General features: G+C 67.9%; 50 protein-coding genes and 1 tRNA gene (2 of these 51 cut by a window edge). 24 read left to right on the forward strand and 27 right to left on the reverse strand.

Going from position 1 to position 57,131, the window contains the following annotated elements; translation table 11 throughout:
• From MSPGM_RS24950 to MSPGM_RS24985, 8 genes are all read left to right on the forward strand, one after another.
• Positions 1-1,249, forward strand: the 3' portion of a protein-coding gene (locus MSPGM_RS24950; RefSeq protein WP_015857655.1) for a BCD family MFS transporter. Its footprint begins 128 nt before the window's first position; only the last 1,249 of its 1,377 coding nucleotides appear in the window; the start codon falls outside the window, past its left edge; its stop codon occupies positions 1,247-1,249.
• Between the two features lie 4 nt (positions 1,250-1,253).
• Positions 1,254-2,447, forward strand: a complete 1,194-nt coding sequence (locus tag MSPGM_RS24955; RefSeq protein ID WP_003603006.1) for a geranylgeranyl diphosphate reductase — start codon at positions 1,254-1,256, stop codon at positions 2,445-2,447.
• Positions 2,444-2,953: a TspO/MBR family protein gene (locus MSPGM_RS24960; protein ID WP_003603007.1), complete on the forward strand. Its 510-nt coding sequence runs from the start codon at positions 2,444-2,446 to the stop codon at positions 2,951-2,953. The genes MSPGM_RS24955 and MSPGM_RS24960 overlap by 4 nt, the downstream gene beginning before the upstream one ends.
• Positions 2,954-2,956: 3 nt before the next feature.
• Positions 2,957-3,322 carry a hypothetical protein gene (locus tag MSPGM_RS24965; RefSeq protein ID WP_003603008.1) on the forward strand — a complete coding sequence of 122 codons (366 nt, stop codon included), beginning with the start codon at positions 2,957-2,959 and terminating at the stop codon, positions 3,320-3,322.
• Between the two features lie 43 nt (positions 3,323-3,365).
• The gene (locus tag MSPGM_RS24970) at positions 3,366-4,961 is read left to right on the forward strand and encodes a c-type cytochrome (protein ID WP_003603010.1); all 1,596 of its coding nucleotides are present in this window, start codon (positions 3,366-3,368) and stop codon (positions 4,959-4,961) included.
• A gap of 174 nt (positions 4,962-5,135) precedes the next feature.
• Positions 5,136-6,128: a phosphogluconate dehydrogenase (NAD(+)-dependent, decarboxylating) gene (gnd, locus tag MSPGM_RS24975; RefSeq protein ID WP_003603011.1), complete on the forward strand. Its 993-nt coding sequence runs from the start codon at positions 5,136-5,138 to the stop codon at positions 6,126-6,128.
• Positions 6,125-6,856 carry a 6-phosphogluconolactonase gene (gene pgl, locus MSPGM_RS24980; protein WP_003603013.1) on the forward strand — a complete coding sequence of 244 codons (732 nt, stop codon included), beginning with the start codon at positions 6,125-6,127 and terminating at the stop codon, positions 6,854-6,856. The genes gnd and pgl overlap by 4 nt, the downstream gene beginning before the upstream one ends.
• 113 nt (positions 6,857-6,969) lie before the next feature.
• A complete protein-coding gene (locus MSPGM_RS24985) occupies positions 6,970-7,536 on the forward strand; it encodes a hypothetical protein (protein WP_003603015.1) in 567 nt (188 codons plus the stop codon).
• A gap of 112 nt (positions 7,537-7,648) precedes the next feature.
• Here MSPGM_RS24985 and MSPGM_RS24990 read toward each other — a convergent pair whose 3' ends face one another.
• A complete protein-coding gene (locus MSPGM_RS24990; protein ID WP_015857657.1) occupies positions 7,649-9,421 on the reverse strand; it encodes a glucan ABC transporter ATP-binding protein/ permease in 1,773 nt (590 codons plus the stop codon).
• Between the two features lie 270 nt (positions 9,422-9,691).
• On the opposite strand from MSPGM_RS24990, the gene MSPGM_RS24995 reads away from it, so the two are divergent.
• Together MSPGM_RS24995 and MSPGM_RS25000 are read left to right on the forward strand one after the other, a co-directional pair.
• Positions 9,692-10,465, forward strand: coding sequence for a motility protein A (locus MSPGM_RS24995; RefSeq protein WP_003603019.1), 774 nt, complete (start codon positions 9,692-9,694; stop codon positions 10,463-10,465).
• 14 nt (positions 10,466-10,479) lie between these two features.
• Complete coding sequence (locus MSPGM_RS25000; protein ID WP_003603020.1) at positions 10,480-11,313, forward strand: flagellar motor protein MotB; 834 nt, start codon at positions 10,480-10,482, stop codon at positions 11,311-11,313.
• Between the two features lie 21 nt (positions 11,314-11,334).
• Here MSPGM_RS25000 and MSPGM_RS25005 read toward each other — a convergent pair whose 3' ends face one another.
• Together MSPGM_RS25005 and MSPGM_RS25010 are read right to left on the reverse strand one after the other, a co-directional pair.
• Entirely contained in the window at positions 11,335-11,841 is a 507-nt protein-coding gene (locus MSPGM_RS25005; protein ID WP_003603022.1) for a CAP domain-containing protein, read from the reverse strand.
• A gap of 124 nt (positions 11,842-11,965) precedes the next feature.
• Positions 11,966-14,692: a DUF3772 domain-containing protein gene (locus tag MSPGM_RS25010; RefSeq protein ID WP_043767058.1), complete on the reverse strand. Its 2,727-nt coding sequence runs from the start codon at positions 14,690-14,692 to the stop codon at positions 11,966-11,968.
• Between the two features lie 713 nt (positions 14,693-15,405).
• Between MSPGM_RS25010 and MSPGM_RS25015 the strand changes: the two genes are divergently transcribed.
• Positions 15,406-15,954 (forward strand): HNH endonuclease, encoded by a 549-nt coding sequence (locus tag MSPGM_RS25015; protein WP_003601528.1) that lies wholly within the window; start codon positions 15,406-15,408, stop codon positions 15,952-15,954.
• Between the two features lie 7 nt (positions 15,955-15,961).
• On the opposite strand, the gene MSPGM_RS25020 is transcribed toward MSPGM_RS25015, so the two are convergent.
• The 11 genes from MSPGM_RS25020 to MSPGM_RS25070 form a co-directional block, all read right to left on the reverse strand.
• A complete protein-coding gene (locus MSPGM_RS25020) occupies positions 15,962-16,219 on the reverse strand; it encodes a hypothetical protein (protein WP_003601526.1) in 258 nt (85 codons plus the stop codon).
• A 26-nt stretch (positions 16,220-16,245) separates the two neighbouring features.
• Positions 16,246-17,145 carry an outer membrane protein gene (locus MSPGM_RS25025; protein WP_003601524.1) on the reverse strand — a complete coding sequence of 300 codons (900 nt, stop codon included), beginning with the start codon at positions 17,143-17,145 and terminating at the stop codon, positions 16,246-16,248.
• 240 nt (positions 17,146-17,385) lie between these two features.
• Positions 17,386-18,243 (reverse strand): outer membrane protein, encoded by an 858-nt coding sequence (locus MSPGM_RS25030; protein ID WP_003601522.1) that lies wholly within the window; start codon positions 18,241-18,243, stop codon positions 17,386-17,388.
• Between the two features lie 180 nt (positions 18,244-18,423).
• Positions 18,424-19,287: an outer membrane protein gene (locus MSPGM_RS25035; protein ID WP_003601520.1), complete on the reverse strand. Its 864-nt coding sequence runs from the start codon at positions 19,285-19,287 to the stop codon at positions 18,424-18,426.
• Between the two features lie 279 nt (positions 19,288-19,566).
• Positions 19,567-20,907, reverse strand: coding sequence for a phosphoglucosamine mutase (gene glmM, locus MSPGM_RS25040; RefSeq protein ID WP_003601519.1), 1,341 nt, complete (start codon positions 20,905-20,907; stop codon positions 19,567-19,569).
• Between the two features lie 186 nt (positions 20,908-21,093).
• On the reverse strand, positions 21,094-21,843 hold the full coding sequence (locus MSPGM_RS25045) for a sulfite exporter TauE/SafE family protein (protein WP_003601517.1): 750 nt from the start codon (positions 21,841-21,843) through the stop codon (positions 21,094-21,096).
• 115 nt (positions 21,844-21,958) lie between these two features.
• On the reverse strand, positions 21,959-23,887 hold the full coding sequence (gene ftsH, locus MSPGM_RS25050; RefSeq protein ID WP_003601516.1) for an ATP-dependent zinc metalloprotease FtsH: 1,929 nt from the start codon (positions 23,885-23,887) through the stop codon (positions 21,959-21,961).
• Positions 23,888-24,024: 137 nt separating this feature from the next.
• The gene (tilS, locus tag MSPGM_RS25055; RefSeq protein WP_015857660.1) at positions 24,025-25,053 is read right to left on the reverse strand and encodes a tRNA lysidine(34) synthetase TilS; all 1,029 of its coding nucleotides are present in this window, start codon (positions 25,051-25,053) and stop codon (positions 24,025-24,027) included.
• Positions 25,050-26,075, reverse strand: coding sequence for a tol-pal system protein YbgF (gene ybgF, locus MSPGM_RS25060; protein WP_003601512.1), 1,026 nt, complete (start codon positions 26,073-26,075; stop codon positions 25,050-25,052). Before ybgF ends, tilS begins: the two co-directional genes overlap by 4 nt.
• 173 nt (positions 26,076-26,248) lie before the next feature.
• Positions 26,249-26,761 carry a peptidoglycan-associated lipoprotein Pal gene (gene pal / locus MSPGM_RS25065; RefSeq protein WP_003601510.1) on the reverse strand — a complete coding sequence of 171 codons (513 nt, stop codon included), beginning with the start codon at positions 26,759-26,761 and terminating at the stop codon, positions 26,249-26,251.
• 383 nt (positions 26,762-27,144) lie between these two features.
• The gene (locus MSPGM_RS25070; protein WP_003601508.1) at positions 27,145-27,498 is read right to left on the reverse strand and encodes a hypothetical protein; all 354 of its coding nucleotides are present in this window, start codon (positions 27,496-27,498) and stop codon (positions 27,145-27,147) included.
• Between the two features lie 102 nt (positions 27,499-27,600).
• Between MSPGM_RS25070 and MSPGM_RS25075 the strand changes: the two genes are divergently transcribed.
• Positions 27,601-27,999 carry a response regulator gene (locus tag MSPGM_RS25075; RefSeq protein WP_003601506.1) on the forward strand — a complete coding sequence of 133 codons (399 nt, stop codon included), beginning with the start codon at positions 27,601-27,603 and terminating at the stop codon, positions 27,997-27,999.
• Between the two features lie 88 nt (positions 28,000-28,087).
• Here MSPGM_RS25075 and MSPGM_RS25080 read toward each other — a convergent pair whose 3' ends face one another.
• Positions 28,088-29,110 (reverse strand): WcbI family polysaccharide biosynthesis putative acetyltransferase, encoded by a 1,023-nt coding sequence (locus tag MSPGM_RS25080; RefSeq protein ID WP_261926043.1) that lies wholly within the window; start codon positions 29,108-29,110, stop codon positions 28,088-28,090.
• 47 nt (positions 29,111-29,157) lie between these two features.
• Between MSPGM_RS25080 and MSPGM_RS25085 the strand changes: the two genes are divergently transcribed.
• Positions 29,158-30,219: a GSCFA domain-containing protein gene (locus MSPGM_RS25085; protein ID WP_003601502.1), complete on the forward strand. Its 1,062-nt coding sequence runs from the start codon at positions 29,158-29,160 to the stop codon at positions 30,217-30,219.
• Between the two features lie 148 nt (positions 30,220-30,367).
• On the opposite strand, the gene hemC is transcribed toward MSPGM_RS25085, so the two are convergent.
• Complete coding sequence (hemC, locus tag MSPGM_RS25090) at positions 30,368-31,297, reverse strand: hydroxymethylbilane synthase (RefSeq protein WP_043707381.1); 930 nt, start codon at positions 31,295-31,297, stop codon at positions 30,368-30,370.
• Between the two features lie 195 nt (positions 31,298-31,492).
• On the opposite strand from hemC, the gene MSPGM_RS25095 reads away from it, so the two are divergent.
• Positions 31,493-31,568: transfer RNA gene (locus MSPGM_RS25095), tRNA-Lys, on the forward strand.
• Between the two features lie 307 nt (positions 31,569-31,875).
• On the opposite strand, the gene ggt is transcribed toward MSPGM_RS25095, so the two are convergent.
• From ggt to MSPGM_RS25120, 5 genes are all read right to left on the reverse strand, one after another.
• A complete protein-coding gene (gene ggt / locus MSPGM_RS25100) occupies positions 31,876-33,585 on the reverse strand; it encodes a gamma-glutamyltransferase (protein ID WP_003606633.1) in 1,710 nt (569 codons plus the stop codon).
• 80 nt (positions 33,586-33,665) lie between these two features.
• Positions 33,666-34,559 carry a polysaccharide deacetylase family protein gene (locus MSPGM_RS25105; RefSeq protein WP_190273150.1) on the reverse strand — a complete coding sequence of 298 codons (894 nt, stop codon included), beginning with the start codon at positions 34,557-34,559 and terminating at the stop codon, positions 33,666-33,668.
• Positions 34,560-34,600: 41 nt separating this feature from the next.
• Positions 34,601-37,072 carry a branched-chain amino acid ABC transporter ATP-binding protein/permease gene (locus MSPGM_RS25110; protein WP_015857663.1) on the reverse strand — a complete coding sequence of 824 codons (2,472 nt, stop codon included), beginning with the start codon at positions 37,070-37,072 and terminating at the stop codon, positions 34,601-34,603.
• A gap of 2 nt (positions 37,073-37,074) precedes the next feature.
• The gene (locus MSPGM_RS25115; protein WP_003598242.1) at positions 37,075-37,944 is read right to left on the reverse strand and encodes a branched-chain amino acid ABC transporter permease; all 870 of its coding nucleotides are present in this window, start codon (positions 37,942-37,944) and stop codon (positions 37,075-37,077) included.
• A gap of 46 nt (positions 37,945-37,990) precedes the next feature.
• Positions 37,991-39,181 (reverse strand): ABC transporter substrate-binding protein, encoded by a 1,191-nt coding sequence (locus MSPGM_RS25120; protein WP_003598243.1) that lies wholly within the window; start codon positions 39,179-39,181, stop codon positions 37,991-37,993.
• Between the two features lie 210 nt (positions 39,182-39,391).
• On the opposite strand from MSPGM_RS25120, the gene MSPGM_RS25125 reads away from it, so the two are divergent.
• On the forward strand, positions 39,392-39,802 hold the full coding sequence (locus MSPGM_RS25125; protein WP_003598244.1) for a nuclear transport factor 2 family protein: 411 nt from the start codon (positions 39,392-39,394) through the stop codon (positions 39,800-39,802).
• Between the two features lie 4 nt (positions 39,803-39,806).
• On the opposite strand, the gene MSPGM_RS25130 is transcribed toward MSPGM_RS25125, so the two are convergent.
• Together MSPGM_RS25130 and MSPGM_RS25135 are read right to left on the reverse strand one after the other, a co-directional pair.
• Positions 39,807-40,508: a GntR family transcriptional regulator gene (locus tag MSPGM_RS25130; RefSeq protein ID WP_003598245.1), complete on the reverse strand. Its 702-nt coding sequence runs from the start codon at positions 40,506-40,508 to the stop codon at positions 39,807-39,809.
• Positions 40,509-40,940: 432 nt separating this feature from the next.
• Complete coding sequence (locus MSPGM_RS25135; RefSeq protein WP_043706842.1) at positions 40,941-41,396, reverse strand: hypothetical protein; 456 nt, start codon at positions 41,394-41,396, stop codon at positions 40,941-40,943.
• Positions 41,397-42,347: 951 nt separating this feature from the next.
• On the opposite strand from MSPGM_RS25135, the gene MSPGM_RS25140 reads away from it, so the two are divergent.
• Positions 42,348-42,728, forward strand: coding sequence for a hypothetical protein (locus tag MSPGM_RS25140; RefSeq protein ID WP_015857667.1), 381 nt, complete (start codon positions 42,348-42,350; stop codon positions 42,726-42,728).
• Between the two features lie 74 nt (positions 42,729-42,802).
• On the opposite strand, the gene MSPGM_RS25145 is transcribed toward MSPGM_RS25140, so the two are convergent.
• Entirely contained in the window at positions 42,803-43,774 is a 972-nt protein-coding gene (locus tag MSPGM_RS25145) for a PAS domain-containing protein (RefSeq protein ID WP_244426825.1), read from the reverse strand.
• A gap of 456 nt (positions 43,775-44,230) precedes the next feature.
• Positions 44,231-45,565: an MFS transporter gene (locus tag MSPGM_RS25150; protein WP_003598249.1), complete on the reverse strand. Its 1,335-nt coding sequence runs from the start codon at positions 45,563-45,565 to the stop codon at positions 44,231-44,233.
• A 281-nt stretch (positions 45,566-45,846) separates the two neighbouring features.
• Between MSPGM_RS25150 and MSPGM_RS25155 the strand changes: the two genes are divergently transcribed.
• The 3 genes from MSPGM_RS25155 (at position 45,847) to MSPGM_RS25165 (ending at position 50,461) form a co-directional block, all read left to right on the forward strand.
• A complete protein-coding gene (locus MSPGM_RS25155; RefSeq protein ID WP_003598253.1) occupies positions 45,847-46,350 on the forward strand; it encodes a ferritin-like domain-containing protein in 504 nt (167 codons plus the stop codon).
• Positions 46,351-46,527: 177 nt separating this feature from the next.
• Positions 46,528-48,021 carry a protein adenylyltransferase SelO gene (locus MSPGM_RS25160; RefSeq protein ID WP_015857668.1) on the forward strand — a complete coding sequence of 498 codons (1,494 nt, stop codon included), beginning with the start codon at positions 46,528-46,530 and terminating at the stop codon, positions 48,019-48,021.
• A gap of 664 nt (positions 48,022-48,685) precedes the next feature.
• The gene (locus MSPGM_RS25165) at positions 48,686-50,461 is read left to right on the forward strand and encodes an acetolactate synthase 3 large subunit (protein WP_003598258.1); all 1,776 of its coding nucleotides are present in this window, start codon (positions 48,686-48,688) and stop codon (positions 50,459-50,461) included.
• A gap of 60 nt (positions 50,462-50,521) precedes the next feature.
• On the opposite strand, the gene MSPGM_RS25170 is transcribed toward MSPGM_RS25165, so the two are convergent.
• A complete protein-coding gene (locus MSPGM_RS25170; protein WP_003598260.1) occupies positions 50,522-51,433 on the reverse strand; it encodes a methyltransferase domain-containing protein in 912 nt (303 codons plus the stop codon).
• A gap of 106 nt (positions 51,434-51,539) precedes the next feature.
• On the opposite strand from MSPGM_RS25170, the gene ilvN reads away from it, so the two are divergent.
• The 4 genes from ilvN (at position 51,540) to MSPGM_RS25190 (ending at position 55,777) form a co-directional block, all read left to right on the forward strand.
• On the forward strand, positions 51,540-52,082 hold the full coding sequence (gene ilvN / locus MSPGM_RS25175) for an acetolactate synthase small subunit (protein ID WP_003598264.1): 543 nt from the start codon (positions 51,540-51,542) through the stop codon (positions 52,080-52,082).
• 62 nt (positions 52,083-52,144) lie between these two features.
• Entirely contained in the window at positions 52,145-52,789 is a 645-nt protein-coding gene (locus tag MSPGM_RS25180; protein ID WP_003598266.1) for a glutathione S-transferase family protein, read from the forward strand.
• Positions 52,790-53,012: 223 nt separating this feature from the next.
• Positions 53,013-54,782, forward strand: a complete 1,770-nt coding sequence (locus MSPGM_RS25185) for an N-acetylglutaminylglutamine amidotransferase (RefSeq protein ID WP_003598268.1) — start codon at positions 53,013-53,015, stop codon at positions 54,780-54,782.
• 155 nt (positions 54,783-54,937) lie between these two features.
• Positions 54,938-55,777: a class II glutamine amidotransferase gene (locus MSPGM_RS25190; RefSeq protein WP_015857669.1), complete on the forward strand. Its 840-nt coding sequence runs from the start codon at positions 54,938-54,940 to the stop codon at positions 55,775-55,777.
• A 141-nt stretch (positions 55,778-55,918) separates the two neighbouring features.
• On the opposite strand, the gene MSPGM_RS25195 is transcribed toward MSPGM_RS25190, so the two are convergent.
• A complete protein-coding gene (locus MSPGM_RS25195; protein WP_003598272.1) occupies positions 55,919-56,665 on the reverse strand; it encodes a sigma-70 family RNA polymerase sigma factor in 747 nt (248 codons plus the stop codon).
• Between the two features lie 287 nt (positions 56,666-56,952).
• Between MSPGM_RS25195 and MSPGM_RS25200 the strand changes: the two genes are divergently transcribed.
• On the forward strand, positions 56,953-57,131 hold the 5' end (the start) of the coding sequence (locus tag MSPGM_RS25200; RefSeq protein ID WP_003598274.1) for a hypothetical protein. The gene runs 1,783 nt beyond the window's last position; 179 of the gene's 1,962 nt are visible here — the first part of the coding sequence; the start codon lies at positions 56,953-56,955; its stop codon lies beyond the right edge, outside the window.

Below are 57,131 nucleotides of genomic sequence, written 5' to 3' on the forward strand. Positions count from 1 at the left end.
CCGGGTGATGGTGGTGGAACTGGCGCTGCCCGCGATCGTGCCCGGTGCCCTCGTCGCCCTGCACTACGCCACGCAGGTGCTGCGGCCACGCTGGGGCTACGGCTCCGATGTCGGGGGGAGGCGGACGCCGTGGATCGTCGGCGGCATGGCCGCGCTCAGCCTCGGGGGTTTCGGCGCGGCGGCCGCGACCGCGCTCGCGGCGAGCCATCTCGCCGCCGGCCTCGCACTCGCCGTCCTGTCCTTCCTGCTCGTCGGCATGGGCGCAGGCGCGGCGGGCACCTCGCTTCTCGTCCTGCTCGCGACCGGGGTGGAAGCCGGGCGCCGGGGCGCGGCGGCGACCATCGTCTGGGTGATGATGATCGCCGGCTTCGCCGTGACCGCGCCGCTGGCCGGCCACTTCCTCGATCCGTTCTCGGGCGCGCGGCTCGTCGCCGTGTCGGGCACCGTCTCCCTCGTCGCCTTCGCCGTGGCTGTGCTGGCGGTGACTGGCATCGAACCGCGCCGCCCCGAAGCCGCCGGCCGGGCCGAGACGAAGCCGCCGTTCCGCGCGGTGCTGGCGCAGGTGCTGGCTGAGCCCGCGGCCCGGCGCTTTACTCTGTTCATCTTCGTCTCGATGCTCGCCTACAGCGCGCAGGAGCTGATTCTCGAGCCCTATGCCGGCCTCGTCTTCGCGATGACACCGGGCGCGACGACCAAGCTCGCCGGGCTTCAGCACGGCGGCGTGCTCGCCGGCATGCTGTTCGTGGCCGGCTTCACCGTGTTCATCGGCGGACCGGTTCTGGGTTCGCTGAAGCTCTGGACGGCCGTCGGCTGCGGACTTTCGGCTTTGGCGCTCGGGACGATCGCTGCCGGCGGGCCGATCGGGCCCGACTTTCCCTTACGCGCGGCGGTGGCCGGCCTCGGCTTCGGCAACGGCGTCTACGCCGTGGCGGCGATCGGTTCGATGATGGCGCTGGCCGGGCGCGGCGGCGAGGCCGAGCGCGGCACTCGCATGGGTGTCTGGGGCGCGGCCCAGGGCGTCGCCTTCGGGGCTGGCGGCTTCCTCGGCACGCTCGCGGTCGATCTCGCCCGCCTCGTCGCCTCCGAACCGGTCTACGCCTACGCGGCGGTGTTCGCGGCGGAAGGTGTGCTGTTCCTCGTCGCCCTGCTCATCAGCCTGCGCGTCGAGCACGTCACCGTCGGCCGGCGGCACAACCCACTAACCGAGACGGCCTCCTTCCAGCTCAATTCCGGCTTCGAGGCGCGGTAACGCCATGACAGACCACGACGCTTCCGAAATCTTCGACGTCGTGGTGGTGGGGGGCGGCCCCGCGGGGGCGATCGCGGCCGCCGACCTCGCCGCCTCCGGGCGGCGGGTGCTGCTCCTCGACAAGGCGGGGCGGATCAAGCCCTGCGGCGGCGCGATCCCGCCGCGGCTGATCCGCGACTTTGCGATTCCCGACGCGCTCCTCGTCGCCCGTATCCGGTGTGCCCGGATGGTGGCGCCGAGCGCCTGCTCGGTCGACATGCCGGTCGGCGACGGCTTCGTCGGCATGGTCGATCGCGAGCATTTCGATCCGTATCTGCGCGAGCGCGCGGCGCTGGCCGGGGCGGACCTGCGCGACGGCCTGTTCGAACGCATCTCCCGCGAAAGCGCGGGTCTCGCCACGGTGCATTACCGCTCCGGCAAAGGCGGCGAGGAACACCGGGTGCAGGCCCGCCTCGTCGTCGGCGCCGACGGTGCGACCTCCACGGTCGGACGAGCCGAGATTCCGGGGCATGCCCGGATGCGACAGGTCTTCGCCTATCACGAGATCGTCCGGCGCCCCGCGGAGACTGGGCACGACGGCGCGCGCTGCGATGTCTACTACCAGGGCCGCCTCTCGCCGGATTTTTACGCCTGGATCTTTCCGCATGGCGAGACCGTCAGCGTCGGCACCGGCAGCGCCCGCAAGGGCTTCTCCCTGCGCTCCGCGATCCGCGATTTGCGCGCCGACACCGGCCTCGATGCTTGCGAGACGATCCGCCGGGAGGGCGCGCCGCTTCCGCTCAAGCCGTTGCGGCGCTGGGACAACGGACGCGACGTGCTGCTCGCGGGCGACGCGGCGGGCGTCGTCGCGCCGGCTTCCGGCGAGGGCATCTACTACGCGATGCTCGGCGGTCGCCTTGCCGCGGAGGCGGCAGGTGCCTTCCTCGCCACCGGCGATGCCCGCGCCCTCGCCCAGGCGCGGAAGCGGTTCATGCGGCTGCACGGACGCGTCTTCTGGATCCTCGGGATGATGCAGTGGGTCTGGTATCGCAGCGACACCCTGCGGGAGCGCTTCGTCTCGATCTGCAAGGACAAGGACGTCCAGCAGCTCACCTGGGACGCCTACATGAACAAGGAACTGGTGCGCGCCAAACCCGCCGCGCATGCACGGATCTTCTTCAAGGATCTCGCGCACCTGTTCCGCTGGGTCTCGCCGTGAGCGGCCTGCTGGCCGGCGGATGGGGACCGCCCGTCGTCGCCGCCCTCGTGGCGCTCGCCGTCGCGGTGGCGGGCGGGGTCGCGACCCGGACGGACGCTTGGTATCGCCGCCTGCGCGTTCCCGGATGGAAGCCGCCAGACTGGGCTTTCGGGCCGATCTGGACCGTGATCTTCGTTCTCACCACCGCCTCTGCGATCATCGCCTGGAACGCCGATCCGGACCCGGCCGCGCGGGGCCGGCTCGTCACGGTCCTCGCCGTCAACGGCGTGCTCAACATCGCCTGGAGCGTGATCTTCTTCCGGCTGCGTCGGCCCGATTGGGCCTTTGCCGAGGTGCTGCTGCTGTGGCTCTCCATCCTCGCCGTGATGGTCACCGTCGGGCAGGTCTCGACGCCCGCAGCCCTGCTCAACCTTCCCTACCTCGCCTGGGTCAGCACCGCTGCCTGCCTGAACCTCACCATCATCCGGCTCAATCCGCGCTTCGGGCCGCGCTTCGGGAGCGCGTGATCCGTGGACGAGTTCTTCGCCCCGCTCTTCGCCTCCGGGCGGATCGTCGATGCCATCCTCGTGCTGGTGGTCGTTGAGGCGCTGGTGCTGCTCGGCGCGCGCGCCCGCTGGGGCCGCGGACCGGCACCGGGGGCACTGCTGAGCAACCTCGCCTCCGGTGCGGCGCTGATGCTGGCCCTGCGGGCGGCGCTCATCGGCACGGCGTGGCCCGGCATCGCGGTTTGGCTGGCCGCGGCGCTCGCCGCGCATCTCGCTGAGATGGTGATCCGCTTTCGTCGTGACGGAGCGGTGGCGTCGCCGGACTGTGACAAGCTGGCCCGGAACAACCAGAAGTGGCGAACGTTCGGTGCGCGTCCGCCGATGACTTAGAACGATACTTTATCGAGGCCCTCGACATCTGGAGATCGGGTTCATGACACGCCTCAATGCCCTGGGCTCCGGTTGGCTCGCCGTCGCCGCCCTCCTCTCGGTTGGCACGGCTCACGCGCAGGAGGCGGATGCAGACCTGATCAAGCGCGGCGAATATCTGGCGACGGCGGGCGATTGCACCGCCTGCCATACCAAGACCGGCGGCAAGTACATGGCCGGCAATTTCAAGCTCGATACGCCGATCGGGGCAATCAAGACCCCCAACCTCACGCCGGATGAGGAGACCGGCATCGGCAAGTGGAGCTACGAGACCTTCGAAAAGGCGTTCCGTCACGGCATCGGCGACGAGGGCGAGTATCTCTACCCGGCTTTCCCCTTCTCTTGGTACACTAAGGTTTCGGACGACGACACGAAAGCGATCTTCGCCTACCTCAAGTCTCTCACGCCGGTGAAAGAGAAGCGGGAGGACAACGAGATCCCCTTCCCGTTTAACGTCCGCACTGCTCTGATCACGTGGCGCACCGCCTTCTTTACCGAAGGGCGTTTCGAGCCCGATCCGAAGGCCAGCGCGGAGGTGAACCGCGGCGGGTACTTGGTCGAAGGCCTTGGCCATTGCGGCATGTGCCACAACGAGCGGAAGCTCGTCGGCAATTCGAGCCTGGCCGGTCGGTTCGGCGGCGGCGTCATCGACGGCTGGTACGCGCCCAACATCACCCCAGACGGGCATCAGGGCATCGGCGCCTGGAGCGACGAGGAGGTCGTCAGCTACCTCAAGACCGGCACGGCCCCCGGCAACCTGCCGGGCGTGGCCGCCGGCCCGATGCGCCAGACCATCGAGGAATCGCTTTCCAAGATGACCGACGCCGACCTCAAGGCGATGGTCGCCTATCTGCGCACGATTCCGGCCAAGCAGACCTACAAGGAAAAGGATCTCCAGGCCTTCAACCAACCGGGGGCGCCGGGCGCTGACACCTACCTCACCTATTGCTCCTCCTGTCACCGACCGGACGGCAAGGGCGTCGAGGGCGCGATTCCGGCACTGGCCGGCAACACCTCGATCCAGTCCGGCGGCCCCGAGACCATCATCAACGTGATCGTCGGCGGTCTCTCCGCACAGAGCGGCTACGCACCGATGCCGGCCATCGGCCAGGAGATGACCGACCAGCAGATCAAGGACGTCACCGACTACATCCGCAATTCCTGGGGCAACAAGGCTCCGGTCGTGTCGGAATCCGGGGTCGTCGCGACCGCGCGTGGGAAGATCAAGACGATGATGGCCGGCAACGCGCCCTGCTCGACCATCGAGAACGAAGGGCTCAAGGCCAGCATCGAGGAGGCCGCCGGCGGCGACGCGCTGAAGGGGCTGAAGCCGAACGATTTCGTTCCCGTCCTCGCCCGCATCGCCCCGCAGGTGAAGGCCGCCGCGCCCGAGGCTGGCGACGACGCCGTGGTCAACGGGCTGCTCTCGGCCTTCTGCAAGGCGAATCGCAGCAACCAGGATGCGGAGCCCCTGCCCTGGGCGGCGACCATCGGCTCGTTCGGCAACATCGCCTACAGCCAGGTCAAGAACCCGGAGAAGCGGGCGGAAGCGAGCCCCGGCCAGCCGCCGGCCTCGGGGGCGACACCGCCTAAGCCTTGATTCCGGTTTTTACGCCCTACCATTGGCTGATGCGGTCACCGTTCCGTAACGCGCGGACGGTGAGCCGCGAGGGATCGCACGACGGATCCTGATCGAGCATCGTCCCGAAAGGTGGTTGCCGGCTTTCGGAAAAAGATGATGCAAAAGCAAAAGCCTCGATGGGAGTGCGAGCCTATGCAACTCGGCATGATCGGCCTCGGCCGGATGGGCGGCAACATCGTCCGCCGCCTCCTGCGCGACGGCCACACGGCCGTGGTCTACGACCGCGATCCGAAAGCGGTCGAAGCCTTGGCTGCTGAGGGTGCGACACCCGCCTCCAGCCTGGAGGATCTCGCCGCCAAGCTCGAAGCGCCGCGTACCGCCTGGGTGATGCTGCCGGCCGGCCATATCACCGAGGAGACGGTGACCGCGCTCGGCGGTCTCCTGAGTGCCGACGACTGCATCATCGACGGCGGCAACTCGTTCTATCAGGACGACGTGCGCCGGGCCCGCGACCTCGACGCCAAGGGGATCCACTACATCGATGTCGGCACGTCCGGCGGCGTGTGGGGCCTGGAGCGCGGCTACTGCATGATGATCGGCGGCCACAAAGAGGCTGTGGATCGGCTCGATCCGATCTTCCGCACGCTGGCGCCGGGCCTCGGCGAAATCCCGCGCACGCCCGGCCGCGAGGAGCGCGATCCGCGCGCCGAGCAGGGCTACATCCATGCCGGCCCGAGCGGCGCCGGGCACTTCGTGAAGATGATTCACAACGGCATCGAGTACGGCCTGATGCAGGCCTATGCCGAGGGCTTCGACATCCTTCGCCACGCCAACGCCCCCGATATTCCGGAGGCCCGCCGGTTCGATCTCAATCTCGGCGACATCGCCGAGGTCTGGCGGCGGGGCAGCGTGGTCTCCTCCTGGCTCCTCGATCTGACGGCCGCCGCCCTGGCAGGCGACGAGCGTCTCGAAGGCTTCTCCGGTTACGTTGAGGATTCCGGCGAGGGCCGCTGGACCATCAATGCGGCGATCGAGGAGGCGGTACCGGCCACCGTCCTTTCCAGCGCCCTCTACCGCCGCTTCCGGTCCCGCGAGGATGAGAGCTACGCCGACAAGCTGCTCTCGGCGATGCGCCAGGGCTTCGGCGGCCACAAGGAGCCGCCGCGCCGGGGGCCCGCGCCATGATTTCGCTTCCCCCGAACACCGAGCTGATGGCGGATGCCGAGGCGACGGCCCATGCGGCGGCCGAGCATCTGCTGGCGATGGCCGAGAGCGCGGAGGGCGAACCCATCGCGATTTGCCTCTCCGGCGGCTCGACCCCGAAGCGGCTCTACAAGCTGTTGGCCTCCCCGGGCTTTGTCGAGCGGGTGCCGTGGGCGCGCATCCACTGGTTCTTCGGCGATGACCGGGTGGTGCCGTGGGACGATGCGTTGAGCAACGTCCGCATGGTCCGGGAAGCGTTCGGCCATGCCGCGCCGGTGCCGGCGACGCATCTGTACTTCATCCCCTCCGATCACGGAGCCGAGGCCGGCGCGCGGGCCTACGAGAAGACTTTGCGCGACTTCTACGGGGCTGGAGAGCTCGATCTCGAACGACCGCTGTTCGATCTCGTGCTGCTCGGCCTCGGCAGCGATGGCCATACGGCCTCGTTGTTTCCGGGCAAGCCGGCTCTTTCCGAACGCACGGCCTGGGTCGCGCCGGTTCCGGAAGCGGGATTGGAGCCGTTCGTGCCGCGCATCACCCTGACCTTTCCGGCTCTGGCCTCCTCGCGCTCGGTGCTCTTCCTCGTCAACGGTGCGAGCAAGCGCGAGCCGCTGCAACGGCTCGCCGACGGCGAGGATCTGCCGGCGCGGCATGTCGAGAGTGCCGGGCGCGTGACCTGGTATGTCGATCGCGACGCGGCCGCAGCCTGACCGACGGCCGAACGGCCGCGATACGCCCTCTGCGGCCGGCGCTTTCGCCTCATTTCCGACGTCGGTCCTACCCGTGTATGAACGGCTGATCCTCGTTCAACCGGAGTACTCCGATGGTAGGAGCCGAAGACGCCGCCATGCGGGATTCCTGGCCGCAGCTCCGTCAGTCGCGCCCCGCTCTGCGGCGTAGCCGTATCTTGCCGGGGCCGCTGAAGTCGCTCGAACGGCGCAGCCGGAGGCCGGTCTGGGGCGTGAGTCTCGGCGTGGTCGGCCTTTCGCTCGTCGCGACCTGGGCGATCGCATCGCAGATCCGTTCGAGCCCCGCCGACGCGCCTCACATCACCGCTGCGCCGGTCGCCGAGCCGCTTTCGGACGCCTCGCAGCCTGCCCGCATCGTCGGCGCCGCACTGGCACCGCAAGTCGCACCGGCGCCCGAGCTGCCGGTTGCGGTCGAGACGCCGTCCTCGGCGTCGCCCGCAGTCGAGGCTTCCGAGGAACGGCCACCGGCTGCCTCTCTGGCGGCTGCACCGGCTCCGGCTCCGAAGCCCGTGGCTGCTCTTCCGGCCGAACTCGGCACCCTGCCGGTTCTGGAACTCGACGAGACGACGTTCGACGCGATGCAGGCTCCGGCTCTGGAGAACCGCTCCCGCAGCGTCACGCGGACTCCGGCAAGGCCGTAAATCCAGAGTCCGAAACAATGACGCCCCCGGTCGCGACGCGAGCGGGGGCGAATTTGTGTGTGGTGTCCGGCGCTTCGACCGCGCCGGATCTTTCGTTTGGGTCTGGCTTGCCTCAGGCGGCCAGCGGCATGTCGTCCTCGGCCTCGGCCGCCATGAACTGAGCCCGGGCGAGCGTGGCGAAGCGCTGGTTGAGGGCGACCAGCTCGTCGAAATTGCCGGCCTCGACGATCTTGCCGTTCTCGAACACGAGGATGCGGTCGGCGTTGCGGATCGTGGCGAGGCGGTGGGCGATCACGAAGGTCGTGCGTCCCTCCATCACCGTCTCCAGCGCCTGCTGCAGCTTGCGCTCGGTCGCCGCGTCGAGGGCGCTGGTCGCCTCGTCGAGGATCAGCATCGGCGGGTTCTTCAGCAGCGCCCGCGCGATCGAGAGGCGCTGGCGCTCGCCACCGGACAGCGACCGGCCGCGCTCGCCGATGATCGTGTCGAGCCCATCGGGCTGGCGCGCCATGAACTCGCTGGCCTGAGCCCGATCGAGAGCATCGAGCATCTCGGCATCGGTCGCGTCGGGGCGGCCGACCTGGAGGTTCTCGCGGATCGAGCGGTTGAACAGCATCGGCTCTTGGAAGACGACGCCGATGTTGTGGCGCAGGCTCGACAGGCCGATGTCGCGGATGTCGATGCCGTCGATGCGGATGGCGCCGGCATCGGGATCGAAGGTCCGGTGCAGCAGGCCCAAGGTGGTGGACTTGCCCGAACCCGTGGTGCCGACGAGCGCCACCGTCTCGCCGGGGCGGGCGGCGAAGGACACGCCGTCGAGCGCGCTGCGGCGGCCGTCATAGGAGAAGGCAACCTCGTCGAAGGTCACCTCGCCCTCGAACCGGGCGACCTGCTTGGCATGCGGCCGGTCGCGGACGGTCGGCACGGTGTCGAACACCTCGAAGAACTCGCGCATCTTCGGAGCCTGCATGAACACGCCGTTCACGAAGGTCACGACGTGGTCGAGCTTGGTCACGAGCATGGTGGCGAGGCTCATGAAGGCGACGATCTCGCCGACCGTGGCCGCGCCCTTCTGGTGCAGGGCGATGCCGGTGATGAAGATGGCGGTCATGGTCAGCGTGCCGGAGGCGCGGGTGGCGACGTTGGCCAGCGCCCACCACGACAGGACCGGGATCTGCACGCGGAGCAGGTCCTGGATGATGGTGCGCATCGCCTCCTTCTCGGCGCGCGCACGGGTGAAGGACTGGATTACCGCGACGTTGCCGAGCGCGTCGGAGGCATGGGCGGCCAGCCCCGACTGGAACTCCTCGACCTCGCCCTGAAGCGTCTCGGTCCGGCGCAGGACGTAGCTGGCGAGCGCCGTGAATGCGAGAACCAGCACGACGAGGATCGCGCCGAGCCGCCAATTCACGAACAGCGTCAGCGGCAGGAGCACGCCGACGGAGAGCAGCGCGGAGAAGTGCTCGCGGAAGAAGTTCAGCCAAACCCAGGCCATGGCATTCGTGCCTTCCAGCATCGCCTTCAGGACGCGGCCGGAATGGTTGGACGAATGGAAGGCGATCGGCAGTTCGAGCACGTGCTCGAAGAAGTTCGCCATGGTCGAAAGCCGGTTGCGGTGGGCGAGCCGGTCGGAATGCAGCGCGATCGCGACGCCCGCCCCGATGGTGAACAGGCCGAACACGACCCATGCGATGATCCAGGGCGCCAGCGCGGTGGCGGGCGCGTCCTTGGAGAGATGGGTCAGGCCGTCGATGATGCGGCCCATGATCAGCGGCTCGGCAAAGGCTGCCACCGCGAGCGCGACATTGGCCGCGATCAAGCCGGCGGCCAGCCGCTTTTCCGCTCCCAGCAGGCCGAGCACCCGCGCATAGAGGCGAATCATCGACATCGTGCTTTCGCTCCCCGCCCCGTCCGGCCACAAGCCGTGGGGATCTCAACGTTGGAACCGGAACGTCCCGGCGCCGCCCCACCGAGAGCCTGCGGTTCTCCGCGCAGGGCCACTCGGTCAATCGGCACGGGGACTTATGGCTCCCCGCCCCTGAACGGCACATGACGGGGAACGGTCGCTTCCTCCAAGCCCCTTTACCGTTCCTTCAGCCTGTTTTTTTAGAAGTTGAGCACGGCCTGCACGATTGGCCGGGCTTCGGACATCGGCGTCATGGATCTCGCAACCGGTATCGGGCTTGTCGGCGGGGTCGGCGTGGTGTTCACGCTGATCATGATCGACGGCGGCAACTTCGCGGCCTACTTCGACAAACACGCCGTGATCGTCATCTTCGGCGGCGCGATCGCCGCGACGATGATCCGCTTTCCCTTCTCGACCATGCTGCACGGCCTGCCGATGGGCCTGCGCTACGCCTTCACCATGCGCTCGGTGAAGCCGCACGAACTGATCGAAGAGATCACCAAGATCGCCGACGTCGTGCGCAAGTCCGGCCCGATCGCCCTGGAAAACATGGAGATTTCCGATCCGTTCCTGGCCCAGGGCGCGCGCTACATCGCCGACGGCTACGATCGCGACTTCATTCGCGACACGATGGAGCGAGACCGCGACAACTTTCTGATGCATCTCGATGAGGGCTCGAAGATCTACCGCGCCTTCGGCGACTGCGCCCCGGCCTGGGGCATGATCGGCACCATCCTCGGCATGGTGACGATGTTTGCCAACATGTCCGATCCCTCGAAGCTCGGCCCCGCCATGGCGACCGCGCTGCTCGCGACGCTCTACGGCGCGCTGATCGCCAACATGATCACCCTGCCGATCGCCGACAAGCTGCACGTCAAGCTCGAGGAGGAGGACGTCTCGCGCTCCCTCATCATCGACGGCATCCTGCTGATCCGCGATCAGAAGAGCCCCTCGCTGGTGCGCGAGATGCTCATTGCCTACCTGCCGGCCAACCACCGCGAAGAACTCGCTGCGGAAGCGGCGTAACGGGGGTTTGAGCGGTGGCCAAGAAGAAGCGCGGCGGCGCCCATGGCGGTCACGGCTGGTTCGTGACCTTCGCCGACTTGATGGCGCTCCTGATGAGCTTCTTCGTCATGATCGCCGCCTACTCGACGCAGGACCAGAAGAAGCTCCAGGTCGTCGCCGGCTCGATGCGCGACGCCTTCGGCGTGAACAAGGAATCGAAGTTCGCCGGTATCCTGGAGAGCGAAGGAATTCCGACCGCGGACAAGTTCAAGCACCTGCGCGACGTGCCGCCCGAGCGCGCCACCGATCGCACTACGCCGCCGCAGATCGATAGTGGCCTCGACGACGGCATCCCCGACCGCGGCTATCCCGACGCCTTCGGCCAGGCCGCCGCCTCCCTGCGGCAGGCGATGCAGGATATGCCGGAAGTGGCGGAATTGTCGAAGAACGTCATCATCGCGCCGAACCGGAAGGGGCTCGACGTCTCCATCGTCGATCAGGACGGCCGCTCGATGTTCCCCGAAGGATCGAGCCGTCCCAACGACCGCACCCGCCGGCTGCTCGAACGACTGGCGCCGACGCTGATGAAGCTGCCGAACCGCATCGCCGTGACCGGCTTCACCGCGACCACCCGTCCCGGCACCCGCGACACCGCCCCGCCCTGGGAACTCTCGGCCAACCGCGCCCTGAGCGTGCGCGACGTCCTGGCCGGCGCCGGCCTGCCGGACGACCGCTTCGCCTCGGTGACGGGCAAGGCGGACACCGAACCGATGTTTCCCGACAATCCCTATCTCGCGGCCAATCGCCGGGTCACGGTCACGCTTCTCGCCGAGCCGCCGCCGACGCCGAACGGCAAAGCCGTACCCTGAGGGCGCCTGCGCCGAACGCGGCTACTTGGCGACCAGCAGCGCCCAGTAGACCTTGTATTTGGAGCCCGGCGCGTAAGCGGTGGCGATGCCCATCCGCGTCGCCTCGGGCGACAGCATGACCGCCCGGTGCGGAGGGCTGTCGCGCCAGCCCGAGAACGCCTCTGCGAGCGTGTGGTAGCCGGCTGAGAGGTTCGCATCCGCCCCGTCATAGCCGAGCCGGGTCACGGCCGCGCGCACCGTCTGGCTCTTGCTCGGGCGATCGGAGGCGGCCATGGCGGCGGCCTCTGTCTCGGCGAGCCGCTGCAATTCGGGATCGATGACGAGCGGGGCGGCGCCGTTGTTGCTGCGATAGGCCGAGATCATGTCCCGGGCCGCCGCCGTATCCACCGCGGTGCTGCCGGTGGTGAGCGGCAGGTACATGCTCGGCAGCCCGGTCGTGTCGGGCGTCATCTTCCCCGCACAACCCTGAAGCAGGGCGACGAGGGCGAGGACCGCAGGCGCGGCCAGGAAGGTCTGACGTCCGAGCACGACAACGGCTTTCCGGTGAACAGGGGAATGAGGTGGCCCCTGCGCCCGGTAAACTCAAGTGTATCGGTGCCGCCGGCCCCGATATCCTCAGGACCGGCGGCGTTTTTCCGTGGGACGCTCGTGCCTATCCGTGGCGCCGACGGTTCACATCCTGCGATTCGTTCGCCGGGCTGCGGGGAGCGGTTTCCTCCGGCGCTGAACTCTTCCTGGCATCGTCTGCTCCGGACGCCGCCGGCGCGATCACCTGCGTGGTCGAGCTGCCGACTGCGTGAGCGATCTGTCCGAGCGCGTCGCGAACCGGTTCCAGACCCTGGACGGTGATGAAGCTCGAAGCCGGGCCCATCGGCGGGATGAACTCGGCGTCGGCCAGGGTCTTGAACACCGAGAAATTGAGGTCGCTCTGCACCTTCTGGCCGAGGTTGACGTCGACCACCATGGCAACCAACTCGAACTCCAGGAAGGGATCGCCGATCTTCTTGAACACCACCCGCGGCGGCGGCTCCTTGAGCACGTCCGGATGGGCCTTGGCGCAGGCGACCATCATCTCGGCGGCCTGGACCGGATCCTTGCTGCGCAGGACGCTGACGGAGAGGATGACTCGGCCGGTTCGGTCGCCGCGCACGCGGTTCTTCACGATGCCGGAGATCAGGTTCGAGTTCGGCACGATGACGGCCGAGCGGTCGAAGGTCTGGATTTCGGTGGAGCGCACCGAGATCCGCTTCACGATGCCCTCGCTGTCGCCGATCAGCACCTGATCGCCGACCCGGATCGGACGCTCCCAGAGCAGCAGCAGGCCCGAGACGAAGTTGTTGACGATCGACTGAAGACCGAAACCGATACCGACCGAGAGCGCGCCAGCGACGATGGTGAGCTTCTCGAGGCTGAGGCCCAAATACGAGAAGGACAGCGCCAGGGCGACCAGGAAGCCGACATAGCCCGCGACCGTCGAGATCGAGTTGCGCAGGCCGGCATCGAGGTCGGTCGCGGGCAGGTAGGTGTTCTCCAGCCAGCGCTGCACGCCGCGGGTGATGAACACGCCGACCCCGAGGATGCCGATGCCGTAGGCGATGGAGGACAGCGAGATCGTGACGTCGCCGACCTTGAAGCCGAAGAAGGCCGTGCGGATCGAGGAGAACACGTCCGTCGAATCGAGCCCCCAGGGCGCGAGCGTCAGGAGCGCCGCCACGGCGATCAGCACGACCCGGCCGAAGCCCGTCACCAGCACCGCGATCTGGTTGAGCGAGCGCTTGCGCAGCCCGGTATTGGCCTGGAGCGTGGTGGCGAGGCGGGTCTCCTCGCACAGCGAGCCGCCGATCAGCACATCGACGCTCATGATGAGGAGCCAGAGCAGGACGAGGACGCTCGCGCTCCAGATCAACTGATCGACGAGGAAGGCCGAGAGCGCGACGTAGCCCACGAAGGGGGCCACCGCGATCACCGCGACCGCGACCCAGCCGAGCAACCGCAGCGGCCCGCCGATATTGGCCGAGGTATCGGTGCCGACATAGGGGCCGAAGCACTCTTCCTCCTTCTCCGCGGTGTCGGCGAAGCGATGGAGGCCGATTGCGAGCAGCAGCGCGGCCGTGACGGCCCCGATGCCGCGGGTGGCGATGGAGATCGGCAGCGCGGCGTAGATCGCCGAGTTCAGCGCCTCGGTCGATTTCGACACCGTGATGACCACGGCGATGCTGACGGCGAGCGCGTTGATCCGCCATGCCGCGGCGTCCGAGACCGGCGCCGGACGCCAAGCCGGCTTGTTGACGGCGAGCAGCGCGTCGGCGGTCGCCTCGACGAAGGCGATGAAGGCGATGCCGCCGAGAATGATGCTGGCGACCGGCAGGAACCGAGCGGGCAGCAACTCGGTGACGTCCAGGGCGTAATAGACCGCGTAGCTGCCCGCCAGCGCCGGCAACGTGCCGAGCAGGAGCACGCGCCACGCACCCAGAAGCTTGGCACGCTTCGACGGCGTGGTGACGTTGATGTCCCGGCGGCCGAGCGCCGGGGCGATGTTGCGGCGCCCGAAATAGAGGGCGAAGGATAGGCCGAAGGCGAGGCCGAGAACAAGCAGGTTCCACAGGGTGCCGTTGCGGCGGAACAGAGAGACGGTGTCGTCGACGCCGCTGCGCAGCGAGCTGAGGTCCCGTGGAATGTCGGCAGCGACCCGCATCCAAAGGTCGGGGCTCAACAGCGAGGAGCTGCGCTCGAACAGGCCGCGGGTGAAGGCGGCGCGACGGCGATTCGAGATCTGATCGACGATTTGGTCGCTCTGCACCAGCAGCGACTTGGCCAGGCGCTGGGTGCCGTCGATGTCGTTGACCGCCTGCTCGCGCTCGGCCCGCTCACGGGCGACCTCCTCGCCCTCCTCGCCCTCCTTCGGCTTCGGGCCGATTTGCGTCAGCCGCTCGCGCGCGGCTTCCAGCCGCGGCCCGAGCAGCTCGATCACCGACCGCAGCCGATCGGCGAGCGGGTCGAGCCCGTCGCGAGCGCGGGTCAGGTCGCCTGCCCCGACATTCTGTCCGGAAATCGCCTTTTCCCGCGATTCGAGATCCGCCTTGATGGCGTCGAGCCGGTCGCGGAGCGTTTGCAGCGCCTCCGAGACGGGCACCTTGGGCGCGGCCGGCTTGGGAGCCGGCGCGGCCTGCCCGTCCGCCGCAGGCGGTTGCCCGTTCGCCGGCGCCGCCGTCTGGTGCTTCGGGGCCGGTGCCGACTGAGCGGCCGGCGCCGGCGCGCTAGGCGGAGTCCCCTGCCCCACGGCCGCATTCGGCAGCAGAGCCGCCGCGGTCAGTGCCGCGATCAGGGCCTTGCTGCGCATCATATGGCGGACACGGGTGAGAAGGGAGTGTCGTAGCATCGTCGTCCTTCGCGGGGGAACGGGATCGCGTCGGGTGATCGGCGCCAGGGCAGCCTGGCCGGCCGGTTCGCGGATGGTGTCGCGCGCGACCACAGCCGTCTGCGCCGCGCTCATGGGGCTCGGTATCCCGCACAGCCCTTGAGCTAGGGGCACGGCGTGACTTGCCGAGGGGCGCGCCGCGAAACTTTTTGCAACGCACAACGGCGCGTCGGCCCGGCCTGTCTGCCCGCGTAATGGGGCAAAAGCGTGCGGAACGGAGCGATCGACGGCAATTCAAAGGAAAATCATTGGCCGCGACGTCACGGACGGTCGGTTCGCCTTCACAAGCTTGTCACGCTGATATTACACTAAGCCGCGATGGACTTGGCCATATCCTCACGCAGCGAGGAGGCGGCGCTGATCGTCCGCCCCGCCACGCTTCGGTTCGAACCGGCAGGATTCGCCGGTCGGGGAAGCTGTTGGCGTCAAGATCCCTCCCAACCTTTCGATTCCCGCCAACCCGCCCGAGCGCCACGCGCTGAGGCCATGGGTTCGGCGCGAGCGCGCGCGACAGCCTGCGAACTTGCGGCCGTGCCGGGGCGTCGTGCCCTCCGGCACGGTTCCGAGGCGCCCCCTGGGCTCCGGTTGTCGCGGGTACGGCATGGCCCTTCGGACCTTCGGCGTCCGAGGCCGAGGCGCCCGAGGGGCGCCGTCACGAGCAGTGAGTGGCGTCGATGATCGATCTGCAAACCCTGGTGCTCAACGCGGATTACAGGCCGCTTTCCTACAACCCGCTCTCGTTGTGGTCCTGGAAGGACGCATTCACGGCGCTGTTCCTCGATCGCGTCACTTTGGTCGCGAACTACGATGTCGAGGCGCACAGTCCAAGCCGGTCCCTCAAGGTGCCGAGCGTGGTCGCCCTCAAGAGCTACGTCGCGCTGGCCCGCAGCCCGGCCTTCACCCGCTACAACATCTACCTGCGCGACACCTTCTCCTGCCAATATTGCGGCCTGCGTCTCCCTTCGGGCGGGCTGACCTTCGATCACGTCGTGCCCCGCTCACGCGGCGGCCTCTCCACCTGGGAGAACGTCGTGGCGGCCTGCTCACCCTGCAATCTGCGCAAGGCCAATCGCACGCCGCACGAGGCCGAGATGCCCCTGCTCAACGAGCCGCACCGGCCGACGCGGCACGAGCTGCACCGCCGCCAACCGGAATTCGACCACCGCCAGTATCACCATACCTGGCTCGACTACCTTTACTGGGACAGCGAGCTCGACAGTTGACCGCGCGTCAGCGCAACGGCTGCGGCGGCTCGTTGAACATCGGCTGATTGGTCGGCCGCGGCACGTAGGCCCGGACGGCGAACCGCTCGACCGGCGGCGACGCACGAAAGCGCGGGCGCGGATCGCGGTAGGGCATCTCCAGGGGGAGTGCCGTGACGGCGGGGCGTGTCCTGAGATGCCGGCTGCGGCTCTCGGCTTGCGCGTGCGTCATCGCGGCTGAGAAGCCGGCGAGCGTCGCGGCCGTGAGCAGAAGCAGATGGCGCATGGCGGCTCTCCGGTCTCGGTCGCGCATCAGAACTTGATGGCGGCGCCGCCACGCACGGTGTTCAACTCGGCCTTATGGCCCTGGAAGTCGTTGAACAGGACGTATTGATACTCGCCGCGGAGCAGGAAGTTCGGCGTGATGGCGTATTCGAGGCCACCACCGACGGCGATGCCGGTTACGGTGACCTTCTTTGTCGTTCCATGGACCGTGCCAGGGGCTGGGATGCTGCCAGGCGGATTATTTTGGTAGAAGACCGAGTAGCCTTCGTTGTCGATGTATGATTTCGTAGTACCCGTCTGATTGGTGGCATAAATTGTATTGTTGTAGCCGTAATTCTGAATTGTAACTGTGTTATGGACAGTCGCCCGACCGACTGCCACGCCGCCTGTGACGAAGGGAAGGAGATTGCCAAAGGCGTAGCCAAGTCGGCCTCTGATCGTCCCATAATCTTGAATTTTGGTGCTGGCTTGGCCGCTCAGATCGACGGTCCTAAGGTAGTTGTCCTTCGTGATCATGTAGCGGGCGATTTGATCGGAGGTGGTTCCACTCTGACCAAAGTACGTATAATCGGCCTCGAAACCAACGACGACATCTTCGAACTGGTAGTTGACACCGGCAAACACGCCGTAGCTGGCGCCGCCGGAATGGGTCGAACGAGCTGCAAGAAGCTGGGATGCGTTCATTTCAGCTTCCACGACGCTATACCGGAGCGCGGTTGCGACAATCGGCTGGAAGGCGTTGCCGAAGCCGAGGGCGGCCGACGAATAGCCGCCATGGCCGCCGACATAGAACCCGCTCCAGTCGATGATCGGAGCCGGTGCCGGGTAATCATCGTCGTAGCCGCGCAGCACGCCGTAATCGAGATCGGCAGCGAGAGCGGGTGAAACCAGAACGGTCGTCAGTAGAGCCAGGGTCGCGATACGCATCGTCGTCGTCCTCACGCACCGGGCCGTTGCTGCGCCGGGCTGACCCGTTCGTACTAGTTCAGTAACCTTAATTTTTCGTGCCGGACCAACATTGGATGGCGTTCCGAGATCGCGGGATCCTGCCCTCTCCTATCGTTTTCGGCGCGAGGCGCAGACGTTCTGTGCGACGGCCCAAAACGAGAACGGCGCCCGGGGGCAAGCCCGGACGCCATGCGTTCCTAGGGAACGATCGGGATCGACTCAGTTGCCGAAGTTCCGAACGGGAGAGGCGAGCAGGCCGTCGGCGAAGCGGTAGCGAAGGCCGACCCGGAATTCGCTGGCCGTCAGATCCTTGACGCGGGTGAGGCCGCCGAACTCGTCCAGTCCACTGCGGATCCGGCCGAGATCGATGTAGCGGTAGGCTGCGTCCACGCTGAAGCCGGCACCGATGTCGTAGGACAGGCCGGCCGTCAGAGCCCAGGCGAAGGTCATGACCGAGTGGTTGGCGCGGAAGGCGGCGTTGCGCGGTCCCGTGCCCGCGGACCCGTCGCAACCGTCGATGAGGCAGGTGGTCTGGGTGTAGTTGCGGCTCATGCGCTTGTCGGCGAAGCCGACGCCCGCGCCGACGTAAGGCGTGAAGCCGTACCAAGTTCCGATATCGGCATAGACATTGACGAGGCCGGTCAGCACATCGACCTTGCCGGCTTCGAGATTGTAGCCGGTCTCGAACACCGAGCGCGAGGAGTAGCCGCGGAAGGACGAAGCGGCGCGCTGGTCGATGGTGGCATCGACGCGCAGCCACGGATTGATCTGGTAGCCGACGCCGCCGCCGTAACCGGTCTCGGAACTCAGGCGCAGCCCGACGAGCGGCGGCATGCCGGGATCGTTTGGATCGAGAATGGCGTCGTCGCGCGGGTGGTCGTACCAGCTCTGCGTGAAGTCGCCGCGTAGATACCAGCCGCTGCCGATGGTCACCGGCTCGACTTGGACGGGCGGCGGCGGGGGCGGCGGAAGAAGATCCGCCGCGGCAGCAGGGGACGCGAAGGAGCCGGTCAGAACCCCGAGGAGGGTGCCGGTCGCGAGCGTGGCCGCCAGCGCCAGACGATGCGATGCGATCATGGGAAGCCTCGTCTGAGGCAGCAGGAGATGTCCGCGCCTCGATTGAACGGCAGATTTGCCGATAAAGGTTATGATCGGCTTAACCTTAACCGGCAGGGATCCGGAGATTTCGCCGCTTGAAAACAAAGACGGCGCGGAGAGTGTCCGCGCCGTCACAATACAATCGGAGGTTCGGGAAGATCAGTACTTGCGCACCAGCGGAGGCGGCGGCGCGTAATCGACCGCGGCAACCGCGACCGGGGCGCCGAACAGGTAGCGCAGACCGACCTTGACGTCGTGGGCTTCCAGTTCCTTCACGCGATAGACGGTCTTCGGGCAGTCCGGAGCGCAGGTGACGACGCCGGTGGTGGCCTCGCCCATGTTGAGGTAGCGGTAGGCCGCCTCGAACCTGATGTTCTGCGTCACGGCGTAGCCGAGACCGGCATGAAGCGCCCAGGCAAAGTTCGTCCGCTCGTTGTGGCGGCCGATGCCGTAGCCCCCCTCATACGCGCCGAAGCCCTTGTCGGTCACGCCGCCGAAGCTGTGGTGGGCAACACCGACGCCGGCACCGACGAACGGCGTCACGCCGTACCACGTGCCGAGATCGACATAGCCGTTGGCAAGGCCGACGATGGAATCGAACTTCCCGCTCGTGACGTTGTAGCCGCCGGTATCGCCGAAGGTCTTGTCCTCGGCCACAAACGTCCACTTGCTGCGGAAGCGGTACTCACCGGTCGCATCGACGCGCAGCCACGGATTGATCTGATAGCCGACGCCGCCGCCGATGAAGTACTGGTTGGAGACCTTGTCCTGCACGACGGCGTAGTCGTACGGCTTGGGCGGATGCGAGACGTCCTCGGCAATGCTCTTGCGCAGGTCGAGCGATCCGTAGCCGCCATCGACGCGAAGATACCACCCGCCCGCGAACACTTCCGGCTCGGGCAGCGGCTCGGGCATGGGCGGCGGAGGCAGCAGGTCGGCGGCTTGTGCGAGGCAGGGCACCCCGACGCTCGCGAGGAGCGTGAGGGAGCGCGCCAATGCGAGAACTTTGGTGCGGCGGCGCATTACGATTTCCTTGACCCATCGAGCGCGCCGAAAATTGAAGGCCGGCCCGAGATGCGAATGCAAGGATGATCGAGGAAGGTTAAGTCGGCCTTAACGTAAAAAGTTAGCCTTGCCGATCCGTTGCCGTGATTGGCAAAGATGCCGGGAAATCAGTACCATCGCTGCTTGTGCTTTCCGCCGGTGACGGCCCCCGGCAGCGGATCGGCTCCGCCCTTCGCGTCGCCGATCCGATACCCGGTCTGGAACCGTTTCCGACCCCATTGCATCAGGCCGGCGTCTTCAGGCCGCTGCGCGGGTGACAGCGTCCACGACTTCGTCCACGACCTCGGCGACGAGATCACGGTCGTCCCCCTCGGCCATCACCCGGATCACGGGCTCGGTGCCGGAGGGGCGGATCACGAGGCGGCCCGACTGGCCGAGCCGGTCCTTCGCATGGGCGATGGCGGTGACCACCGAATCCGCGCGCAGGGGCTCACCGGAGCGGAAGCGGACGTTCTTGAGGATCTGCGGCAGCGGCTCGAAGCAGTGGCACACCTCGCTCACGGGCAGGTTGCGGCGCTTGACGACGCTGAGGAGCTGAAGCGCGGCCACCAGCCCGTCGCCCGTGGTCGCGTAATCCGACATGATGATGTGGCCGGACTGTTCGCCGCCGAGATTGTAGCCGTGCTGGCGCATATGTTCGAGCACGTAGCGATCGCCGACGGCGGTGCGGGCGAGCGTGAGACCGATGCTGTTGATGTAGCGTTCGAGGCCGAGATTCGACATGATCGTCGCGACCAGTCCCGGCTGGGTCAGGCGCTCGTCTTCCTGCCACGAGCGGGCTACGGCCGCCATGAGCTGGTCGCCATCGACCTTCTGGCCCTTCTCGTCGACGATCAGCACACGGTCGGCGTCGCCATCGAGGGCGATTCCGACATCGGCCCGCAGCTCCCGCACCTTCTGCACGAGGGTCTCGGGCGCGGTCGAGCCGACATCGTGGTTGATGTTGAACCCGTCCGGCTCGACTCCGATGGAGATCACTTCGGCGCCCAGTTCCCAAAGGGTTTCCGGCGCGACGCGGTAGGCTGCGCCGTTGGCGCAGTCGACGACGACCCGCAGACCGTCCAGGGTGACGTGGCGCGGCAGGGTGCGCTTGGCAAACTCGATGTAGCGGGCATGCACGCTCTCGATCCGTTTGGCGCGCCCGAGGTCGCGCGAAGCGGAGAGGCGGTTGCGCATGTCGCCGTCGATCAGGCTTTCGATCTCGAGTTCGAGGTCGTCGTTGAGCTTGAAGCCATCGGGGCCGAACAGCTTAATGCCGTTATCCTCGTACGGGTTGTGTGACGCCGAGATCATCACGCCGATATCGGCGCGCATCGATCGGGTCAGCATGGCGACGGCGGGGGTCGGCATCGGCCCGAGCAGCAGCACGTCCATGCCGACGGAGGTGAAGCCGGCGACGAGCGCGGTCTCGATCATGTATCCCGAGAGCCGGGTATCCTTGCCGATCACGACGCGGTGGCGGTGGTCGCCGCGTTGGAAGATCACGCCCGCGGCCTGCCCGACCTTGAGAGCAAGTTCCGGCGTGATGACGACGTTGGCCCGTCCACGGATGCCGTCGGTTCCGAAGTGTTTGCGCAACGTCGCTTCTCCGCGCTCGGCGTGGTTCGCACCGACCAGATTATCAGAATGGCGCCCGGCCGGCAGAACGGATCTCGGGTATCGTGAATCGGTTGCTCCGGGATAAAGGCGTTCGAAATGGGGCGGCCCAGCCGGATCGGCGAGCAGTGGGTGCTTCGTCTTTTTCCCCGAGGGCCGGAGTCTGCTCTATCGAAGAAGTTGCGGCAGGCCCGAGAGAAGCAGGGCGATGCCCGAGACGGTCAGGAGGCCGAGAACGAGCCGGCGAAACCCGGTCTCGCTCAAGCCGATATAGGCACGCGTGCCAACGATGGTCGGGATCAGCATGGCCGGCAGGACTACGAGGATCATCGGCAACATGCTTCGTGTGACGATCCCGGACGCGACGTAGATGGTCAGCGTGACGGCGAGCATCGATAGATTGAAGTTCTGGATGACGGCGCGCTGCACGTCACGCTCGTAGCCGCGGAGCGTGCACCAGAGCGTCGGCAGCGTGCCCGTGAACCCGCCGAGACCCCCAAGGATGCCGCCGCCAAGGCCGACGGCAGCGTCGGCGAGACGGCCGCCGACGGTGATGCGCGGCCAATCCTTCGACAGGAGCATCGCGGGGCACCAGAGCACGAGAATGGCGCCGAGGATCGTCTTGAACCAGTGCATGTCGAGATGCGGCAGCAGGAGCGCCCCGAGCGGGACACCGGCAAGGCCGCCGAGCACGAAAGGCGCCAGCAGGCGGAGATCGAAGCCCCGGCGCATCGTAACCGCAGCGATGATCTGCCCCGTGAGCGCACCGGTCACCGCGAGTGCGGCTGCAAGCTGCGGGTCGATCACCCAGGCCCAGACCGACATGGCGACGAGGCCGAACGCGAAGCCCGACAGCCCTTGGACGAAGCCGGCGATGGCCGCGCCGAAGGCGACGATGAGATAGACCGAACTCGACATGCGCCGGGTCTTTTCACCCTTGTCTTGAGGCAGGGTCTGCCGGTGCGGTGGCGCGCCCGATGGCCACGAAAAAGGGGCGCCTCACGGCGCCCCTTTTCCAACCTTGATCGTCCGTTCAGCCCTGCGGCTGCGGGCTCGGCTCCAACCCGCCATCGCTGCCGCGCGGGCGGCCACGGCCGGTCGATGGCACCGGCGAACCGCGGGCCGGGGTCGGCGGAACGTCGCCCGAGTCGCGCACCGGCGGTTCGCCCTGGAGCAGCTTGCGGATCTCGTCGCCGGAGAGGGTCTCGTATTCGAGCAGGCCCTGCGCCAGCGCCTCGAGATCGTCCTTGCGCTCCCCGAGGATGCGGCGGGCCTCCTCCAGGCCGGCCTCGACGAGGCGGCGCACCTCGGCGTCGATCTTCTGGGCGGTTGCCTCAGAGACCGTCTGCTGACGGCCCATCGACATGCCGAGGAAGACCTCGTCGTTGTTGTCGCCGTAGGCCACGGTGCCGAGTTCCGGCGAGAAGCCCCAGCGGGTGACCATCATCTTGGCCAGCCGCGTCGCCTGCTCGATGTCGGACTGGGCGCCCGAGGTCACCTTGTCCTTGCCGAAGATCATCTCCTCGGCGATGCGACCGCCCATCATGATCGCCAGCCGCGAGGTCATCTGCTCGAACGACATCGACAGCTTGTCGCGCTCGGGCAACTGCATGACCATGCCGAGCGCCCGGCCACGGGGGATGATCGTCGCCTTGTGGACGGGATCGGTGGCCGGCACGTTCAACGCGACGATGGCATGGCCGCCCTCGTGGTAGGCGGTGAGGCGCTTCTCGTCCTCGGTCATGACCAGGGTACGCCGCTCGGCGCCCATCATCACCTTGTCCTTGGCGTCCTCGAACTCGTGCATCGTGACGATGCGCTTGCCGCGGCGCGCTGCCAGCAGCGCCGACTCGTTGACGAGGTTCATCAGATCCGCGCCGGAGAAGCCGGGGGTACCGCGGGCGATGGTCTTCAGGTCGACATCCGGCGCCAGCGGCACCTTGCGGACGTGAACGCGCAGGATGCGCTCGCGGCCGGTGACGTCCGGGTTCGGCACCATGATCTGGCGGTCGAAGCGGCCGGGACGCAGTAGGGCCGGATCGAGCACGTCGGGGCGGTTGGTCGCCGCGATGATGATGACGCCCTCATTGGCCTCGAACCCGTCCATCTCCACGAGGAGCTGGTTGAGGGTCTGCTCGCGTTCGTCGTTGCCGCCGCCGAGGCCGGCGCCGCGATGACGGCCGACCGCGTCGATCTCGTCGATGAAGATGATGCAGGGCGCGTTCTTCTTCGCCTGCTCGAACATGTCACGCACGCGGGACGCGCCGACGCCGACGAACATCTCCACGAAGTCCGAACCGGAGATCGTGAAGAAGGGCACGTTGGCTTCACCCGCAACCGCGCGGGCGATCAGGGTCTTACCGGTGCCGGGCGGGCCGACGAGCAGCACGCCGCGCGGAATGCGGCCGCCGAGGCGCTGGAACTTCTGGGGATCGCGCAGGAACTCGACGATCTCCTGAAGGTCCTCCTTGGCCTCCTCGACGCCGGCCACGTCATCGAACGAGACGCGCCCATGCGCTTCGTTGAGGAGCTTGGCCTTCGACTTGCCGAAGCCCATGGCGCGGCCAGCGCCGGACTGCATCTGGCGCGAGAGGAAGATCCAGGCGCCGATGAACACGAGGATCGGCAGCCAGCTCACGAGAAGCTGGATGAACCAGGGCGTGTTGTCGGAAGGCGGACGTGCCGTGATCTGCACGCCCTTGCCCTGGAGCTTTGAGACCAGGCCCGGGTCGTTCGGCGCGTAGCTCGAGAAGTTGCCGCCGCCTACATAGGTGCCGCTCACGTCCTGGCCGGAAATCGTGACGGACTGAATCTTGCCGGCGTCGGCATCGTTCAGGAGCTGGCTGTAGGCGATCTCGCTGCCGCCGCCACGGTGACCCGGGTTCTGGAACAGGGTCACGAGGGCGAGCACCAGCAGGAAGATGACGACCCACAGGGCGAAATTGCGGAAATTCGGGTTCATCGATCGGTCCTGGGAGGCGTGCGAGCGTCGTCCCGCAATGTCGCGGCATACCCCACGCACTCCAGGCCAATGTAGGCGGCGCCCCACCGGTTGCCAAGTAAATCGGCTGCCCCTGCGGCGAGGGCGACCGCGTAACGTTAGCGGCGGCGATCCCGCGCCCTGCGCGGCGGCGCCGCGACAAGGCGGATCGTCCCCTCGCCGTCCGCCTCGATCAGGACGCCGCGGAGGGTGCGGCGCAACGCCCTCCCCTCGGCCAGAGCCGGCAGCAGCGCATCGAGAACGAGCGCTTCGAGCCGTTCCAGGCGCTTCGGAACGGGGGCTTCGTGAGCCGGTGCGACCGTGTCGAGAGCCGCATCGACGACGCGCAGGACGATGGCGCAGGGTTCGCGGCGCAGGCGTAGCCCGTCGAGACGCAGCGCTGCCTCGTCCGTGCGCGTGATCTCCGACAGCACGGCCTCGGCCCGCTGCCTCAGCGCCGCGTCGTCCCGCCCGGCGCGAACGGCAAGGCGGGCCAGCCGCGCCGCGTTCAGGCCTTCCTCCGCCAGGAGCGGCAGAAGGCGGCGCAGCCGGGCTCGGGTGAAGCGCTCATCCGTGTTGGAGGGATCGCGCAGGAACGGGAGTCGGTGCATCTCGCAATAGGCCACGAGGTCGGCCTTCGAGAGGCTCAAGAAGGGCCGCACCAGCCGGATGCCCGGTGCCAGGACGCGCTCTTCCCGCATTCCGGCGAGCCCGGAGGGCCCGCTTCCGGCGATGAGCCGCATCAGCACGGTCTCGGCCTGATCGTCGAGCGTGTGAGCGGTGAGAATAAGACCCGCGCCGATCCCTGCGGCATGGTCCGTCAGGAGCCTGTAGCGGGCGCCGCGCGCCGATGCCTGGATCCGGCTGCCATGTCGCGGCGCGTCCCAGGTCAGAATCGTGTGGACAAGGCCGAGCTCAGTGGCAAGGCGTCCAACCCCGAGCGCTTCATCGGCCGAACCCGGCCGGAGGGCGTGATCCACCGTGGCGACGCGGAACCGGTCCCGCCCCGCTCGGGCGGCCGCGTGCATCAATGCCGTGGAATCGGGTCCGCCCGAGACGGCGAGCAGCGCCGGGCGAGCGGGTTCTTCGAGCAATGGTGCGAGGGCGCGGGCGAGCCGGTCGTCGAGGGACGCGGGCGCTGCGCTCAAGCGGCGCAGCGGGCGCGCTTCTGCTCGCGCTCGACGCCCTGGCGCACGATGGCGTTAGCGCTCGGAAACTTGCGCTCGACCTCGGCCAGCGTGGCGCAGGCCTGGGCCTTCGCGCCGAGCGCATGCAGAGAGGTGCCGAGCTTCAGCATCGCCTCGGGGGCGACGGGCGAATTCGCGTAGTCGGTCGAGACCTTCAGGAACTGCTCGGCGGCCTCGCGCGAGCGGCTGCGCTGGAGGTAGCTCTCACCGAGCCAGTAGGTCGCCTTCGGCACCAGCCGGTCGCGCGGATGCGATTGGATGAACTGACGCAGGCTCATCTCGGCCTGCTCGTACTGGCGCTCGCGAATGAGAGCGTAAGCGGCCTCGAAATCGGCCTGCGCGTCACCGCTGCCGGTGGCGGCGATGCTCGCGCTCCCGACGGGGGCTTCGACCGGTGCAATCGACCCGGTGCGCGAGGGCGGCGGCGAGAGATCCACCGGACTGCCGAAGCCGGGCGGCGGCAGATCGCCGTCCTCGGACGCATCGGCCTCCGCCTCCACCACCGTCGGGGGAACGGAGCGGCGTAGGGGTGTCTCGGCTTCTGCGATGGCGCCGGTCGGCAACGGCAGCGAGGGCTGCGTCGTCCCGAGTGGCTTCGGGGCGCCCGGCGCATTCGGGTTCTGCTCGGGATCGAAGGCATCGCTGCGCTTGCCAGGCCGGCCCTCACCGGGGTTGGTGCCATAGGGGGCAGCCGAAGGCGGCGCTGCTGCGGGCGCCGGTGCCTTGCGGGTCGGCGCGGTGGCGCTCCCCTTCCCTTCCTGGAAGCGGAACTCGACATCCTCCTGGAACTTCCGAAGCTGTTCCTTGAGCTGCCGGTTCTCGTACTGGAGCGTCTCGATCTGTCCCGAGAGCTGACGGGACACGTTCTCGAGGCGGTTGAGACGCACCACGAGTTCCGACGCATCCTGCGCCCGCGCGCCGCAGAGCACTGCTGGCGCGATCGCGAAACCGAGTCCGAGGGTCAGGAGGAGGCGGCGGAACATGGCGGCTGGCACCGATCGGTCTTCTGGTTCGCGGCCGACGTCGTGTCCTCTCCGAACCCTCCGCTGCGCCGTCGCGGCCGGAGCGGCAACGGTCGACGACCGGCGGTTCGATGAGGCACGCTTACCCGATAGCAGATGGCCCGGTCGGCCGCAAAACCGGGCCCGCACCCGTCTCAGGAGCCGGCGCCGCCGTCCAGAACGCTGACGGAGCGCCGGTTCTGCGACCAGCAGGAGATGTCGTTGCAGACCGCCACCGGGCGTTCCTTGCCATAGGAGACCGTCCGCATCCGCGAGGCCGAGATGCCGCGGGAGGCGAGGTAATCTTGCACGGTCTGTGCGCGGCGGGCGCCGAGGGAGTAATTGTATTCCCGCGTGCCGCGCTCGTCGGCATGGCCCTCGATGAGGAAGCTGTAGCGCGGGTAGCGCTGGAGCCACGATGCCTGCTTGTCGAGGGTGGCGGTCGCGGTCGGGGTGAGATCGGTCGAGTCGGATTCGAAGAACACCCGGTCGCCGATATTCACCACGAAATCCTGGGCGCTGCCGGGGCGGGCCGCGCCTCCGGGGCCGCCGGCACCGAAGCCGGACGCGTCGGCAAGATCGCTGTCCTTGCTGCAGGCGCCGAGGCCGAGTGCGGCGCAAAGGGCCAGCGTCAGGGAAAGCCCACGGAAACGCGCGGGTGTCGACATCGTCTCTCTCCTCACGGCCGAGCCGTGCCGGTTGTCCTGTCGGCGCCCGCTCCGATCGTCTGGCGATCGGGGCCGGCTCCGAATCTCGGTTTGAAGGCGCTCCCGATGACCGGACGCGGATCCGTGTCGGCCCTGAGCGTTTCGTCCCGAACGGTGTAGCCGCGGATGGTTAAGTGTCTCTCACGCAAGCACCCGCACCGCTGTCTGTCCGCGAGACGGGCCGGATGGCGGGCCGCGCTGCCGCGACCGTACCGACCGGCGACCGATCCAAGCTCGACCGCGGCGACGTCAGTGTTCTGTCCAAGATTGCGGCGCGCCGTGGGCGCGAGCGGAAACGGCGACGCTTTGACCTGCAATGTTGCGATGCGGCAACACGCGCCGCATCACACGCCGCGCAACGTCGCGATCGCGTTCCGGGCCTGACGGGCGGCGTGAACCGCGGCGCCCAGCGGCGCCGCGATTTCCGCGCCGCTCAGGCAGGCCTGCTCCAGGGCGGCACAGGCGCCCGACAGACGGTGGAAGGAAAGCGCACCGCTCGACGAGACGAGGATGTGGGCGTCGCTGGCAAGGCGCGCCGCTTCGCTGGCGGGCGGATCGAGGCGGATTGCGATCTCGTGGTCCAGGACTCCGAGCAGCTCCATGAGGCGGGGGCGGCCGAACAGATCCGCCAACTCCGCCAGCGCGTCGGCATCGAAGGCTGGCGCCTGGACGGGACGCTGCGCGTCAGGCTCATTCATTCCATTGCTCAGCTTTGCGAAAACTTGCTATGCGGCGGTCAAGTTAATGATGCATTAACTGTTCCGCCATGTGATGGGCGCGCCGCAAACTGGACAAGGGCCATGCCTTCCGCCCCGACCGTGCTCATCGTCGAGGACAATTACCTGCTACTCGAGATGCTGACGCGGCTGTGCGAGCGCGAGGGCATGCGTGTGCTTGCCGCGTCGAGCGGCGAGGCGGCGCTGACGACGTTGCGGGACGGGGGCGAGGCCATCGATTGGCTGCTCACCGACATTCTCCTCCCCGGTCTGATCGACGGCTGGGCCGTGGCCGCCGCCTATCGCGAGCGTCATCCGAGGCGGCCGGTCGTCTATGCCTCGACCGCAGCGCAGATCGAGAGCCGCACGGTTCCCGGGAGCATCTACATCCGTAAGCCGTTCCAGGCCCGGGAGATCGCGGAACTGGCGAGCGTGATGGCTGCGTCGCACGGCCTCGGAGACGGCCGCCGCATCGCCGGCTGAGTCAGTTCCGACAAGACCACCGCTTCGCCATTTTGCCGAAAGCGGAAGCGTGACGCTGCAGGCTGACGCGGTTCCGTGACGAAGGGGTCTACGCCGCACCGAAGAGCGCGCCGATCTCCGGATCCTCCTCCCAGGCCTCGACCCGCGCATTCGTAAGATCCTCCGATCGCTGCCGCGCGTAGAGGGCAAAGCTCTCGGCCACGAAATCCGGCAGATCGAGCAGGCGCGGCGCGGCGCGGCGGCCGTCTCCCTTGAACAAGGTCGAGCCCGGCACGCCGTAGCGCTCGGCGATTCCCGGCAGGACCGGCCAGACCGGCTCGGACGTCAGCGCATCGGGGGCGTAGGTCTGGACCGGGATGTCGAGCGGGTCGTGGCCGGTCTCACGGGCGAGGCGCCGGGCGATGTCGCCCAAAACGTGCAGGTGCGGGTGGTTGATGACGTGCATGAACACGCCGCCACGGCTCCACAGCGCGAATTCCCGCTCCAGGCCGAACCCCACGTCGCGGGCGGTGCGAAGCAGGTAGTCCGCGCTCGCCTGCCACAGGTCGAAATAGCCGAGCCGGTCGAAGACGGCACCGGTATAGAGTCGCAGGGTCGCCTCGACGCTCAGCCCCCGGCGAAAGCCGTGGAGCGCGATCGCCGAGTGATACGGCCCGATCGGCGAGGCAACGAGACGGGACAGCCTCAGGCTCGCTTCGTCGCCGACATGGATGAGATCGGAATGGAAGCCGGAAAACAGGATCGTCGGAAACAGCCGCAGCCCCGGCACGCGTTCGGCGAGCCCGTGGACGTTACCGCCGGCGACGAAGCCCGTGGGGAAGAAATGAGAGAAGACGTGGTCGGCGTCCCGGAGATGGTGTGCCAGCCGATCGAGATTCCCGAACCGTCGGCCGAGCCCGGCGACGAGAAGCGTTTCGACCGCGGCCTCCGGAAGCAGCAGCCGCAGCGCCTGCGCGACGCCGGCTGCCTGGCAATTGCCGATCACCACGATCCGCGGGCGGCCAGCCGGCCGTTGCCACGGTCTCGCCCAGGATCGCGGGGAGAACGGCTGCGCCGCGAAGGCCCGGACGGCCGGGGCGAGCGGTTTGAAAAGGGCGGGGAGCGGGGCCAAGCGGCGCGCGACCTCTCGCGGGCATGCGTGCAGGATCGGATCAGGCGATGAACCCTTACCGCGATCTACCGGCCGAGCGCTTCTGGCGCAAGGCGGTGGCGGGCGTGCCGCCCTTCGCCCTCGATCCGGGTCCGCGCGAGACCTTTCGCATCGCCCGCACCGATCGCGTCGCGACCGCCGGCTCCTGCTTCGCGCAGCGCGTCTCGCAGGCGCTGGCCCGCGGCGGATTCCGCTACCACGTCACAGAAACCGCGCCCGATGGGTTGAGCGAGGTCGAGGCAGCGTCGCGCCAGTTCGGCACCTTCTCGGCGCGTTACGGCAATCTCTACGGCCCGCGCCAGTTCGTGCAGCTCTTCGACCGGGCCTTCGGTGCCTTCGATCCGCAGCTCAAGGCGTGGCAGCGGGAGGACGGACGCCTCGTCGATCCGTTCCGCCCGACCATTGAACCCGATGGCTTCGCCGACGAGGCCGCAGTGATCGAAGCCCGCGAAACCCATCTCGCCCGGGTCCGCGACCTTTTCGAGAGCCTCGATGTGCTGGTCGTGACGCTCGGCCTCACCGAGGGCTGGCGTTGCCGCGCCGACGGGGCGGCGCTCTCCCTCGCGCCCGGGGTCGCGGGCGGGCAGTTCGATCCGCAGGAGGTCGCCTTCGTCAATGCGGGCACGGTCGAGGTGATCGCCGACGTCAACGGGTTCCTCGATCGGCTCTGGAGCGTGAATGCGGCGGCACGGGTCATCCTCACCGTCTCGCCGGTGCCGCTGATCGCGACCTATCGCGATCAGCATGTGCTTGTCGCCAACGCACACTCGAAGGCGGTGCTGCGGGCCGCCGCCGGGGAGGTCTGTGAACGCAACGATCCGCGTCTCGTCTACTTCCCGTCCTACGAGATCATCACGAGCCACACCAATGGCGGGCGCTACTACGAGGAAGACCAGCGCGGCATCGCCGAGGCCGGCGTCGCCCACGTGATGCGCGCTTTCATGGCGAGCTTCGCCCCCGGTTCGGCCGCGAAACCGGAGCCGCAGCCCTCCCACGACAGCGAAGCGGAATTCGCCGGCACCGCGGGCGTCATCTGCGACGAGGAGACGATCGAGCGCAGCCTCGTCTGATCGGCGTTTCGCTCGATCCGAGCGGGAAGCGAGCGCTCAGCCCGCGCGACGCGCGAGGAGGCAACCCGTCGTGCAGGCCCGACGGGATCCCGCCCAGGCCCAGATCCGCGATCCCAAGGGGATCAAGCGGATTTGGAATGGAGGGGAACTACTTGAGGTGGGCGAAGTAGACGTCGCCCGCCGCCCGCTTCAGCTCGGCCCCGGCCTCGCGGCCGATCGCATCGGCATCCGCGGCCAGTCCCTCGCGATGGACCGCCCAGTGGCGGCTGCCATCCGGCAGGAACAGCAACCCGTCGAGGCTGATGCGATCCCCCTTCACCTGCGCGAGCGCCGCGATGGGGGTGCGGCACGAGCCGTCGAGTTCGGCAAGCAGCCCGCGCTCCGCGTCGAGCGCCGTCGTCGTGGTGGCGCAGGCAACCGGCGCCAGCAGCGCCCGGATCGCGTCGTCGCCGGCCCGGCACTCGATGCCGAGTGCGCCCTGCGCCACGGCCGGGAGCATTTCTTCCACCGACAGCACGCTGCGGGCGACATCGGCCATCCCGAGGCGCTGCAGGCCGGCGAGCGCCAGCAGCGTGGCGTCGCACTCCCCCGCCTCCAGCTTGCGCATCCGGGTGTTGGCATTGCCGCGCAGGGGCACGATGGTGAGATCGGGCCGGTGCATCAGCACCTGCGCGCCCCGCCTGAGCGAGGAGGTGCCGACCCGTGCACCGGGGGGCAGGTCGGCCAAGCCGTTGGCCCCATTCGCGCTGAGGAAGGCGTCGCGCGGATCATCGCGTTCGAGGATGCAGGCGATGGCGAGCCCGTCGGGCAGCCAGGTCTCCACGTCCTTCATCGAGTGGACGGCGACATCGATCTCGTCGGCAAACAGGGCCTGTTCGAGTTCCTTGGTAAACAGGCCCTTGCCGCCGATCTCGGAGAGGGGCCGATCGAGCACGCGGTCGGCCACGGTCGAGACGACGACGATCTCCGTCTCCAATCCCGGATTGGCCGCGACGATCCGATCGCGGACCATGCCGGTCTGGGCCAGCGCCATCGGGCTGCCGCGGGTTCCGATTCTCAAGGCGCGCGAAAGGCTCATCCCCGCGCTTTAGCCGAGACGACGCCGCCCGTCACGCGCTGGCGCGCCTGTGAGGCTGTGCGGGACGAGCGATCCCGGCGGCACTTTGTCGGAAAACTTTTCGGAAGGGGCTGGACAGGCCGTCCGCCCGTTGCTAATCCGCCGCCACCGAACGGGATTGGTGGCCCGGCGGTCCAGCCTCTCCCCCGAGGCTTAGGGCGCATAGCTCAGTTGGTAGAGCAGCTGACTCTTAATCAGCGGGTCCTAGGTTCGAACCCTAGTGCGCCCACCAAACTCCCCCAGACACTCAGCCAATCGAATGCTTACTGGACCGGTGACGGTGTAAGCGATGGAAAGATTGGTGAGCCGTTTTTCTCCTCCGACATTGTCATGCGTTTGAGCCTGGAATCATCGATTCCGGTCCTGGCATAAATCTCTGCGGTGACATGCTACGGCGCGTCGCGCTGCACACCGTCGATTTTCCGGCGACGAGCGTGTCGTCTTACACCCGGCACTAGTTGATCTTACTCCATCCAGCGCCATCCCAAATGTAGCCTGTACTCGTTGACGGACAGCCGTCGAGGTAATCAGCATCCTGATCAAAGGCCGAGGGCCAAGCCATCACTGCGCGGATCGTGGGCGCCGACGAAGCGGCCGTCATCCTCGAGGCGGATCGCGCCGGGATGGCCGGCTAGGGGGCTCTGGGCGGGGATGGGGCTGATCTCATGCCCTCGCGCCTTCAGCTCTTCGAACACGGCCTGACCCGCATCGAGTTCGAGCTTCAGGCTGTCGCGGCTGTCCGAGAAGGTCTTGCCCAGAAGGAACCGAGGGCGCGCGAGGGCGGTGAGCGGATCCATCCGGTAATCGATCAGGCGCGTCAGCACCGCCGACAGGGTCTGGGGTTGCCCATCTGCGCCCTGCGTTCCGTACAACAATCTCGGACGGCCGTTCTGGAAATACATGCCGGGATTGAGCGTGTGGAACGGACGCTTTCCGGGGCGCAGCACGTTGATACTGTTGGCGTCCACGCTGAAGGACGCACCGCGATTGTGCCAGAGGATGCCGGTATCGCCCGCGACGACGCCGCTTCCCCAATCGAAATAGACCGTCTGCAACAGGCTGACGCAATTGCCGTCCCGATCGGCGGCTCCGATGAAGACCGTATCCCCCGTCTTGAAGACGTGCGGCCAGGGCGCGGCCTTGCGCGGATCGATGCTCCGGGCCTGTGCGTCGAGGTGCGAGGCCGATAGCAGCCGCTCGACGGGCACATCGACGAAATCGGGATCGGCGATGAAGCGGTTGCGGTCGATGAAGGCCAGCTTCACCGCCTCGACGAGGAGGTGGTAGTAATCGGCGCTGCCCTCGGGAAGGGAAGCCACGTCGAAGCGGTCGAGAACACCCATGATCTCGAGGGTGGTGAGGCCCTGTGTCGGAGGGCGCAGGCTGATGAGCTCCCCGCCCCGGTAGGGCACGCGCAGCGCGCTCTCGTTGCGCGCCCGGCAGCGGGCAAGGTCGTCCGCCGTCAGGGGCGAGCCCGCCTGCTCCAACCCACGCGCGATCCGCTGGGCCAACTCGCCCTCGTAGAAGTCGCGGCCACCATTCTCCGCGAGCGTCGTCAGCGTGCGGGCGAGGTCGGGCTGCCGAAACGTCTCCCCGGCCTCCGGGATGCGGCCTTCGGCGGTGAACACGCGCACGATATCGGGCCAGTTGCCGATCTCCTTGGCGCGGAAGTTCGCCCAGAAGCGTTGCGACGGCGTCAGGGGAAAGCCCTCTGCCGCATAGGTGATCGCGCGCTGGAACAGCCCCTTCCAGGATTGCCGCCCGCCCCAGGCCTGCTGGCTGTAGGTGAAGGCTTGCTCCCAGGTATCGACGGCGGCTGCGGACGTGATCGCCGATCCGGGTCCGCGCAGCGGGATCGGCCGGCCGTCCTCCGGCAGCTTCGCCGCCGCCTGCCCGATGCCGGACAGGGTGAAGCTGGCGCCGCTGCGGTCGCTGACGATCATGAACGCGTCACCGCCCAAGCCGCAGAAATGCGGGTAGGTCACGCAGAGGGTGGCGTTGATGGCGATCGCCGCCTCGATGGCGTTGCCGCCTGCCCTCAGCACCTCCCGCCCGGCTTCGCTGGCCAGTTCGTGCGGGCTCGTCACCATGCCCCGGCGGGACTGGGCGAGAGCGCCGCGCGGGGCGCTCGCTTCGGCGAAGAGACGGCTCGGCATGGTCGTCGCCCCCAGGGCAGCCGCAGAGGTCAGGAGAAGCGCGCGCCGCGAACCGGCCGACGCGGAATGGTGAGGGCTTTCGCTACGATCCATGACCGCGTCTCCGGGGCTTCCGCTCGGGCCGAGCGAGAGACCGCCGCCCGGAGAGGCCTGAGACCGGCGGCACTGTGCCGCTACTCCAGCAATTCGGCGGCGTGAGCCGCGATCGCGCCGGCCGTGGTGAGCCAGACCGTGTCGCGATGCCCGGCGATCCGTTCGAGCGCCTGCCGCAAGGGGCGTAAGCGGTGCGGCTGGCCGACGATGTAGGGGTGGAGCGCGATGCCCATGACCAACGGCGCGCGGCGCGACTGCTCCAGCATCTCCTCGAAGGCGTCGGTGATGGCCTCGGCGAAGACACGTCCCGTGTCCTTGCGGGCGACGATCGCGGGGATGTCGTTGAGTTCCTGCGGATAGGGCACCGAGAGGATGCGCCCGCCGTTCCGCGTCGCGAACCACGTTGGCTGGTCGTCGTGGCACCAATCGAGCAAATAGCGGTAGCCCGCCTCGGCCAGCAGGTCCGGCGTGACCCGCGACTGCGAGATCCAGGGGCCGAGCCAGCCCGCGGGCGCCCTGCCCTCCTCCCGCGTCAGCACGGCGGTGGCCTCGGCGATGAGGGCGCGCTCCTCGGCCTCCGAGAGGGTGCCCTGCCGCTCGGCATTGCTGCGGCCATGCCCGACGATCTCGTCGCCGCGGCCGCGGAAGGCCTCGATCAGGCCGGGGCAGTCCCGGTAGATCCGGCTGTTCACGAGGATGCTCGCCGGCATCCGTAGGTCGTCGAGCATGTCGCGGATGCGCCACGCACCGACCCGGTTGCCCCAGTCGCGCCATGCATAATTCAGCACGTCCGGCTGGGGGCCGCCCGGAGCCAACTCGGCGCCGAGGCCGTCACCGAACTCGAAGGTTTCGAGATTGAGCGCGAGGTAGACCGCGAGGCGCTTGCCCTCGGGCCAGTCGTAGACCGGGCGGTCCGGCAGGGCGGAATAGGCGTAGCGGCCATGGCCGGCAGGGGGCGGCGCCGATGTCGTCACGGGGATGGTCTCGATCCTGTTGTTGTGGGACGCGTGCACCGTCACGCCGCCCCGAGATAGGCGGCCTCAAGGGCCTCGTCCGCCTTGAGCTCTGCGGCCGTGCCCTCCGCGGCGACGCGCCCCTGCTCCAGGACGTAGCCGCGGTCGGCCACGGTCAGCGCCAGCGCGGCCATCTGATCGACGATGAGGATCGTCGTGCCCTGGTCGCGCAGCTCGGCCACGGTCGCGTAGAGGCTGTTGATAATCGCCGGGGCGAGCCCGAGGGAGGGCTCGTCGAGCAGGAGGATGCGCGGATGCGCCATCATCCCGCGGGCGATCGCCAGCATCTGCTGCTCCCCGCCCGAGAGCAGGCCGGCGCGGCTGCCCGCCCGTTCGCGCAGGCGCGGGAAGCGGTCGAGCAAGGCCTCGACCTCGGCCGGATCGACCCGGCCGCCGCGGCTCCAGGCGCCGAGGCGGATGTTCTCGACGACGGTGAGTTCGGGAAAGACCTGGCGCCCTTCCGGCACCAAGGCGAGGCCGAGCCGCGCGATCCTGTGGGCCGGCAGCGCCGCGACGGGCGTGTCCGCCAGCACCACCGAGCCCTCCACCGGGCGCAGCAGGCCCGCGAGCGAGCGCATCACCGTCGATTTGCCGGCCCCGTTCGAGCCCAGCAAAGCCACGGTCTCGCCCGGCCGCACCACGAGGGCGATGCCGTCGAGCACGGGTGCGGCGCCGTAGCCTGCGCGCAGGCCGTGGGCGGAGAGGACCGCGTCGGCCGGACCGCTCCAGGGGGCGGACCGCGGCCGGGCCGGGGTCTCGGCGGCGCCGAGATAGGCTCGCAGCACGGCGGGGTCGCGGCGCACCTCGGCGGGGGTGCCGCGGGCGATGGGCCGGCCGGCATCCATGACGAGGATGCGGTCGGACACGCCCATCACCAGCGGCATGTCGTGCTCGACGAGGATCACCGCGATGCCGCAGGCCGCGATCCGGCGCAGCAGCACGCCGAGGCGGTCGGTCTCGGCCCTGGCGAGGCCGGCGGCCGGCTCGTCGAGGAGCAGCACTTTCGGGGACCCGGCCAGCGCGCGGGCGATCTCCACCAGCCGTCGGTCGACATGGGGCAGTTCGGAGGCCGGACGGTCGAGGGCGCCGGCATAGCCGACGAAGGCGAGCAGGGCCGCCGCGTCTTGGCGATCCCGCGCTTGCGCCCGGCGCAGCAGGCGTCCGGGCGCACGGGCGAGGATCACGTTCTCGACGACGCTGAGCGAGCCGAACAGCCGGGTCGTCTGGTAGGTGCGGGCGATGCCGGCGCGGGCAATGACGTGGGCCGGTCGTCCGCCCAGCTCAAGCGCTCCGAGACGGATCGAGCCGGCGCTCGGCCGGTAGAAGCCCGAGATCATGTTGAGAACGGTGGTCTTGCCGGCGCCGTTCGGGCCGATCACGCTGGTGATGGCACCGGGGCGCGCCTCGAAGGCGACGCCGTCCGCCGCCCGGATCCCGCCGAAGGCGATGCCGAGCCCCTCGACGGCGAGCGGCTCGCCCCCGGTCCGGTGCAGGAAATCCGGTGCCTCGGCTCCCGGCTCCGAGCGCGCTCCGCCACCCCGCGGTAGCAGCCGGGCAAGGCTGCCGACGATGCCCGCCGGCACGAGCCAGAGCACCACGAGGGTGGTCAGGCCGAAGAACAGCAGCCGGTACTCGGCCAGCCCTGCCAGCGCCTCGGGCAGGAGCACCGTTACCAGCGCGCCGAACAGGGGCCCGAGTACGGTGCCGGCTCCGCCGACCACCACCGCGAGGACGAACAGGATCGACTGCGTGAACGGGAACGAACTCGGCGCGATGAACAGCATCAGCGGTGGCAGTACCGCGCCCGCGAGCCCGGTCAGCGCCGCGGAGATCGCGAAGGCGGCGGTCTTCACCCGGACCGGATCGAAGCCGAGCGAGGCGGCGGCGACATCGGCGTCGCGCACCGCGCGCAAAGCTTGGCCGAGACGGGCATGGCGCAGCCTGTGGAAGCCGTAGAGGCTGAGGCCCGCGCCGATCACCGCAAGCCAGGCGAGGTCGCGTTCGCCGAGGAGAAGGCCGAACAGGCTCGGGCCGGTCGCGACCACGAGGCCGTTCTGCCCGCCGGTGAGTTCCCCGCCTTCGATCAGCGCGTGCTCGACGAGGAAGCCGAAGGCGATCGTCACCATCGCGAGGTAGGGCCCGCGCACCCGCATCGCCGGCACGGCGAGCGCCGCGCCGACAAGGGCGGAGAGCCCGGCCGCAGCGGGAAGCGCCAGCCAGAAGCTCACGCCCTTGAGCGTCAGGATCGCGCTCGCATAGGCGCCGAGCGCGTAGAACCCGGCATGGCCGAACGAGATCAGGCCGGCGAGCCCCAGCAGGACGTTGAGCCCGGTGCCGGCCACCACCGTGAGTGCCACGAGGGCAATGACGAAGTGGCTGTAGCCGCTCGTCGCGGCGACGAGGCCGAGGCCCGCGAGCGTCAGGGCCAGGATGGCGAGCGGCATCGCGGCCGGCGCCCGGAGTGGCGAGCGCATGGTCAGACCTTGTTGACGGCGGCGCGGCCAAGGAGGCCGTTCGGGCGGAGCGCCAGCGCGAGGATGATGACCGAGAAGACGACGATCTGGGTCGCACCGGAGCCCAGCGTCGCAGTGACGCCGGCCTCCACGAGGCCGTAGAGAAGGCCCGCCAGCACCACCCCAGTGGCCGAGCCGATGCCGCCGAGGATCGCCACGGCGAAGGCCTTGATCCCGAACAGCGCGCCCATCTCGGCCGAGACGGAGAAGAGCGGCGCGATGAGCAGGCCCGCCGCGCCCGCGAGCACGGCCGAGAGCGCAAAGGCGCAGGCCACGGTGCGGGCGACGTCGATGCCCATCAGCCGTGCGGCTTCGGAATTCTGCGCCACTGCCAGCAGCACCCGGCCGAGTTCCGTGCCGCGGAACACGGCGCGGATCGCCACGGCCGCCGCAACGCCGACCACCGGGATCAGGAGCTGGAGCGGGTAGACGCCAGCCCCCAGAACCTGCACAGGCGCCGCGACCAGCGCCGAGGGCAGGCTGCGCGGTTCCTTGCCGAAGGTGAACAGCAGGACGTTGTCGAGGATGATGCCGCCGGCCACCGTCGCCAGGAGCCACGCATCGGAGCCGCGCACCACGAAGGGGCGCACCAGCAGGCGCTCCACGGCGAGCCCGAGCCCTGCGCAGCCGGCCAAAGCCGCGGCGATCGCCAGCGGCATCGGCCAGCCGAGCTGAACCGCGAAGGTGTAGCCCAGCACCGCCCCGAGGGTGACGGCGCTGCCTTGGGCGAAGTTCACCGTGCCGGAGACCGCGAAGGTGATGTGGAAGCCGAGCGCCACCAGCCCATACATGCTGCCGAGGCCGAGCCCGCTGACGAGGGTGCTGGTCAGCATGGTGACATCCCCTGCCCTCTTCCGGAAAGGCGGCTCCGGACGCCGTTCACTTGGTCACCGCGACGATCTCGCCGTTCTTGAAGCTTGCGAAGATGTAGTCGTCCGGCTTCAGGGCGTCGTGCTGGCCCGGTGCGAAGGGGGCCTCGTAGGTCTTGATCAGGCCGGCATAGGGCGCGACCTTGTAGAAACCGTCGCGCACCTTCGGCCCCTCGGTGGCGCCCGCCGCCTGGATCGCCAGGGCGATCAGGTGCGTGGCGTCGTAGGCGTTGGCGATGCCGACGGCGGGCGTGACGTCAGCCATGGACTTGATCGCCGGGTACTTCGCCTTCAGCGCGTCGAGTACCGCCTTCGCCTTCGGGCTGTCGTTGCCCGCGAAGGTGAAGGTCTGGACGAAGTGCACCCGCGCCGCACCCGGCCCAGCGAGTTCGTCGAAGCGCCCGCCCGCCGGTCCCCAATGGGAGATCACCGGCACGGTCCAGCCCATCCGATCGAGGGACTTCACCACCTGGGCCGAGGGGCCGACATTGCCGACGAGGAACAGCGCGTCGGCCCCGGCCTCCCGCAGGCGGGAGAGTTGCGGGACCATGTCGATGTCGTTGGCCTCGTACTTTTCGATGCCGGCGCTGGGGAGACCCGCGGCCTTCAGCGCCGAGACCAGCCCCTGCTGGTTCGACTCGCCCCAGGCGTTGTTGACGAGGATCGCGCCGGGTTTCTTGGCGCCGTAGGTCTTGACCGCGTAGGCCACGAGGGCCTCGTCCACGAGCGCATCGACCGCGGAAACCCGGAAGACGTAGTTGTCGACCGCGCCGTTGCGGGTGATGCCGGTGCCGGCCGCCCAAGGGCCGACGAAGGGCACCTTCATCTGGTTGGCGATCGGCACGATTGCCATCGAGACCGGCGTGTCGAGACCGCCGATCAGCGCGACCACGCCGGCCCGCTGGATCAGCTCTCGGGCGGCGAGCACGCCCTTGGACGGGTTGGCCTCGTCGTCGCGGGCGACGAGTTCCAGCGGGCGGCCGAGGACGCCGCCGTTGCGGTTGATCTCTTCGATCGCCAGCCCAATCCCGCGGGAGATCGCCTCGCCGGATTTGGCCGACTGGCCGCTGAGCGCGGTGACGAGACCGATCTTCACCGGCTCTGCGGCCCGGACGGCACCGATGCTCGTAACTCCCGCCAAAAGGGCGCCGAGGACGAAACGCCGTGCGAGGGAGCGGGCGGGCTTGAGGCGTTGGGGCATGGCGATCCGGCTCCGTATGCGGTCGACCAAGGACCGCAACGGGCGTGCCAGATGAAACGTGCTTGTTTCTTCTCGCATTTTCCCGCCCGGGGCCCGCCGCCCGCCAATTGTGCACAAAGTCGCGGCAAAGTGCATACACTTTCTGCATGCACGCGTGCCCCGGCGGCAGCATGTTCAGGGCACCACGGCCGAGACCAAGGAGATTGCGGTATGGATGCGAAGGCAACGGAGAGCGCGCGCGATGCGGCGGCGGTGACGGCCTATCTGGAAGCCTCGATGGTGCCCGATCCCGAGACCGCCGCGCGCTACATGGCGCCCGGCATCGCGATCGTCTTCACCGGCGGCCGGGTGTTCCACCATCCGCGCGAGGTGACGGCGTTCAACGCCGGGCGATACGCCTGGGTGAAGAAGCGGATGGAGCGGCTCGACGTGGTGCCGGGCGAGGGCTTCACCACGGTCTACAGCCTCGGCACCCTCTACGGCGCGTGGCCGGACGGCACCGCCTTCGAGGGCAACCGCTACGTCGACCGCTTCACCGTGCGGGACGGTCTGATCGTCTCGATGGAGGTGTGGAACGACAGCGCCGAGCGCCTGCTCGAACGGCAGGGCGGATCGGCCTGACCCGTCAGCCGTCGATGTAGGGCGCGAGCAGGCGGATGAGGTCGCGCTCGCGCCTGGGCTCCTTCAGGATGCGCGCCCGCTCCGCCACCGCGTCGAGATGGTGATCCATCAGGGTGGTTGCGCGCCCGGCATCGCCCGCGACGAGCGCCGCCACGATCTCCCGGTGCTCGCTCACCGCGCAGTCCGACGAGTGCGGCCGGCTGTAGAGCGACAGGATCAGGGCGCAGCGGTAGCCCAGTTCGGCGACGTAGCGGCGCAGAACCGGACTCCCGGTCATCTCGGCGAGCAGCAGGTGAAACTCGGTGGCGAGCCGGATCGAGGCCGCCTCCGGCCCACCGCTCGCCTGCTCCTCACCGGCGATATGTGCCTCGAGCACGGCCCGCTGCTCGGCGCTCAGACGGCCGGCGAGGCGCTGGACCACGAGGCGCTCCAGGCTGATGCGCACGTCGAAGGTATCGCGCGCCTCCTCCCAACTCGGGCTCGCGACCACGGCGATGCGGTTCCGGCGCAGTTCGACCAAGCCTTCGCCCGCGAGCTGGCCGAGCGCCTGCCGCGCGATGGTCCGGCTGACGCTGAACCGCTCGCCGAGCGCGTCCTCCGGCAACCGGTCTCCCGGGGTCAGGGCCCGCTCCACGATCGCCCGCCGCAAGGATCGGCAGATCGTTCCGACACGGTCGGTCGGGGAGTTCGTCTCACCCTGTCTCATCGCGGACGTGCATCAACCTTTTGACAGAGGGCAAACGTTCTCGACCGCGCGTGTCCGCTTCGAGCCGCCTGAACGCCGGTTCGCAGCAGATGCACAAATGGCGCCGGAGCGCCTCGGCCCCGTTTGCCCAGCTCGATGAACGGGCGCAACGGGTGGATGAGACGGCCCTTGCGGTCGGCCCCTGCCCCTTATGGGCTGCGTCGGTGAATTGAACGCGAAGGTCAGCACCTCCGGGTGCCGCCCAATCGAACTCCGGGTGGAGAGCGCCGTGCATTCACGGTATTCCGCATCAAATAGACTAGAGAAATCCGCCGGAAGAGCTTGTATTTATTCGTTTCGTCCGGAATGAGAAGTTGGTCAGTTTGCGGCAATATCATATTAGATATGCAGATCGACACAAGGCGCGCCCAATACAGTCGCGATCGCGATGCGCTATGATTTTCCGCTACGTGCGTAGGGTCGGGGCGTAAAATCATGGGGGCCGTCGGGGCGGGTCGGCAATGGCTCCTCTCGATGCTTTTCTCCGGTTGCCATCGCTTGAGCGCGTTGCAGCTCGGCTGTCCTTTCATCGATGGCGTCACGGCAGGACGGGAGACCGTGCGTGTCGACCGTCGTGCCGAGCATCAAGTGGTCCTGGTCGATCGACATCCGCCACCCGCGGTCCGATCCGTCCCGTGCGGTCATGGCCGCCACGCACCGGTCGAGGAAATCGAGGCGCCTACCATCGTCTGTGGAAGCCGCTTCGAGGGCCGCGCAGATCAGGTCGGTCTCTTCACGGGTGAGCCAGACCGTCGATGTTCCGAAGCCCTGGCGCTCGGCCTCCGCCATCTCTTTCGAGAGGCGGTCTGCCAGCGCCTTGCGCGATAGCTCGGGAACAGAAGCGGTCATGGGCGGCCTTCCATGCATCCGTTTCGCCTTTTCTCCCCCCGGCAGACAAGATCGGCATTCCGGCCCCGTCACAATCCGATGGATGCGCGTACCGCGCCCGATCGTCCTTGTCCGTAAACGCGTTTGGTACGCCCAGGGTGGCGGATTTCGGTCAATCCGCCGGCCTCCTATTTTTGAATCATCTTGCCCGCACGAGGGCGCGTCCTATCGAGATTGAGCCTGTTCGGGGGCTTGGAACGGTCCCACGCCTCTCCGTAAGTTTGGATTGCCCCTGCCCTTCGGTGAAGTGTCTGCAGCGGAAACCGGCCGGGCGCAGCCCTCGCCTCATCGCTTCTGAAAGACAATCCGGAACGGATCGATCCGGCCGCCAGGCGCCATACAGGGCGGAGCAAGGTCGAAGGCGCGATCATCGCGACGTTCGCCGCGGGCACGATAAGCCCATCGTTCAAAGGCCTGCGGTCTTGGCATTCGCCGCGTGCCATTCATGGCAATTGGGGGTGATCGCCGCCGAAGGCGCTGACGACCCGAGCGTCCGGAACGGCACGCCCGCCCCGCGAGACGCAAAGAATTTTTCGATCCGGCGGTCGCTATCACGCCGAGTTACGGCAACAAAATATACACCCGTGATCGTATTCGCGTGCCCTACCACAGCCAAGGCGTGAGATTGGTGGGCCGACAACGATGAAGATGCCGACCCACCAGCCGCCGGCCTGACAGTATCGGCGCAGCCAAACCATTCAAATGATACTTTCGCGTGTTGTCAAGCTTCGCCGGTGGGCGCTGACCATTTCGTGATCTTGGGCCGATTGCATCTGTTTGGCGGCGCCGCGGTCGTGGTTGCTGTGCGACGCGTGGACCGTCGCGCGCCCTCTGCGTGTGCCCGAAGCCAATTCTTCAAATGCGACCAGTCACGTATACGCCCTCGCAACCGCGGCTACGTAGAACGCAGCCATGGGTTCACTTGCCGCCGAGCTCCGACTCCTGGGTGTGGCCGCCGCTCTCGGCGGCTTGCTGGTGATGATGTTGGCTGGTGAGCCGAACATCGCTTCGGTGGGCTGGGGCCTCGTCGGTCTCATTTTCTTCGGAGCGACCCGGCTCGTCCCGTACCGTAAGCCGGCGCCGGTGATTGCAAAGAAAGCGGTCGCCGTGGAGCCAGCGCACCCGACGGACACGACGCACGGGAGCGAAGCCAGCCTTCCCGTTGCTATGTTGCCGGGCGATGTCCATGCCGCACTCCACCGCAAAGTTCGCCTGATACGCCCAACAAGCCCGATGCTGGCCTCCTCGGTCCTGCCCCGCTCACGGGTTGCGCGGTCGCCGTCGACGACCTGATTGCGCAGGCCGGATCGGCGTCGGGCCGGGGATCGGGGCAGCATTCCGTCTGCGCGCGAGGCGAGCGGGACGGCTCAGACTTTCCCGAGGGCGATCGTCCCATCATCCATGAACGAGAAGACGATCCCATGCGTCCGCAAGGCCCTCATCGCGGCCTGCAACGCGCGCCGGGAGGCACTCACGTCCTCGTCTTCGAGCCGACGGACGGTCGAGAACGAGAGTCCGGCCGCTTCGGCGAGTTGCTGCATCGACCAGTCGAGCAGAGCGCGACCCGCCCGCAAATGGATGCCGCGGACAAGCTGCTCCAGGCTCTCGCGCATGACACCGGGCACGCCCCCGTCGAGATGGAGCGGCGCGATGTAGTTCACCCAACCCTCGTCGGCGCCGCTCGCGTTCCGCATCGGCACCATCACCATGCGATAGGGTACGATCTCGCCGCTTGCCAGAATGAGACGCGGACGCGTGTGGACGACCTGCCGCGTGAGGTAAAGTTCTCGACCGTGGTCGCGCCAACGCGCACGTTCCTCCTTCAGAACGGGCAGTGTCGGTTCCTCGAGCAGGGCCTGTCTCGGCAACCCGACCAGCTCCAGCCACTCGGGGGAAAAGTCGGTGTAGGGGTAGACGGCGGTGACGGAGGTGAACGCCCTGGTCTGCTCGAAGAGGGCTCTCTTGCGCCGACGGTCCGCGGCCTGCGCGCGCGCCAGCATCTCACGGTCGCTCACATCGATCAGCACACCCATGGCCTGAAGCGGGCGCCCGTCCGGCGCCATGACCACCTCGCCGCGGCTCATCACTGTGCGCAGCGTTCCATCCGGGCGAATGATCCGGAAGGTCTGCTGGATCATGTGGCCGGTCTGAAGCAACTCCGACGTCGAGGTGATGCTGTCCCGGTCCTCCGGATGGACGAGGGCGAAGAGCAGGCCGTATTCCGCCCGGGCTGACGTCGGTTCGAGGCCGAGAATGCGAAACAGCCCCGGCGACCAGACGTGCCGATCGGTGGCGAAGGTCCACGACCACGTTCCGGTCAGGCCGAAGCCTTCGACCATGCGAAGGATTTCGTGGGGCATGATCGGGGACACGGCCGCGGGCATATCCCGGTTTCTCTAACGAGCGAATGCGTTCTTGCGACCAGATTGTGCGCTGGCGCTCCACTTGTGACCTCGATAGCAGAGGAGCGCTGAGAGCGAACCCGACATATATTGACGCATTTGCAATGCAGCATTTCCTTCCGGGAGAAGGTGTCAAAGGACTCGCTCCAAGATGCGGCGCGATAACGATCGCCGCATTCTCATCCACCAACCAGTGTCCTGGATACGGGCCATTCTGCTGAGAAGCGGCTGAGGGAAAGCTTGCCGCCCCTGATCCGGCAACGCGCTGACTTCCGTTTTTTCGGTTCGGTCATCGGCAACAGGGTCAGCGCCGCCGGTCCGCCACCCATTGGGGGCTCGACGCCCGTCTGTCAGATCGCCGCGCGGGATCCGTTTGTCGCGGTGCCGGCTGTATTATTGTCGATGTGGCGCCGGTCGAGCGTCCCCCTCGGGGCTGCGGGCCGGTCCAGCATCTGCGCTCGCGCCCGTATCCCGCGCGATGTCCCGGCCGAGGCGGAGAACCGCGAGCCCTGCCAGAACCAGCACGGCGGCAACCGCTGCCAACGCGTCGTCGAAGTGGCCGGTCGCATCGCGGATCCAGCCCATGAGGGCGGGTCCGGCAAATCCGCCGAGGCTTCCGAGCGCGTTGATCAGGGCGATGCCGCCCGCGGCCGCGCTGCCCGTGAGGAGGTGGGTGGGCAGCGTCCAGAAGGTCGGTAGAGCCGCGAAAACGCCGAGCGCCGCCGCGCTGAGCGCGGCGATGGTCAGAAGCGGTGTGCCGGCCCGGCTCGCGGCGAAGAGGGCGAGGCCGGCGGCCACGGTCGGGATCGCGACATGGCGGGTGCGCTCACCCGTGCGGTCGGAATGGCGCGTCCAGACCAGCATGCCCACAGCCGAGACGATGTAGGGAACGGCGGTCACGAATCCCGTTGCCGTCGTCGTGAAGCCGAAGCCGCTCACGATCTGCGGCAACCACAGGCCGACGGCGTAGAGTCCGGTGCTGAGCCCGAAATAGACCAGCCCGAGGCCGAGCACCCGCGGGTCGAGAAGGGCCGCACCCAGATGCGCCGTCCGGTTCGGGCTGAGCCGGCGATCCTCCGCCATCCGCGCCACGAGGCTCGTCCGTTCCTCCGCGGTCAGCCATGAGGCGCGTTCCGGCCGGTCGGTCAGCACGAACAGGGTCGCGATGCCGAGAAGCAGGCTGGGTGCGGCTTCCAGCAGGTAGAGCCACTGCCAGCCCGCGAGCCCGAGCCAGCCTTCGGTGAGGCTCATGACGAGGCCCGAGAGCGGCGCGCCGATCGCTGCCGAGAGCGGCACCGCCATCATGAAGGTGCCGACGATGCCGGCGCGCTGTCGGGCGGGAAACCAGTAGGTGAGATAGAGGATGATGCCGGGGAAGAAGCCGGCTTCGGCGAGCCCGAGTCCGACGCGCACGAGGTAGAACGACCATTCGCCGACGACGAGCGCGGTCGAGGCCGAAACCAGCGACCACGTCACCATGATCCGCGCGATCCAGAGCCGCGCCCCGACCCGCTCGAGGATCAGGTTGCTCGGCACCTCGAAGGCGACGTAGCCGAGAAAGAACAGACCCGCCCCGAACCCGTAGGCCGTCGCCGACAGACCGAGATCCCGGTTCATGGTGAGTGCGGCGAAGCCGACATTCACCCGGTCGAGATAGGCGAAGAAGTAGCACAGCATCAGGAAGGGCAGCAGGCGCCGCGCCACCTTGCTCGTGAGCGCATCCGCCATGCCGTCACCCCGTCCGATCGCCTTGCCGCATGCCGTGCGCGGGGATCTCGTAACGGACTTGCCGAGGGCCGGATAGAAGTGGCTTCAGGCCCCGCCCCGGCGGTGAGCGCAGGGCGAGGCAGAGATGGGAAAATAGAACTATGTTGTCCCAAACGTGAAGCGAAGCCGTTGGCGATGTCGGGCCCTCTGGCTGGCATATCGGAACCGCCGCAGCGCCGTCGGGATTCCCCTGTGATGGGACGTGCTCAGGCATGGGCCCGAGACCATTACAGGAGGACGCCATGGGTCTGTTCACGAAGGACATCAAATCGCTGGACGACCTCTTCGTGCACACGTTGCAGGACGTCTATTACGCCGAGAACCAGATCACCAAAGCTTTGCCGACAATGATCGGGAAGGCGACAAACGCGCAGCTTCGCCAGGGCTTCGAGACGCATCTGCGCGAGACGGAAGGGCAGATCAAACGCCTTGAACAGGTGTTCGAGATGCACGGCCACAAGCCGAAGGCGGTCAACTGCCCTGCCATCGACGGGATCATCAAGGAAGCCAACGAAACCGCTGGCGAGGTCGCCGACAAGGAGGTGCTGGATGCCGCCCTGCTCGCGGCGGCGCAGGCGGTCGAGCATTACGAGATCGCCCGCTACGGCACCCTCGTCGCCTGGGCCAAGCGGCTCGGCCGCGACGATTGCGCGGCGGTGCTCCAGCAGACACTCGACGAGGAGAAGGCGACCGATCAGAAGCTCACGGCTCTGGCCGAGAGCCGGGTGAACCAGAAGGCGGCCTGACCCCGCCGAAAGGATCGCCGCGGTTCCGTCACTGGTCGGATCGGCAACCCGGCGATCATGTCGTTCCGGGTGCAGCGGCCCACGCGCCTTTCCGCGCGGGGGCCTTGCGCTCGGCCCGACCGTTCCCTTTGCTCTGTCCGCGTCTCGCACCGAGCCGCTTTCGCACCGGTACCGCCGATGACCGCCCTCTTTCCGTTCGACAACAGCTACGCGCGCTTGCCCGGCCACTTCTTCGGCCGGGTCGCGCCGACGGCGGTCGAGGCGCCTCGGCTGATTCGGCTGAACCGGGCGCTCGCCGTGGATCTCGGCCTCGATCCCGACCGGCTCGAAAGTCCGGAGGGGGTCGAAGTCCTGGCCGGACGGCGGGTTCCGGAGGGCGCGGAGCCGCTGGCGGCGGCCTATGCCGGGCACCAGTTCGGGCAGTTCGTGCCGCAACTCGGCGACGGGCGTGCGATCCTGCTGGGCGAGGTCGTCGGTCGCGACGGGCGCCGCGACATCCAGCTCAAAGGGTCCGGTCCGACCCCGTTTTCCCGCCGGGGCGACGGTCGCGCCGCCCTCGGTCCGGTGCTGCGCGAGTATCTCGTCAGCGAGGCGATGCACGCCCTTGGCATTCCTACCACCCGCGCGCTCGCGGCGGTGACCACCGGCGAGCGGGTGATCCGCGAGACGGTGCTGCCGGGCGCGGTGCTGACCCGGGTGGCTTCGAGCCATATCCGGGTCGGGTCGTTCCAGTTCTTTGCCGCCCGCGGCGACGTCGAAGGTCTGCGCGCGCTCGCCGACCACGCCATTGCGCGCCACGATCCTGAGGCGGCGCGGGCCGACAATCCCTACCGCGCCCTGCTCGATGGCGTAATCCGCCGGCAGGCGGCGCTGGTCGCGCGTTGGCTCACCGTCGGCTTCATCCACGGCGTGATGAACACCGACAACATGTCGATTGCCGGCGAGACCATCGATTACGGTCCCTGCGCTTTTCTCGACACCTACGACCCGGCGACCGCCTTCAGCTCCATCGACCGCAATGGGCGCTACGCCTACGGCAACCAACCGCGCATCGCCCTCTGGAACCTCACCCGGCTCGCGGAGGCGCTGCTGCCCCTTCTCTCGGAGGACGAGACGCAGGCCGTTGCCGAGGCCGAGGCGGCGCTGACCGGCTTCGCCGGTCAGTTCGAGGCGGCCTATCACGGCGGATTGAACCGCAAGCTCGGTCTCGCCACGACGCGCGACGGCGATCCCGCGCTTGCGGGCGACCTGCTGAAAACCATGGCCGAGAACGAGGCCGACTTCACCCTCACCTTCCGACGCCTCGGCGAGGCTGTGCCGGGACCCGATGGCGAACCGGATCCGGCCGCTGTCGAAGCCGTGCGGAGCCTGTTCATCGACCCGACCGCCTACGATCGCTGGGCCGAAGGCTGGCGCAGGCGGCTCAAGGATGAAGCCGGCGATGCCGCCGCCCGGCGGCAGATGATGAGGGCCGCCAATCCCGCTTTCATCCCACGCAACCACCGCGTCGAGGAGATGATCACGGCCGCGGTCGAACGGCAGGATTTCGCACCGTTCGAGACGTTGTTGACCGTCCTCGCACGCCCCTACGACGACCAGCCGGATTTCGCGCACTATGCCGAGCCTCCAGAAGGCGGCGGGCGTGGATATCGCACCTTCTGCGGAACCTGAGAAAGAATTTTTTCAATCTAGTATGTGGATCGCAAGAAGTATCAAATATAGTTGCCATGTCGGCATCTTTGAATGACTTTGAAAAATACAATCGCGGTGAATTTCTCGATGATGGTGCGCCTCTAATCACCCTCCTCGATCTATCATCGTCTGCGATGTGGTCGAGGGGCTCATCATAGCGCAAACCGTCCGCTCACCCCAGACGGTTCGACTGACGCCCGCTGGCCGGGATGCGCTGCTCGGCCTCCGAGCTGTCGCGGCAATCGGCGTGTCTCCGCGCCGAGGTGACGCACTGCCCGGGAGCAGCACGGGCGGCCTGACACGGTGGAGCGGCACGACGCGTATCGAATACAAGCTTTGTCGCTGCAAATACGGGATATGCGGATTGACGGGAGGGTGCGCATCGCTTACTCCGCGCCCCTCACCTGCAGGATGTCACGTGCAGGGCGCTCGCCGAAACTCGGCGGGTCAGCGGCGAACGGATCGACGATGCGCACGGTTCTTATCGTAGTGGAAGCGCCACAGACGGGGCGGGCTTGATCTCAAGCCTGACAGGCCCGGTCGGTGGCGCATGCAGGGTCCCTCGGGGCCCTTTTTTATTGCGCGAAATCCAGCGGGCCGGCATGCGGATCGGAAGACGAAGAACGGATTGATGGAGGAATCGATGAGCGGCGAGGTCATGACCGGGGCCCAGATGGTCATCCGGGCGTTCCAGGATCAGGGCGTGGATACCCTGTTCGGCTATCCGGGCGGCGCGGTGCTGCCGATCTACGACGCGCTCTTCAACGAGACCAAGATCCAGCACGTGCTGGTGCGCCATGAGCAGGGTGCGGTCCACGCGGCCGAGGGCTATGCCCGTTCGTCCGGCAAGGTCGGCGTCGTCCTCGTCACGTCCGGCCCCGGTGCCACCAACATCGTCACCGGCCTCACCGACGCGATGCTGGACTCGATCCCGCTCGTCGCGGTGACGGGTCAGGTTCCGACGCACCTGATCGGCTCCGACGCGTTCCAGGAATGCGACACGGTCGGCATCACCCGGCACTGCACGAAGCACAACTACCTCGTCAAATCGATCGAGGACCTGCCGCGCATCCTGCACGAGGCGTTCTACGTCGCGAGCCATGGGCGCCCCGGCCCGGTCGTCATCGACCTGCCGAAAGACATCCAGTTCGCGAGCGGCGTCTATTCCCGCCCGGCGCAGGACGGCCACAAGACCTACAACCCGCCGGTGAAGGGCGATTCCGACAAGATCCGCGCAGCGGTCGAGCTGATGGCCGGCGCGCGGCGCCCGGTCTTCTACACCGGCGGCGGCGTCATCAATTCGGGCCCGGAAGCCTCGCGGCTGCTGCGGGAACTGGTCGCCGAGACCGGCTTCCCGGTCACGTCCACGCTGATGGGCCTCGGTGCCTTCCCGGCTTCCGATGACAAGTTCCTCGGAATGCTGGGCATGCACGGCACCTACGAGGCCAACCTCGCGATGCACGACTGCGACGTGATGATCAACATCGGCGCACGCTTCGACGACCGCATCACCGGCCGCCTCGACGCCTTCGCGCCGTTCTCGAAGAAGATCCACGTCGATGTCGACGCCTCCTCGATCAACAAGGTCGTGAAGGTCGATGTCGGCATCCTCGGCGATTGCGCCGCGGTGCTGGAGGAGATGCTCGCCCAGTGGCGTGCGCTGCCGAAGCAGCCCGACAAGGATCGGATGGAGGACTGGTTCAACAAGATCAGCCGCTGGAAGTCGCGCGACTGCCTCGCCTACTGGCCGTCGGGCACGATCATCAAGCCGCAATACGCAGTGCAGCGGCTCTACGAGGCGTGCAAGGATCGCAAGACCTTCGTCACGACCGAGGTCGGCCAGCACCAGATGTGGGCGGCGCAGTACTTCAAGTTCGATGAGCCGAACCGCTGGATGACCTCGGGCGGCCTCGGCACGATGGGCTACGGCCTGCCGGCAGCGATCGGCACCCAGCTCGCCAACCCGGACGGCCTCGTCATCGACATCGCGGGCGAAGCCTCGATCCTGATGAACATGCAGGAGATGTCGACGGCGGTGCAGTACCGGCTGCCGGTCAAGATCTTCATCCTGAACAACGAGTATATGGGCATGGTGCGCCAGTGGCAGGAGCTGCTGCACGGCTCGCGCTACTCGCAGAGCTACTCGGAGAGCCTGCCGGACTTCGTGAAGCTGGCCGAGGCCTACGGCGCCAAGGGCATCCGCTGCGAGAAGCCCGGTGAGCTCGACGCGGCGATCCAGGAGATGCTCGACTACGACGGTCCGGTCATCTTCGACTGCATCGTCGACAAGAAGGAAAACTGCTTCCCGATGATCCCGTCGGGCAAGGCACACAACGAGATGCTGCTGTCCGACTATCTCGGTGAGACCGGGGTTGAGATCGGTGACGTCATCTCAGCCGAGGGCAAGATGCTGGTCTGATCGGACCCGCATCGCGCGAACGCCCGGACCGCCATGCCCAGCGTCGCCCGTTTCGATCGGTCAGGGCCTCCGTCCGCGGAGGCGCCTGACCCATCGGCCCGCTGCCGCGCGGGTTCGCTTCGGCCAACCCGCGGGCGGCGGCAGGGCGTCGTGCCGACGCGGGTCCAACTCGGGCACCGTGGCGGCGCGCTCCGCAGCGGTAAGGTCGCTGCGCTTGCGCAGCAGCACGAAGAACTCGGTCTCGTACGGACGGGTCGGCTCCAGGGCCGCGCATTCGAACGGGAGCAGGTCGAGGGCGAGGAGTTCGGTGAGGGCGCGGGCGAAGCTGTACGGCGTGAACACCGTGCAGTGGACGTCGATGTGCACGCCGCTCGCGATGGCGGTCGCGGTGGCATCGAGAGCCGCCGGCGGGCCGCCGACGATCGGCCTGTTCGGAGCCGGCTTGCCGCGCCACGTGGCGCGCACGTCGATCTCGCTGGCCCTCGCGAAATGTTCGTAGACGGCCTCGGGCGGTGGCGTGCGCAGCCGCAGCAGATGGGCGGCGACGAGCGCGCCGACGCTGCTCGGGGTGCGGAAGTGGTCGAAGGTGAAGCGCTTGTCCGGCACCATCAGGCAGAACACGCCGCCCTCGTTCAGGGCGTCTCCGCATTCCCGCAGCCAACCGATGCAGTCGGGAACGTGCTCGACGACGTGCGAGGCGACGATGTAATCGACCGGACCGCGCGATCCGAGCGCCCGCGGCAGCCCGCCTTCGCCGAGCACGACATCGACGGGAACGATCCCCTCGATGCCGGCGGGGCCGAGGGTCGGGTGGTCGCGGTACTGGTGGCGCAGCCCCTCGGTCGAGAGATGATCGGCATAGAGGACGTTGCCGTCGCTCTTGAGGAGGATCGGGCGTGTGAGGGGCCCAAGCTCGACGCCGGTTCGGCCCTGCGGCCGGACGAGATTCAAAACACGCTGACGCCGATCCATGGCGCGGCCGGTATCATGCCATCGGCAGGCGGGTCCAGCACTCGAATGCCGACCTGAGGTGGCGCAGGTGAGATCGTAAGAAGATCAAGTTGAGGGACGCGACGAAATGAATGCGATGAACACCCACTATCCCGAGCCCACGCGGATCGAGAGCGTCAACCGCCATACCCTCGCGGTGGTCGTGGACAACGAGCCCGGTGCGCTGGCCCGCATCGCCGGCCTGTTCTCCGGCCGCGGCTACAACATCGAGAGCCTGACGGTCTCCGAGACGGAAGAGGCGCGCCACCTCTCGCGCATCACCATCGTCACCACCGGCACCAACGCCGTGATCGACCAGATCAAGGCGCAGCTCGACCGCCTCGTGCCGGTGCACCGCGTCGTCGATTTGACGCTCCAGGGGCAGGCGCTGGAGCGCGAGCTGTGCCTCGTGAAGGTGGCCGGCACCGGCGAGCACCGGAGCGAGGCCCTACGCCTTGCCTCCGCCTTCGGCGCCCGCACCCTCGACGCCACGCTGAACTCCTTCGTGTTCGAGCTGACCGGCTCGACGGAGGAAATCGACCGCTTCATCCGCCTGCTCAGCGTGATCGGCCTCGTGGAGATCTCCCGCACCGGCATCGCCGCGATGGGGCGCGGCGCGGAGCCGCTGTAACTGGGCGTTTCCGCGGACGGCGCTATTCTTCGGGAGGCGTCGTCCGCAGCGATAAGAAGCCCATGACCGCCCGCACCCTCTACTACGCCCCCGGCGCCTGCTCGCTCGCCTCCCACATCGTGCTGGAGGAGATCGGCGCGCCCTACGAGACCATTCGCCTCGACCTCGCCAAGGGCGATCAGCGGGCGCCGGAATATCTCGCGGTCAACGAGCGCGGACGCGTACCGGCCCTCTACGAGGAGGGCTGGGTGCTCACCGAGAACGCCGCGATCCTGCGCCACCTCGCCCGCTCCCATCCGGAGGCCGGCTTGCTGCCGGAGGATCTGCGCGGGCAGGCGGTGGCCGACGAGTGGGTGGCGTGGCTCTCGACCGGGCATCACATCGCCTACGCCCATGTCCGCCGGCCCGAGCGCTACAGCGCCGACGAGGCCGCCTTCCCGGAGATCCGGGCGAAGGGGGCCGACACGTTCGGCGATCTCTGCACCATGACCGAGGTGCGGCTTTCCAACGGCGGCTGGGCGCTCGGCGAGCGCTATAGCGTCGTCGATGCCTATCTCCTGGTGTTCTGGGTCTGGGCCCGCGGCCCGACGATCGGCTTCGATATGCCCGCGCTCTTCCCGGCCTGGACCGCGCATGCGCGCCGCATGGCCGAGCGCCCCGCGGTGCGCGCCGTCTTCGCCCGCGAGGGACTAGCGCTGCCGGCCTGAGCTTTCGGCACGCGGTCCGACGGTGATCCCTTCGTTGGCCGGCTGCCGACGGGGGCATCGCACGTGGCGCGGGAATCGCTTGGCTACGACACCCGAAGCGACCTCACCGTGTGGAATCGAACAAAGGTGAGGGTTTCGCGGGCGGCATGGAACGCGCCGGGCGCGACTCGGTTCTGTCGCTCAGGTTCAATGACCGAGGACGAGACGAGGGCGGCTGGCGGCGATGTGCGGGATCTGCGGAGAGATCAACTTCGGCGGGATAGCCGATCCGAACGCCGTGCGGGCGATGATGGAGGTTCTGCGCCCCCGCGGTCCTGATGCGGGCGGGCTCCATGGCCAGGGCGGCGTCCTGTTCGGCCATTGCCGTCTGAAGATCATCGATCTGTCGGAAGCCGGCCAGCAGCCGATGGTCGATGCCGAGCTCGGGCTTTCGGTCGTCTTCAACGGCTGCATCTACAACTACAAGGACCTGCGCGAGGAGCTCGTCGCCAAGGGCTACCGCTTCTTCTCGACCAGCGACACCGAGGTGGTGCTCAAGGCGTTCCACGCCTGGGGTCGGGACTGCGTGAAGCGCTTCCTCGGCATGTTCGTCTTCGCCGTCCACGAACGCGATACGGGCCGGGTCACGCTCGCCCGCGACCGGCTCGGCATCAAGCCACTCTACTACGCCGAGACCGGCAAGCGCTTCCGCTTCGCTTCCTCGCTGCCGGCCCTGCTCGCAGCGGGCGATGTCGACACCACGATCGATAAGGTGGCGCTCCACCACTACATGAGCTGGCACGCGGGCGTGCCGGCGCCGCTGACGATCCTCAAGGGCGTGCGGAAGGTCCACCCGGCCACGACGCTGACGTTCGAGCCCGATGGCTCGCGACGCGAAGAGACCTACTGGTCGCTTGTGGTCGGTCCGCGCGAGGAGGACCGCCACAGGACCGAGGCGGATTGGCGCGCGGCGGTGCTCGACTCGCTCACCAGGGCGGTCGCGCGCCGTCAGATTGCCGACGTGCCCACCGGCGTGCTGCTGTCGGGCGGTCTCGATTCCTCGGTGATCGTCGCCCTGCTGGCCAAGAGCGGTCAGAGCGGCCTCAAGACCTTTTCGGTTGGCTTCGACGCGGTGAACGGCGTCGAGGGCGACGAGTTCAAGTACTCGGACATCATCGCCGAGCGGTTCGAGACCGACCACGCCAAGCTCATCGTGGACGGCTCGCGCACGCTGGAGGCCCTGCCGGCGGCGATCCATGCCATGGCCGAGCCGCAGATGAGCCACGACGCGGTGGCCTTCCTTCTGCTGTCGCAGGAAGTCGCCAAACACGTGAAGGTGATCCAGAGCGGTCAGGGCGCCGACGAGGTGTTCGGCGGCTACCATTGGTATCCGAAGCTGATGGGATCGACCGACCCAACGACGGATTACGCGAACGCCTATTTCGATCGCGACCACGCGGAGATGCGCGAAGCGCTCACACCCGATTTCGTGGACGAGGACTACAGCCGCGACTTCATCGCCCGCTTCTTTGCCGACTCGCAGAGCGCGAGCGCCATCGACAAGACCCTCGACCTCGATCAGCGGATCATGCTCGTGGACGATCCGGTCAAGCGGGTCGACAACATGACCATGGCCTGGGGGCTTGAGGCGCGCGTCCCGTTCCTCGATCACGAACTGGTCGAGCTCGCCGCCCGCATCCCCGCCGAACTGAAGGTGCGCGACGGCGGCAAGTACATCCTCAAGGAGGCCGCCCGCGCGGTGGTGCCGGCCGAGGTGATCGACCGGCCGAAGGGCTATTTTCCGGTCCCGGCCCTGAAGCACATCCGCGGGCCGTTCATGGAGTTCGTGCGCGACGTTCTCGACCGTCCGGCCGCCCGCGAGCGCGGTATCTTCAACCGGACGTACGTCGATCGCCTGCTCGCCGATCCCGACGGAACGCTGACGCCGAAGGGCAATTCCAAGCTCTGGCAGGTCGCGCTGCTCGAAGCGTGGCTGCAATCGCACGGCATCTGATCCGCCACTCCTGCGTTGCCCGCATGAACCGCCGCGCCGAAATTCGCCGGAGCGGGCGGCATCGCTCACAGTGACATTGATCGTCCGCGATCTTGGATTCTCCACGATCTTGGCCGATGCGCACTGCGCTGGAACGCTGCGGGAGACCCCAAACGATGTGTCGCTGGATCGCTTATCGAGGCCGCACGATCCCGCTCGAGCATTACGTGACCGAGCCGGCGCATTCGCTGGTCTCGCAGAGCATCAAGGCGCTCGAATCGACTGCGAGCACCAATGGCGACGGTTTCGGCCTCGGCTGGTACGGCGACCACCCCGAACCCGGCCGCTTCCGCGAGGTGCAGCCGGCATGGTCCGACGAGAACCTGCGCTACATCTGCCGCCACCTGCACTCGCACCTGTTCTTCGCTCATGTGCGGGCGGCGACCGGCACGCCGATCACCCGGCCGAACTGCCACCCCTTCGCCTGCGGGCCGTGGCTGTTCATGCATAACGGCTATATCGGCGACTGGGCGCGGCTGCGCCGACCGATCGAGGCGCTGATTCCCGACGAACTCTATCCCTCGCGCAACGGCACGACCGATTCCGAGGCGCTGTTCCTGGCGATTCTCGGCCAGGGTTTGATGGCCTCGGAGGTGAAGCGCGACCCGATCACCGCCACGACGCGGGCGCTCGCGGCGGTGACGGAATTGGTCGGCGGCATCGAGGGCGGGCACCCGTTCCGCTTCACCGCGGCGCTCGCCGATGGACGCGACCTCTACGCCTTCCGCTACGCCGCCAACGATGCGGCCAACAGCATGTATTACCGCCAGTCGGCGGATGGCGTGGTGGTGGTCTCGGAGCCCTTGGACAAGGAGCACGCAACCTGGACCCCGGTGCCGGACAACAGCGTCGTGATCGCCCGCAAGGACGCGCTGGTCGAGGTCGTATCGCTGAAGGAGTTCGGCCTCGCCCGGACGTCCCGCCTGCCGCTACTGCAGATGCAGATGAGCGCGTGACCGGGCACGGCGCCGAGCCGCGCTCGGCGCCTTCGACCCTGAGGGGCTATAACCAACCTGATTGCCTCAGGTCGGCGCCCCTCGGTCGTTGTATTGACGCGCATTTCTGACGAAGCGGTGGCCGCTTCGTCGGGCCGCGCTTTAGGCCATCCAGGTCGAGCCGCTGACGGCGGAGAGCGTCATGCTGTCGGAGCCGACATCGGCGGCGCTGTAGCCGAGGATCTGCGCGAGCTGCTCCCGGGCACGCCAGACCCGGCTCTTCACCGTGCCGATGCGGCAATTCATGACGGTGGCCGCCTCCTCGTAGCTGAGGTTCTCGATCGCCACGAGGATCAACGCCTGCCGCATCGGGAGGGGAAGCTTGGCGAGCGCGGTCTGCGCATCCATCAGATCGACATGGCCCGACTGCTCGGGTGCCGCGGCGAGGCGCTCGGCGTAATCGCCATCGCTGTCGGCGACCTCGCGCACCTCCTTGCGGTGGCGCGAGTAGAAGGCGTTGCGCATGATCGTGAACAGCCACGCGCCGAGATTGGTGCCGACGGTGAAGCGCGCGCGGCTGCGCCACGCCCGCAGGAACGTATCCTGCACGAGGTCGTCGGCGGCCGACGGGTTCTTCGTCAGCGACATGGCGAAGTTGTAGAGGCGCGGCGTCATCTCGATGATGGCGGACCGGAACGATTCCTCGTCCTTCCCTTCCTGGGCGACCAGGACGGTCTCCAGCCTGGCCAGCAAGGCGTCGAAGCGACCGGCTTCGACACCCGGATTTCCCGGCATCTGCGCATAGGCATCGGCGAGAAGCGCTCCGAGGCGTTGCTGGACAGCAGCAGGGAGCGTCGGCACCTCGTCATCGGGGTGCAAGGCGAGGTCGTCGAGGGTCGTCTTTGGCATCAGGTCCTGTGGCTGGTCACGGACGCGCGCGTGGGTTCGTGCCCCAACGCCGGACTTGTCTCGCGATTTGCCGTCCCCTGCGCCAACATAGATTATCAGGGCTCGAAAGAGCGTATCGGCGTACAGACGAATAGGCAGGCGGTCCAAATCCAACGGCGCTCGCGGTCGAACCCTTGTGAAAGCCAGCCTCACGTTCTTTTTTTCCAGTCGCGTCGAACGAGCGGCGGCGATCACGGTTGAAACTGCGCAGTTTCGCGACCGTGTCGTGAGGGGGATCGTGCATCGTAATGGGTCGGCCACTTCGGGTAATTGTGATTTCCGCGGCCGCCATCGGCACCGTTCTCGTCGCCGGCTCCCTGGCCCGCTTCAGTTACGCGCCGATGCCGGAGGCAGGCGACCTTCTCAATCCCGACCGCTCCCCGATCGAGACCGCCTTCGACGTCCTCGGTCGCCGCATCGCACGGGA

Origin of the sequence: Methylorubrum sp. GM97 (genome assembly GCF_024347855.1) — a bacterium.
In the GTDB taxonomy this organism is placed as follows: domain Bacteria; phylum Pseudomonadota; class Alphaproteobacteria; order Rhizobiales; family Beijerinckiaceae; genus Methylobacterium; species Methylobacterium extorquens.

Coding starts and splice junctions, on each gene's coding strand:
- MSPGM_RS24955 (WP_003603006.1), top strand. CDS start 1,254: ATGACAGACCACGACGCTTCCGAAATCTTCGACGTCGTGGTGGTGGGG.
- MSPGM_RS24970 (WP_003603010.1), top strand. CDS start 3,366: ATGACACGCCTCAATGCCCTGGGCTCCGGTTGGCTCGCCGTCGCCGCC.
- gnd (WP_003603011.1), top strand. CDS start 5,136: ATGCAACTCGGCATGATCGGCCTCGGCCGGATGGGCGGCAACATCGTC.
- pgl (WP_003603013.1), top strand. CDS start 6,125: ATGATTTCGCTTCCCCCGAACACCGAGCTGATGGCGGATGCCGAGGCG.
- MSPGM_RS24985 (WP_003603015.1), top strand. CDS start 6,970: ATGGTAGGAGCCGAAGACGCCGCCATGCGGGATTCCTGGCCGCAGCTC.
- MSPGM_RS24990 (WP_015857657.1), bottom strand. CDS start 9,421: ATGTCGATGATTCGCCTCTATGCGCGGGTGCTCGGCCTGCTGGGAGCG.
- MSPGM_RS24995 (WP_003603019.1), top strand. CDS start 9,692: ATGGATCTCGCAACCGGTATCGGGCTTGTCGGCGGGGTCGGCGTGGTG.
- MSPGM_RS25010 (WP_043767058.1), bottom strand. CDS start 14,692: ATGCTACGACACTCCCTTCTCACCCGTGTCCGCCATATGATGCGCAGC.
- MSPGM_RS25015 (WP_003601528.1), top strand. CDS start 15,406: ATGATCGATCTGCAAACCCTGGTGCTCAACGCGGATTACAGGCCGCTT.
- MSPGM_RS25020 (WP_003601526.1), bottom strand. CDS start 16,219: ATGCGCCATCTGCTTCTGCTCACGGCCGCGACGCTCGCCGGCTTCTCA.
- MSPGM_RS25025 (WP_003601524.1), bottom strand. CDS start 17,145: ATGCGTATCGCGACCCTGGCTCTACTGACGACCGTTCTGGTTTCACCC.
- MSPGM_RS25030 (WP_003601522.1), bottom strand. CDS start 18,243: ATGATCGCATCGCATCGTCTGGCGCTGGCGGCCACGCTCGCGACCGGC.
- MSPGM_RS25035 (WP_003601520.1), bottom strand. CDS start 19,287: ATGCGCCGCCGCACCAAAGTTCTCGCATTGGCGCGCTCCCTCACGCTC.
- MSPGM_RS25045 (WP_003601517.1), bottom strand. CDS start 21,843: ATGTCGAGTTCGGTCTATCTCATCGTCGCCTTCGGCGCGGCCATCGCC.
- ftsH (WP_003601516.1), bottom strand. CDS start 23,887: ATGAACCCGAATTTCCGCAATTTCGCCCTGTGGGTCGTCATCTTCCTG.
- ybgF (WP_003601512.1), bottom strand. CDS start 26,075: ATGTTCCGCCGCCTCCTCCTGACCCTCGGACTCGGTTTCGCGATCGCG.
- pal (WP_003601510.1), bottom strand. CDS start 26,761: ATGTCGACACCCGCGCGTTTCCGTGGGCTTTCCCTGACGCTGGCCCTT.
- MSPGM_RS25070 (WP_003601508.1), bottom strand. CDS start 27,498: ATGAATGAGCCTGACGCGCAGCGTCCCGTCCAGGCGCCAGCCTTCGAT.
- MSPGM_RS25075 (WP_003601506.1), top strand. CDS start 27,601: ATGCCTTCCGCCCCGACCGTGCTCATCGTCGAGGACAATTACCTGCTA.
- MSPGM_RS25085 (WP_003601502.1), top strand. CDS start 29,158: ATGAACCCTTACCGCGATCTACCGGCCGAGCGCTTCTGGCGCAAGGCG.
- hemC (WP_043707381.1), bottom strand. CDS start 31,297: ATGAGCCTTTCGCGCGCCTTGAGAATCGGAACCCGCGGCAGCCCGATG.
- ggt (WP_003606633.1), bottom strand. CDS start 33,585: ATGGATCGTAGCGAAAGCCCTCACCATTCCGCGTCGGCCGGTTCGCGG.
- MSPGM_RS25110 (WP_015857663.1), bottom strand. CDS start 37,072: ATGCGCTCGCCACTCCGGGCGCCGGCCGCGATGCCGCTCGCCATCCTG.
- MSPGM_RS25115 (WP_003598242.1), bottom strand. CDS start 37,944: ATGCTGACCAGCACCCTCGTCAGCGGGCTCGGCCTCGGCAGCATGTAT.
- MSPGM_RS25120 (WP_003598243.1), bottom strand. CDS start 39,181: ATGCCCCAACGCCTCAAGCCCGCCCGCTCCCTCGCACGGCGTTTCGTC.
- MSPGM_RS25125 (WP_003598244.1), top strand. CDS start 39,392: ATGGATGCGAAGGCAACGGAGAGCGCGCGCGATGCGGCGGCGGTGACG.
- MSPGM_RS25130 (WP_003598245.1), bottom strand. CDS start 40,508: ATGAGACAGGGTGAGACGAACTCCCCGACCGACCGTGTCGGAACGATC.
- MSPGM_RS25135 (WP_043706842.1), bottom strand. CDS start 41,396: ATGACCGCTTCTGTTCCCGAGCTATCGCGCAAGGCGCTGGCAGACCGC.
- MSPGM_RS25140 (WP_015857667.1), top strand. CDS start 42,348: ATGGGTTCACTTGCCGCCGAGCTCCGACTCCTGGGTGTGGCCGCCGCT.
- MSPGM_RS25145 (WP_244426825.1), bottom strand. CDS start 43,774: ATGGTCGAAGGCTTCGGCCTGACCGGAACGTGGTCGTGGACCTTCGCC.
- MSPGM_RS25150 (WP_003598249.1), bottom strand. CDS start 45,565: ATGGCGGATGCGCTCACGAGCAAGGTGGCGCGGCGCCTGCTGCCCTTC.
- MSPGM_RS25155 (WP_003598253.1), top strand. CDS start 45,847: ATGGGTCTGTTCACGAAGGACATCAAATCGCTGGACGACCTCTTCGTG.
- MSPGM_RS25160 (WP_015857668.1), top strand. CDS start 46,528: ATGACCGCCCTCTTTCCGTTCGACAACAGCTACGCGCGCTTGCCCGGC.
- MSPGM_RS25165 (WP_003598258.1), top strand. CDS start 48,686: ATGAGCGGCGAGGTCATGACCGGGGCCCAGATGGTCATCCGGGCGTTC.
- MSPGM_RS25170 (WP_003598260.1), bottom strand. CDS start 51,433: ATGGATCGGCGTCAGCGTGTTTTGAATCTCGTCCGGCCGCAGGGCCGA.
- ilvN (WP_003598264.1), top strand. CDS start 51,540: ATGAATGCGATGAACACCCACTATCCCGAGCCCACGCGGATCGAGAGC.
- MSPGM_RS25180 (WP_003598266.1), top strand. CDS start 52,145: ATGACCGCCCGCACCCTCTACTACGCCCCCGGCGCCTGCTCGCTCGCC.
- MSPGM_RS25185 (WP_003598268.1), top strand. CDS start 53,013: ATGTGCGGGATCTGCGGAGAGATCAACTTCGGCGGGATAGCCGATCCG.
- MSPGM_RS25190 (WP_015857669.1), top strand. CDS start 54,938: ATGTGTCGCTGGATCGCTTATCGAGGCCGCACGATCCCGCTCGAGCAT.
- MSPGM_RS25195 (WP_003598272.1), bottom strand. CDS start 56,665: ATGCCAAAGACGACCCTCGACGACCTCGCCTTGCACCCCGATGACGAG.